This is a genomic window from Nocardiopsis endophytica (assembly GCF_027706725.1).
In the GTDB taxonomy this organism is placed as follows: Bacteria; Actinomycetota; Actinomycetes; order Streptosporangiales; family Streptosporangiaceae; genus Nocardiopsis_A; species Nocardiopsis_A endophytica.
This window is the reverse complement of the sequence record NZ_JAQFWQ010000063.1, coordinates 1-40,654: the sequence shown is the minus strand read 5'-3', so window position 1 is coordinate 40,654 and position 40,654 is coordinate 1. Positions and strand designations below refer to the sequence as shown.

Genomic DNA, 40,654 nt, shown 5'->3' with positions numbered 1-40,654 from the left:
CCCTCGGCGATGATCTCGACGAAGGTGCTGTCAAAACCGCCAGGATGACAGCACCCTCGTCGAGATCATCGCCGGGCAGGGGCGCACCGGGCCGAAGGCCGCCACGAACACGGGCCACCACCGCCCCACCCTGCCGGGCCGCCCACCCGCACCGCGGGGGACCCGCCGCCCGGCAGGCGGGGCCGGGGGACCGCCCCGCTTGTGCCGTCGCCGCCCTTTACGGTGACCATGCACACGCGCCGCACCCGACAGCGCTACCCGATGGGCCGCCGACCTTCCTCGTCGCCGCCCCCACCCCACACCCCCGTGGCCCGCCTCCCGGCCGGGGCCCGGGAGCGGGGTACCTGCTCAGCCGCCCGGCCACCCGGACCGCGAGGGGCCTGCCGCCCGGCAGGCGGGGCCGGGGAACCGCCCCGCTCGCTCCGTCGCCGCCGACGACGTCGACCATCCGCACACCGGACGGCCGACAGCGCTGCGGCGAGGGCCGCCGACCTCCGTCGTCGCTGGCCTTACGACCTTGCGCTCCGGCGGCCCGCCGCCCGGCCGGGGTCCGGGAGCGGGGTACCTGCCGGACCGCCCCTCTGTCTGGATCGTGAGAGGCTCGCCGCTCGGTCGGGGCCGTGGGTGGCACAATGGGCGGCGCCTCGGCGGTGGTGGCGCTGTCCGGCCACCGCTTCGGCTCCCCGGTACCGATCGGAAGGCGGTGGAGACCCATGGCCGACGGACCCTCCCTCGCGGCGGCGGAGACACTGCTCAGCGGGGCCGGGAAGGTCGCCGTCCTGACCGGTGCGGGCATCTCCACCGACTCCGGGATCCCCGACTTCCGGGGGCCGCAGGGCGTCTGGACCAAGGACCCTGCCGCCGCCGCGATGTTCGACTACGACACCTTCATGTCCGACGCCGACGTCCGCCGCAGGGTGTGGCTGATGCGCCGCGACCACCCCGCCTGGGACGCCGAGCCCAACGGCGCCCACCGCGCACTGGCCGACCTCGCCGCCTCGGGCCGCCTGCTCGGCCTGATCACCCAGAACATCGACGGCCTGCACCAGGCGGCGGGCGTTCCCGATGACCGCGTCATCGAGGTCCACGGCACCATGCACCGGGTGGCGTGCATGTCGTGCGGGCTGCGCACCCCCACCCCTGAGGTCCTGGCCCGCCTGGACGAGGAGTCGGACCCGCGCTGCCTCGCCTGCGGCGGGATCCAGAAGGCGGACACCATCTCCTTCGGGCAGATGCTCGACCCGGAGGTGATCGAGGCCGCCACGGCCGCCGCCGAGGAGGCGGAGGTGTTCATCGCCATCGGCACCTCCCTCACCGTCCACCCGGCGGCCGGCCTGTGCGACGTGGCCTTGAGCGCCGGGGCCACCCTGATCGTCGTCAACGCCGAGCCGACCCCCTACGACGAGGCGGCGTCGGCCGTTCTGCGCGACCCGATCGGCGAGGCGGTCCCGGCCCTGGTGCGTGCCGTGGCGGTGTGACGTGGGCCGGGCCCGCGGGTGGCGTGCCCGCGGCCCGGTCAACCGTCGGTCCGGCACAGGACCGTCCGCAGTGCCCGCTCCAGCTCGTCGGCGTCGGCCGGGGAAGCGGTCCGCCAGGCGATGAAGCGGTCCGGGCGCACCAGCGTCGCGCCGTGGGACGGGATGCCGTACAGCGTCCGCCACCGGCCCTGCGGGTCGACCAGCCCGCGGCCCGAGCCCGGCACGCCCACCACCTCGGCGCGCAACGGGACGCCCAGCACCTCCGCGGCCCGCTCGGCGGCCTCCGCCCACGCAGGGTCCTCGGCCAGCAGGACGAACCCCCGCCCGAACAGGTCCAGCACCGGCAGCGGCTCGCCGTCCCGCTCCAGCCACACGTGCGGGGCGTGCGACCCCGGGCGGCCCGTGGGCTCGGCCGGGTCCTCGGTCGGCGCCCCGTCGTCCCCGGCCTCGCGCACCACCGCGCCCTCGGGGACGCGGTGGCCCAGCAGCAGGCGCTCGGGGGAGACCTCCTCGGCCTCGGTGCCGTCGGCCAGGTGCGGGGTCTGCCGCCGCACCATGTTCGCGTACTGCTGGTCGGCCACCATCTGACCGTGCGGCCGCCGCTCGGCGTCGTGCGAGGCCAACAGCCCCTCGCCCGCCCAGCCCTGGACCACCGCCGCCAGCTTCCACGCCAGGTGGAACCCGTCCATGACGGCGGTGTTGCCGCCCTGCCCGCCGTGCGGGGGCATGGTGTGCGCGCAGTCCCCGATCAGGTGCACGCGCCCCTCGCTGAACCGGTCGGCGACCACGTGCGCGGTGCCGGTGAGGTCCTTGGCGACGATCTTCACGTCCAGGTCGGGGATTCCGGCCGCGATCCGCACCTGTTCCGCGCACTCGGCGTCGGTGTAGTCCTCGGCCTCCTTGCCCGAGGCCGGGTCGTGCCCGAAGGCCAGGGCGTAGCGGCCGGGGGTGTCGGTCGTGGTGAACGCGCCCCCGCCGCCCGCCATCCGGGGGTTCTGCAGGTAGTACAGGCTGAACTCGCGCCCCTGGGTGGCCTCGGCCAGGTCGGCCTCGGCCACCAGCCCGACCGACGTGGAGATCGTGCCGCGCCCGTGCGTGCCGATGCCCAGGGCGTCGCGGATCCCGCCGCGCCAGCCGTCGGCGGCCACCAGGTACCGGGCGCGGACCGCGTACCCCTCCCCGGTGTCCAGGTCGCGCAGGTGCGCGGTCACCCCTTCGCCGTCCTGGTCGAAGGACTCGATGCGCGTGGAGAAGCGGACCTCGGCGCCCAGCTCGCGGGCGCGCCCGATGAGCACCGGCTCGGTGCGCTCCTGGCTGGCCATTCCCATCCGCTCGGGGGTCAGGTGCGACCAGTCGGGCCAGTCCTCGCCGATGATCTCGTGCAGGGGCGGCTCGGTGAGGCTGCGGGCGATGACGATGGGCATGGGCCGGTCGACGTCGAACCCGGCCGCGCGCACGGTCTCGGCGACGCCCGCGATGCGCAGCGCCTCCATCGTCGGCCAGGACTGGCCGCGCGCCTTGGGCTGGTCGGAGGGCCCGGGGTGGCGGCTGACGGCCAGCGCCCGCACCCCGTGCAGGGCCAGGAACACCGCCGCCGAGGCGCCGGCCAGGCCGGCGCCGACGATCAGGACGGGGGAGTGCTCGGTACGTGTCATGGCGGGACCTCGCGATCGGTGCGGACGTCGAAGGGCGTCGAAGGGCGGCAATGAGTGCCGATGGAGGGCGAACAGTGTTCGTCTACGAACACTGTTCTATCTACGAACGGTGTTCGTGGCAAGTACGCTGTTCGTCATGAGCACCTCTCCGTCCGCCGCCGATCCGGCCGATCCCGGCGCCGCCGCCGTCCCCCCGCCGCCGTGGCGCAAGGCCGCGCGCCCCTCGTCGCGGCGCCCGCTGAGCACCGGGGCGGTCGTGGAGGCGGCGCTGCGGATCATGGCCGAGGAGGGGCTGGCCGGAGTGACGATGCGCCGCGTCGCCCAGGCCCTCGACACGGGCCCGGCCTCGCTCTACGCCCACGTGCGCGACAAGCAGGACCTGCACGAGCTGATGCTGGACGAGGTCTTCGCGGACGCCCCGGTCCCGGTCCCCGACCCGGGGCGGTGGCGCGAGCAGCTCCGTGAGCACACCGTGGCGCAGGTCCGGGTGCTGCTGGACAACCCCGGGTCGGCTGAGATCGCCATGCGGACGATGATCCCCACGACGCCGCGGCTGATGGCGCAGATGGACGCCCAGATCGGCATCCTGCGCGCGGGCGGGATGACGCCCGAGGAGGCGGGGGCGGCGGGCGACCTGCTGGCGCTCTACGGCACGGCGTTCGCCTTCGAGCAGGAGCTGCACGGCGGCCCGGGGCAGGCCTCCGGGGCGGAGGACGCGGCGCGCAGGATCGGTGAGATCACCGGCTATCTCCGGTCGCTGCCCGAGGGGGTGTTCCCGCACCTGGCGGCGCTGGTCGGAGGCATGGCGCCGGGGCGCGGCGACCCCATGCGGCACTTCGAGTACGGGCTGGACGCGATCATCGCGGGCATCGAGCGCGCGGCCGGGCGCGAGTCCGGCACCTGACCCGAGCGGCGGGTGTCGCAGGGCGGTGCCGTAGGGCGGGCGGCGCACGGTGCTCAGGGGCCGACCCGCCCCCTGGGCGCCGCGCGCCGCCCGCCGCCCGAGCCCTCTCAGGGGGCGCCGGCGGCTCCCGGTGATCTCTTCGGCGGGACGCCGGTGATCTCCTCCGGCAGCCCGTCGAACCACGCCAGCACCGCGCGCTCATACTGGATGCCGAAGCTCAGCGTCGCCACCGCGTACGGGTCGCTCATGTCCGCGAACTGGTCCTCATAGCGCGCCAGTCGGCTCTTGTGCACGGCGCGGTGGTGTTCGACCGCCGCCACCAGGTGCTCGCGCGGGATGTGGCGGCCGAGCGTCAGCATCAGCAGCAGCGGGAACCGCACCGCCTCCTCCGCGGGAAGGACCGCGCTCCAGTCGGCGAACGCCTTGCGCCCGGCCTCGGTGATGGCGTACGGGCGCCGGTCGCGCTTGCCGCGCTCCAGCTCCTCCACCAGCCCGGCCCCTGCCATCGACGACAGCTCCCGGTACACCTGGCTGCGCGTGATCGACCAGAAGTCGCCCATCAGGTCCTCGGCCGCGGCCACCAGGTCCCACCCGGTCATGGGGCGCTCGTGCAGGAACCCCAGCAGCGAGGCGGCCGTGTTGTTCAGTCCGTGCGGCGCGTCCTTGGCCGTGCGGCGTCCGTTCATCCGAAACCCCCTTGACAGTCCACTGTGTCAGGTCCACCCTGTGGGGGCAACATTCCACAATGGACTGTCGGCGGCCGCGCCCCGCTGCTCCGCCCGCCGACCCGTCGGGGGTCCCCATGCACACCGTCCTTCTCACCCTGCACATCGCCGCCGGAACCGTCGGCCTCGCCGCGGCCCTCGCCGCCCTGGCCGCCCGCAAGCGCCGCGGCCTGCACACCGTCACCGGCCGCGTGTTCGGCGCCACCGTGGTCGTCGTGGCCGCCACGACCTACGGCCTGCTGCCGTTCGCGCCCGACATGTGGTGGCTCGGCATCGTCGCCACGGCCACCCTCGCCGCCGTCGCCGCCGGGGTGCACCTGGCCCGGCGCAAGCCGGTGCCGCACTGGTTCCGCATCCACCTCGTGCTGATGATGTCCGCGGTCATCGCCTACGTGACCCCGGTCGCCGTGCAGTTCGCCGACGGGAACATCCTGGCCTGGATCCTGCCCACGGTCATCGGCTCCCCGCTGATCACCTACCGGTCGCTCGTCGCGGCGCGCGTCCTGCCCGCCTGGCACCTGGCCCTGATGCCCTGGCGGAAGGCCGATGGGCGGAGGGCCGATGGGCGGCGGCGGGCCGTCCGCGCCTAGGACGTGGGGCAGAAGGGAAGGGTGGTCCAGCGGTCAGGCGATGCTCACCTCTGCGTCATGGCCGAGCATGCGCCCGTTCACGTAGGTTGACCGCGTCGTCCGGGCGGCCCCGCCGCCCGCACGGCGACACCAGTCCGGGCCGCGAAAGGCCCGGACGCGAGTGGAAAGGGTCATCTGTGAAGAGAGTCGCCTACCGCGTCGCAGCCGCCCTCGGGATCGTCGACAAGAAGCGCCTCACCCGGCCCTACATCTACTACTGATCACCCCTCCTTCCGCTGATCCGCGGCGCGCGGGCGCGTACGGCCCGCGCGCTGCAGCCTTTCCCCGGCAGCCGCCCGCAGCAGGAGGTGGAATGACCCAGGCCCGGCCGTCGCCGACCCCGCGCGACCGCCGGCCGCCCGGCCCCTCCGGCGGCGACGGCGCGGCCAACGCGGCCGACTTCGCCGTCGACCCCCTCGGCTTCCTCACCGGCGCCGCCCGCGACTACGGGGACGTCGTCGCCCTCACCTCCGGCAACGTCCTTCTCGTCCACCCCGACGACGTCGGCCGCGCCCTCGTCGACCGCGACCGGGACCTGGTCAAGGTGCGCCCCGGCGAGCGCCGCCGCGGCGGCACCGGCTTCCCGCTGGCCATGATGAACAGCGAAGGCGGGGACTGGGCGCGCAAGCGCCGCCGCCTGCAGCCCGCCTTCCGCAGCGAACGCCTGGCCGGGCTGCGGACCCACGCCCGCGACGCGGTCGCCCGCACCGTCGGCTCCTGGGCCGAGGGCCGCACCATCGACGTCCACAAGGAGATGTCCCGGCTGGCCATGCGCATCGGCGCCGTGCACATCGCCGGGCGCCCCCTGGGCGGCGAGGCCGACGCGCTCGCCGACGCCGTCGCCGCCATCATGCGCCTGACCTCCAGCCCCGTCCGCCTGCCGACATGGGTGCCCACCCCCGTCAACCTCTCCCTGCGCCGCGCCATGCGCGCCCTCGACGCGTCCCTTCAGCGGCTGATCGAGGGCCACCGGCCCGACGGCGGCGCCACCGCCCTCGGCCGCCTCGTCGAGGAGCGCCCCCGCGCCCCCTTCCCGGAGATCCGGGACGAGCTGGCCACCCTGCTGATGTCGGGCTACGAGACCACCGCCGACGCGCTCACCTGGCTGGTGCACTGCCTGGGCACCGCCCCGGAGGCCGACGAGGCGCTCGCGGCCTCCGCGCGCGGGGCGGGCGCCGACGGGTACGCCGCCGCCTGCGCCAAGGAGGCCCTGCGCCTCTACCCGCCGGCATGGGTGATCAGCAGGGAGGCGGCCCGGCCGGTCGAGTTCGGCGGCTACCGCCTGCCCGCCGGGACGGTCATCGGCCTCAGCCAGTGGGTGACCCAGCGCGACGAGCGCTGGTTCCCCGAGCCCGACCGCTTCCGTCCCGAGCGCTGGCTGGACGGCGCCGGCCCCGGCCACCGCTACGCCTACTTCCCCTTCGGCGCCGGGGCGCGCGGCTGCCTGGGCGCGTCCATGGCCCTGAGCGAGATCGAGGAGGTCGCCATCGCACTGCGCTCGCACGTGCGCTTCGAGCCCGTCGACCCCGGAGGTGTGCGCCCCCGCCCCGCCCTGGCCCTGCAGCCGGTCGGGGTGCGCGCCCGCGTGTTCAAGGAGCACCCGCGAGGGGCCCAATGGTCGCGGTGATCGGGGCCGGATTCGGGCGGACCGGCACGCTGTCCCTGCGCACCGCCCTGGGCCTGCTCGGCTTCGGGCCGGTCTACCACATGAAGGAGCTGTACGACCGGCCCGAGCGCCTGGCCGCCTGGCGCGACGCCGCCGAGGGGCGCGAGTCGGCGGCCCGCGCCGTCTCCGGGTACGGGGCGGCGGTCGGCTGGCCCGCCTGCGCCTTCGTGGACGGGCTCGTGCGGGCCTTCCCCCGGGCCAAGGTCGTCCTGACCGACCGCGACCCCGACGGCTGGTACGAGAGCGCCTACCGCACCCTCTACCTGAGCCGGTACGACGGGGACGGCAGGCGGCTCCGCCTGGACGGGGACGCCGGACGGGTCGCCGCCTTCGCTGAAGAGCTCATCTGGGAGCGCACCTTCGGCGGCCGGTTCGAGGACCGCGCGCACGCGCTCGGCGTCCTGGCCGACCACCGCGCGCGCGTCCAGGCCGCCGTGCCGGACGACCGCCTCCTGGTGTTCCGCGCGGAGGAGGGGTGGGGCCCACTGTGCGCCTTCCTCGGCGTCCCCGTCCCCGACACCCCCTACCCCAGGGGGAACACCGCGGCCGACTTCCACGCGCGCGTGCGGCGGCGCACCGGCCGCCACTGAAAGCGCGCCGCCGGGGCACCCGATGCGGTGCCCGCGGCGGAAGTATTTCGACGAATCGGCGGATTCTCCGTCCACGCCGCCAACGTGCGACGTGTGGGGCGCGTCATACGTAATGATCCGTATCGCACCAATGGACGGAGAGTGAAGAATGGCGCGTACGACATCCCGACGCAGAGCGGTGCGGCGCAGGGCGGCCACCCCGGCAGCCGCCGTGTCCGCGGTCGCGGCGGCCGCGGCCCTCGCCACCGCCCCGGCGGGACCCGCCCTCGCCGACGAGGGCCCGTGGCGGCAGGTCCACGGGTCGCCCGACGACGGCGGATCGTTCACCGCCGTCGCCGCCGCCGGCCCCGACGCGGTGTGGGCCTTCGGCGACGACAGCGCGCAGAACTCGGGATCCACCTGGATCCACCGCTGGGACGGGGACGCCTGGACCCGCGAGCCCGTCCCCGATGGGTGGACCGTCGAGCCGGACGCCGCCGACGCCTCCGCGGAGGACGAGGTGTGGGCGGCGGGGAGCAGCCCCGAAGGGGACGCCGTGGTGCTGCAGTACGACGGCGAGTCCTGGACCGCACCGGAGATCGACCCGGCGCTGGTCCCCACCGACATCGCGGCCGTCGGCGACGGCACCGCCTGGATGCTCTCCCGGTCCGTGGACGGCTACGACCGCGCGGCGTTCTTCGACGGCGAGATCTGGAGGGACTACCCCGCGCCCTCGGTCTCCCAGGCGGTCGCGGCGGCCGGGCCGGACGCGGTGTTCGCCGCCGGGATCCGGGACGGCATGCCCGCCGTCGACCGGTGGGACGGGGAGCAGTGGAGCCCCATGGAGGTGCCCGACGTGGACGTGCCCCCGGGCGAGTCCGACGCGGTCTTCACCGACATCATGGCCCGCTCCGCCGATGATGTCGTGGCGGTGGGCCACATGTTCTGGGTGGACGGGGACGAGAACCACCACTACCGGCCGCTCCTGGCCCGCTACGACGGCCAGTCGTGGTCGGTGGAGACGGGCGACGAGTCGGGCACCTATGACAAGGTCGCCGACGACGGCGACGGCGGACTGTGGATCGTGGAGAGCGGGTGGAACCCGACCATGGTGCACATCGCCGCCGACGGCACCGCGACCGAGCAGCCGCTGTCGGACGAGAAGTACGACCTGTCCACGGGGGCGGTGGACACGGTGCCGGGTGGTGGCGCCGTGCTCGTCGGCACCGCCTTCGAACAGGGCGACCCCGACGTGTTCACCGACTACGGGTTCGTCTACGGCACGGGCTCCTGGGCCCCCGAGGGCGCAGGAGCCCCAGGAGCCTGAGGCCGGTCGGCGGATGCGCCCGGTGCCGGGCAAGGGGACGCCTCCTGAAGCGCGATACCGGTGAGGACCGCCGGAGGCCCTGTTCCCACGACAGGGCCTCCGGCGGTCCCGGCGCAACTCAGGCACAACTCAGGCACAACGGGGTCGCCCTGGATCGGCGTCGCTTCTGACGCTCCTCCCCACGCCGACGGGACGGGGCTGGGCGACCTGAACGGCCGGGGACACATTCACAAGCGTGTCCCCGGCTGAGGAGGAACGGCGGACCGACCCGGACGGGGGCCGGTCCGCCGCCGCCGTTCAACAGAGGGAAGGCGCATTACGGGGCGCATGGGGTCCCAGGCGGGGCGGCCGTGGCGCACTCGACGCCGGTTGCCCCGTCCCCCTCATTCGCCTTGGCCTCATGCGCCGTGGCGGTCCGGGCCGCGGCCACCGCCGGTCGCAGCGCCAGTGCGAACGAGCCCAGCATCAGCACCGCCGATGCGGCCGGAATCCACGGCGCGCCCGCCGCCTCCACCACCGCGCCCCCGAGCGCTCCTGCGGCGCCCGTCCCGAGGTAGAGCGCCGCGATGTTCATCGACATCGCCGTCATTCCGTGCTCCGGCCCCGCCGCCGTGATCACACTTCCCTGCATCGGCGGCGTCAGCGCCCAGGCGTACAGACCCCACACCGCCACGAGGGGGAACAGCAGCCACGCTCCACCCCAGTCGGCCCAGGCGAACACCGCGAGCAGGGCCAGGGCCACCGCGTGACCGCCGAGCACCCCGGCCAGCGCGCGCTGCGGGCCGAACGCGTCCGCCCACCGCCCGCTCAGCACGGCGCCGGCCATCCCCGCCACACCGACGGTGAACAGCAGGCCGGTCAGCACCGCATAGGCGCCGGAGGCGGTCTCGGCGGCGAACGCCGACAGGTAGCTGTAGAACATCAGCCCGCCGGAGGCGGCCAGGAAGGTCGCCCCCACGAGCCGCAGGACCGCCGGAGCGGCCAGGGGACGGAGCCGCTCGCGCAGCGGGGCGGGCGCGCTCCCGGCCACCTTCGGCGCCGACACCCGCAGACCGGCGGCCGCCCCCGCGGCGACGACGGCCACGAAGACGAAGGTCGCGCGCCAGTCCGCCGCCCCCGCCAGCCAGGCGCCCAGCGGAACTCCGCCGATCAGGGCGGCCGTCATGCCCGCCGTGGTGGTCGCCAGGTACCGGCCCTGCCGCCCCTCGGGGGCGGCGCCCGCGGCGGTGGCGAACGCGGCCCCGGTCACGGCGGCAGCGCACAGCGCGGCCGCCACCCGGGCCGCCGCCAGCGCCCAGAACCCGGGCGCGGCCGCGGCGGCGAGGTTGGCGGCGGCGAACAGCGCCAGACCGCCGACCATCACCGTCCGGCGCGGCAGCCGGTCGGCGGCCACGGCCACGGTGGGGGCGCCGACGGCGTAGGCGACGGCGAAGGCCGTCACGAGCTGGCCCGCGGCGCCGACGCCCACCCCCAGGTCGGCGGCGATCGACGGGAGCACCCCGGCGATGATGAACTCGTCGGTGGCCGTCGTGAACAGCACGGCGGCCAGGATGAACAGCCACAGGGGCGGTCGGGTGTGCACGGTCGGGTCCCTGTCCCTCCGGTCGCGGCACCGCGGGCGGCCGGGGGAGGGGGCGGGCGGGGTCAGGCCCCGCCGATGCGCTCCACCAGCCGGTCGCGGTGGCCGTTGAGGTCGGAGATGCGCCGGTCCAGCTCGCCCAGGCGCCGCCGGTAGATCTCCAGGGCGCGGTGGCAGTGCTCGGGGTCCAGGTCCAGGCCGAGGCAGGGGGCGAGCGGGAGCAGGTCGGCGACGGTCAGCCCCGAGTCCAGGAGCATTCGGATGTTGCGCACCCGCCGCACGGCCTCCTCGTCGTACCCCCGCCAGCCGTTGCCGCTGCGGTGGGACTCGATGAGCCCCTGCTGCTCGTAGTACCGCAACGACCGGGGACTGGCACCGGTCCGGTCCGACAGCTCTCCGATCCTCACAGTTGCAATGTACATAGCGGGACGCTAGGACCTGTCACCAGTGTCAACTTCAAGCCGGACACGGCGCCTGTGGCGGAGGACACAGGGGCGGGAGGCCGGCTGCGGCGGCCCGTTCGGGCAGCGGGTGTGCCCCTTCAACCGCGTTCTCCCATGAGGTGCGCATTCTCCAGCACACCGGACGCCCGAACCGCCGGGGCGTAGGACCGGTGTGCTACAGAGGGCGCAGGCGGAACGCCGGGCGGCCCGGGGCCCCAGGAGTGGGCCGGTGGCCCCATCACCGGGTCGGCCACCGGACCGGCGACGCCTGCGACGCCTCAGACGCTCATGCGACGTTCACACGCGGCCGTGGTACCGCAGGTGCAGCCGGTGGACGCGCTCCGACAGTTCCGGGGACGGGCCGTCCACGGCCACCCCCGGGGCGACGTCGCGGATCGGCAGCGGGCGGACCGGGGGCTCCGGAAGGTCCAGGTCCGCGAGCCATCCCATGAGCTGTTCGCTGGAGGCGGCGTACACGATCCGCCCCAGCCCCACCCACGCGTGCGCGGCCGAGCACATCGGGCAGTGCTCGCCCGACGTGTAGACGGTCGCGGCCGGGCGGTCCTCGGGACGCATCTTCTCCGCGGCCCAGCGCGCGAGGGCGAACTCGGGGTGGCGGGTGCTGTCGCCGTCGGCGATGCGGTTGCGGTCCTCGGCCAGGACGACGCCGTCTCCGGAGACCAGGACCGACCCGAACGGCTCGTCACCGGCGTTCAGGGCGTCCTCGGCCAGGTCCACGCAGCGGCGCAGGTGTCGCAGGTCGGTGGCGTCCATGGAAGACCGCCTCTCAGATACATCGGGGTACATCGGGGCTTCGTGGGTGGAAGGGCGGGGCCCAGGTCGGCATTCTCCCGCAAAGGGCGGCCTATGTGCGGGAGGGGCGCCTGTGTGGCGGACACGGGCCGCCTGTCCGATTCGACGCTGTCAGTGGGGGCGCCTAGTCTGCGCGGCGTGTCGAATACTTCCTCTCCTTCCTTCACCGACCTCCTCGACGACGCCGCCTTCCTGTCGCTCGAGCACCAGCTCCACCTGGAAGAGGTCGTCGGCCAGCACAACTGGAACGTCGACCTTCAGGCCCAGCGCTTCCACTTCACCGGTGAGCACGAGCTGACCTGCACCGGCGTGCACCTGCTGGGCAGCGCCGCCCCCGGCCCCGGCTCCTGGCTGTGGGCGTGGGCCAACCCGTCCGGCTACCCCGAGGCGGTCACCGCCCTCACCGCCGCCGTGCGCGACTTCGGGCGCGAGCACGGCATCCCCGAGCTGGCCGAGCCGGAGGTGCCCTTCGGCGCCCTGCCGGGCGCGCCCGACCACCCGCGCGTGGTCGCCGCCCTGATGACCGAGGCGGCCAAGGCGGTCGCCGGCCGCTGGACCTCCTACACCGCCGAAGTCGGCTCGGGCACGCACGCCTCCTTCATCATCGAGCACCCCTCGTTCACCCTCCCGGCCCCGGAGGGGCCGCGGGTCATGCGGACCATCCAGGAGGGCATTTCCGGCCTTCCGCTGAACGACCGGCGCCGGGCGCTGTACTCCTACGGGGTGCGGCGCGGGCTGCAGGCCGAGTTCGACCCGTCGGGCTCCCGGCTCGACCTGGCCGGGTCGGCCTTCCGGGCCACCGTCGAGTTCGACGAGCTCGGCCGCCCCACCGCGATCAACGCGAAGATGTCGGGTGCGGACGGCGAGCAGGGGCCGGAGGGTGCGCAGCCGCAGGGCTGACGACGGGCCGCGCACCGGGCGGGGCCGGGACCGGCGCGGTGGACAGGCCCCACGCGGAGCGCCGGTGCGCGGCCGGGATCAGTCCCCGCCGCCGCCACCGCCCCCGTCGCCCGCGCCGTCCCCTCCGCCCCCGTCGCCCGCGCCGTCCCCTCCGCCCCAGCCGCCACCGAAACCGCCGTAGCCGCCGTATCCGCTGCCGGAGCCACCGGCGGCCCCTCGGCCGCCGCCGAGCCTGCGGACGGGGGAGCGGTCGCCGAAGATGATGAAGGCCAGCACCAGCCCGACCACCCCCAGGCCGAACGCGGTGATCGGCCACATGTCCTGGGAGGTGTCGGCCTCCTCGACGGTAGGCAGCTCCGGGTCGACGGCGCCCTCCGGCAGGACGACGTCGACGCTCATCGCCTGCCCCGGGCCGACCTCGTCATGGGTGAAGGACGCCCGCTTGTCGCCGCTGTCGGCCGACGTGCAGGGAGACCTGCTGCCGAGGTCTCCCGCGTAGCAGTCGATGCCGTCCGGCGCCGCGGGCAGGTCCACTTCGACGTTCACATCGCGCACGGGCAGGGACCAATCGCTGCCCACCGTGTTCAGGAACATGCGGGGGTGGTCCCCCTCCCCGCGCACCATCAGCGTCTCGTAGGTGTAGGCGACGGCGAAGGTGCGCGTGCCGGTGAACGGCTCGTCGGCCTCGCCGATGACGACCTCGGTCACGTTGTCCCGCTCGTCCACCTCGACGGACCGCACGCCGCCGTTGTCGACCACCTCCACGTCCCGCAGCCCGAGGCCGATCTCCCGGGACCCGGAGATGCTGCCGTTGTGCGGCAGCAGGCGGCGGACGGGGGAGCCGTCGCCGCCGAACTCGTAGGTCATCCGCTCGGTGATGCGGACGGTGGCGTCCCGGCCGACGCGCACGTCCACGTCCAGGGAGACGATGGCGCGCTCATCGGTGGAAGCGGCGGCCGGCGCGGGTGCGGCGGGGAACACCGCGAACACCGCCCCGCACAGGGCCGTGGCGGTGGCGGCGCGACGCGCGTGGGGTGCGTGCGGGAGGAGAAAGGGGCGGCGTCCCGGGCCACGCAGGGGAGCGATGCGGCGCCGGGAGGCGGGGGAGGGGAGAGGGACACCGGTGCGGACACGGGGGAGTGTGGAGTCCATGTCTCCTTGGATGCCCAGGGAACCGCTCCGGTTGCCTGCACCGGACGGCGCCCCGGAAGGCCGGTGTCCCTCGGGCGCCGGCCCTTACCAGGCTCCGGAGGCGGGGTTCATTCCCGAGTAGGACCTCCCGCTCTCAGGGAACCTGCTGAAACGGGGCGTTTCTCTCTGTTGTAGTTCCTCCAAGTGATTATTTTGCTCGGTTTCGCCTCCTGTATTAACATCGTTCCCCTTGGCCATATTGATGATTTTCTGGAATATAGTGCTAAATTCTTGGCCCAGGTATGGTTCGAGTCTGGCGAAGACCGAGAGAAGCTCTTTAGGTGCTAGTCTCGGTCCGGTGACAACAGTTTGGAGGTCTAGCAAATAGAGACGGATTATGGAGGGTAGCATCTCTGAAAGGTTCAGTTCACTGAGATCTCGTGGATTCGAGGTGTCGTGCCATGTTTCGATATCATTGGCCGCCTGTTTTAAGGTCAGGAGTTCGATGCGGCCGAGATTGGATGTGCTCAGGAGCCGCTTATAAGCCCTGTAACGCCCCCCAAGATCTTCGTGCAGCGGCTCGGTCCGCAGGCGCAGGATGTCGTGGGTCTCGCTCCATGTCCGCGTCGGCTCGTCCGGATCCGCGTACCAGATCAGTGCCTCTTCGTTCACATAACGCAGCATCGGCGTCATCATCAGCATCATCCGGGCCGCCGTCCCGTTCGTGCGAACGGCCGTGCCCCGCAGGAGCTTCGACGTCACTCCTTCGAAGGACACCGTGATCTCGTACGGATCGATGATGTCGAGGTCCCCCGGCCCCTCGGGGCTGACCTCGAAGCCCAGGCATTCCCCGACGACCACCGGTTCACCCCGCTCGCGCTCGATGGTGGTCGTCGTTTCGCGCCCCAGTCCTCCCGCGTGCCGGATGCGGACCGCGTCCACGAACCCGTGCCACTCCTCGTCCATGAGCCCGCGCCAGATCGTCGCCTGCCGCCGCCATCCGCGCCACGCCATCCGGTCCTCATCCGGGAAGAGCTCCTTGAGGTCGAGCGTCTCCCCGCAGCAGGCCAGCAGCACTACGAGATTCACCGAGTAGGCCGCCTGTCGGTACACCACGGTCGCGCGCCACGGCTCGTACCCCTCGAACTCCTGGGACGGGCGGGCGTACGGCGCCTCGTGGAATAGCGCCAACAGCAGGTCGATGTACTCCGACCGCTCATCCGGGTCCTCCGCGAAGCGCTGTTCCAAGATGTCGTCCAGGAACTCCACCACCGCGGCCCGCGACGTGAACGCCGCATAGGAGGTGATGGCGTACAGCTCCCCGTAGTCCAGGGGCCGCGTGCTCCGCCGCCGCCGAGAACGCTTGAGCTCCTCGCGCCGGTCCTCGACCAGCCCCTCCAGCACGGCGGCCGCGTACCGCGCCACCAGGTACTCGCCGAACGTCGCGTGCAGGAACTCGTACACGCTCGCCGCGCGGTCCCTCGTCTCCGCACGCGACTCGTGCACGAAGAAGAACCGCCCCAGCACCTGGTCCGCGTCGCTCAGCGCGCCGTGGAGGTCGGCCCCCTCGGGGTGGACGCCCGCCTCCGGGAACAGCGTCTCCAAGTCCTTGTCCAGCTCCTCCGACGTGATCGTCTGGCGGTGCCGGGTGAACATCGCCAGCGCCACGACCTCCAGGCGGCGCAGCTCGCCCTCCACGGCCCGCTCCGCCTCCTCGTCGGTGAGGTTGGAGCGGTGCTTGTCGATCTCCCGGTCGGCGAACATCCGGAGGAGTTCCTCGTACAGGGAGGAGCGCGACAGCGCGCCCTCCTTGCCCTGCAGGGCGTTGGCGTCCACGTCGTAGATGAGCAGCATCATCAACAGCAGCGGCTGCTCGGCCAGCTCCCGGTAGGCCAGCACCGACTCCAAGGGAGTCGGGGAAAGGCCCCGGGCGGCGAGGGACTCCTCGTGGGTGTCGTTCCAGATCTCCAGCATCCGCCCGATCTGCGCGGTGCTGAACGGCTCCAGCTTGATCACTGGGCAGTTCTCCGGGAACCGCATCCGCCCGGCGACCACCGTCCGGCTGGTGACGATCACCGCCACCGGCTGCCCGATCGCCTCCTGCCGCCGCTGGAACTCCTGCACCTGCTCCAGGTAGTCCGACCGGTCCACACCGGTGGCCTGGAGCAGCTCGTCGAACCCGTCGAGGATCACGACGGGCAGCGCGCCCTCGGCCGCGTCGGCCAGCTCGCGCCAGGACATCCCCGTGTGCAGGGACGCGCGCAGTCCGTCGTCGATCTGGTCGCTGATCGGTGCGTTCGCCCGGACACCGCGCAGCTCCACGCGGACCGCCATGAAGTCCGACGGCGGCAGCTGCGCGGCGATCATCTCGGTCAGCTTGGACTTGCCCGCCCCCGGGTGGCCGAGGACGGTGATCGGGGACCGCAGGGCGGTCGGCCGCGTCAGCAGCCCGGCGATGACGAGCTGGACGTCGTCGTGGGCGGTCGCGTGCTCCCTCCACCACGCCTCCGAGGAGAGGTTCGTCCCCACCAGGCTCCAGGTGAACCGCCCGCGCGGCGAGAGGTAGCCCTCGGCGGAGGTGGGGACCCCGGCGCCCGCGGGGGCAGTGCGCAGGATGGGCCGGTCGAGCACGGAGCGGTTGAGCGTGGCCAGCTCCTCCCGCCGCCGCCCGGGGGCGGCCCCGCTGGACACCTGCTCCAGGATGGTGCGCAGCGCGGCCAGACCGGTCTCCACCCGCTCCATGCCCGCGTCGGTGCGCCGCTGGGCCTGCATCTGCGCCCAGATGCGCACCTCCGGGACGTCGGCGGCCAGTCCGAGGAGGCTGTCCGCGTAGTTCGCGGCGCTCTTGGGCGCGATCGCGTCGACGTCCAGGCGCGCGAGCACGGCTTCGCGGCCGGCGCCGTCCAGCCGCCCGAAGGCCTCGCTCTGCTCGACGTGCTCCCGCAGGTCCCGGACGATCCTCCGGTGGTGCCCGTAGGCCGTGGGGGACAGCTCGCCCCCGGAGACCTCCAGGACCCCGTCCTCGATCCGCAGCACGTCCTCCTCCAGAGGCCGCACACCGTCGGCGATCTGCAACTGGGACTCGCGGGTGAGCCGCAGGTCCTTCATCGCCAGCGGGCTACCGGGCTCGTCCAGCACCTCCTCGACCGCCGAGAAGAACGCTTCCACCGCGATGATCTTCAGCGCCGCCTCGATGCGCTCCATGCGGGTCATCCTGCTGACACCGGTGATCTTCTCCCGCAGCGGCAGGATCGCCTCACGGCCCTTCTTCACCAGCTCGCTGCGCACCCCGAACAGGTCCGGCACGCCCAGCGCGCCCAGTCCGCCGTCGACCAGCATCTCCGCGAAGTCCAGAAGGGCGGGCTCGTCCCTGCCCAGGACCTTCAGCGCGTCCGCGTAGCTCAACTGCTTCTTCGCCATGTGGGGGGCGGCCTCTCCTCGTCCGGGGGCGACGGGTGCGTTCCGTGTGCGGAAAACGGCTTTCATCCTGTCAGTCCGCGATGCGAGCATGCCACGCAAAGCCCCCTGCCGCAGGGGCTCCGGCCGTCGGCGGCCACGAGGGGCGCCCGGGGGCGGTGCACGGTGCGGCGGGGACCGGACCTTCCTGGAGGCCTCATGCCGTCCTACATCCGCGCCGTTACCTTCGACTGCGCCGACCCGTACACACTGGCCCGCTTCTGGGCCGAGGTCGTGGGCGGGGAGACCGGCCCGGAGAACGCCCCCGGCGGAGACGAGGCGGAGGTGGTCGCGGCGGACGGCCGCCCCGAGCTGCTGTTCCTGCGGGTGCCCGAGGGCAAGGCCGTCAAGAACCGCGTTCACCTGGACCTGGGGCCGCGCGGCATCCGGCGCGAGGACGAGAAGCAGCGCCTGGTCGACCTCGGTGCGACGGTGCTGGAGGACTTCCGCCGCGACAACGGGGGCGGCTTCTGGCTCATGGCCGACCCCGAGGGCAACGAGTTCTGCATCGAGCTCAGCGACGAGGAGATCCCCGAGGTCTACGGCCGGGAGCCCTGACGGCCCCGTTCCGGTGCCCGATGGCCGGCCCGCAGGCGAACGGCCCGGCCATCGGACGGGACTCCGCTAGGGCAGGCGCCAGTCGACCGGCTCGCCGCCCCGCTCCTGCAGCATCGCGTTGGCCCGGCTGAACGGGCGCGAGCCGAAGAAGCCGTTCTTGGCCGACATGGGGCTGGGGTGCGTCGACTCCACGCACGGGACTTCCGGCATCAGCGGGCGCAGGTTGCGCGCGTCCCGGCCCCACAGGATCGCCACCATCGGCTTGTCGCGCGCCGCGAGGGCGCGGATGGCCTGGTCGGTGACCTCCTCCCAGCCCTTGCCCCGGTGCGAGGCGGGCTTGCCCGGCATCACCGTCAGCGCCCTGTTGAGCAGCAGCACGCCCTGCTTGGTCCACGGCGTGAGGTCGCCGTTGGAGGGCTTGGGCAGCCCCAGGTCGTCGCAGTACTCCTGGAAGATGTTGCGCAGGCTGCCGGGGAGCCTGACGTCGGGGGCCACCGCGAAGCTCAGCCCGATCGCGTGCCCGGGGGTGGGGTAGGGGTCCTGCCCCACGATCAGCACGCGCACGTCGTCGAACGGCTGCTGGAAGGCGCGCAGCACGTTCTCACCGGCCGGGAGGTAGGTGCGCCCGTCGGCGACCTCTTGGCGCAGGAAGGCGCCCATCTCCTCGATCTTGTCGGCAACCGGTTCCAGGGCTTCGGCCCAGCCCTTGTCCATGATCTCGTTCAGCGGTCGTCCCATGCGGACAAACCTAGCGACGACCGGGGACCGAATCGGACGGATTCGCCGATCCTGCGGGGCGCGGGGGAGAGTCCGAACCCGGCCGCCGTTCCGGGGAACGGGACCGGGCCCACCGGGGGTCTGAGTCAGATGCGCGGCCCCCGCCCGGGGCGCCCCTCCACGGCGCGGGGGAAGGCCCTGGGCGCGCGAACACCCCTGTCGGAGCGGTTATCGTGGCCCGGCGGCCCTGACGGGGCCGCATACCCGCGACCCCGGAGCATTGCGAGCAGCACGTGAACCAGCAGCCCGACGGCGACCGGAACTCCCAGCCCCCGCAGTACGGCCCCGGGCCGGGTGGGCCCACTCCTCCCGGTGCACCGGCGGGTCCCCCGATTCCCGGACAGCCTGCACAGCCCGGACAGCACGGCCCGGCAGGTCCGCCCGGTCCGCCGCCGGGACAGCAGCCTCCCGGTCCGCAGGATCCCGGGCGGCCGCCTTCCGGACCCCAGCCCTCCGGCTATGGGCCCCCGCAGGGAGCCCCCGGCCCACAGGGCGGGCAGCCCGCCGGGCCGCCGCCAGGAGGACCCGGTCCCGCCGGTCCGCCCCCGGGCGGTCCCGGCGCGCCTCCCGGCCCTCCGCCCGGCGCCCCGCAGGGCGCGCCCCCTGGGCCTCCTGCTGGGCCTCCCGGACCGCCGGGGGCGCCCGGCGGCCCCGGCGCGCCCAACGGCCCCGGCGCGCCCAACGGCCCCGGAGGGCCGCAGCAGCCGCCCTACCCGCCGCAGGGGTATCCGGGCCAGCCGGGCCGGCCGCAGAAGAAGTCCAAGACCGGGCTCGTCATCGGCCTGGTCGCGGGCGGCCTCGTGATCGTCCTGGTGGCGGTGGTCGGCGTCGTCTTCTTCCTGCGCGGCGGCTTCGGCGGCTCCGGCGGTGACGGAGGGGCGGTGTCCGCCGACGGGCTGCAGGTGCAGCAGGACGACGGCAGCGTCGTGCTCGCCGAGCCGGGCACGGACGCCCCCGTCGTCGAGGTCTACATGGACTTCCAGTGCCCGCCCTGCAAGGAGTTCCACACCGAGAGCGGAGGCCTGCTGGAGGACATGGGGTCCGACGGCGAGGCGACCGTGCACTACCGGCCCGTCAGTATGTTCACCACCCAGGGCGGGACGATGGCGGAGAACTCGCTGCGCGCGGGCGCGGCGGCGATCGTCGCCGCCGAGTACGGTTCGTTCCTGGAATACCAGGACCGTCTGTTCGACGCCCAGCCCGCCGAAGGGGAGGAGGGGTTCAGCGCCGAGGAGCTGAAGTCCATCGGTGAGCAGGTGGGCATCGACGACCCGGAGTTCGCCACCCGTATCGACGAGGAGGTGGCGGCGGCCGACGCCGAGGTGAACGGCGCCGGCGCGCCCAGCGGCAGCGCCGTGTACGCGCTCATGAACGCCACCGACGCGGTGATGGGCCGGTACTCGGGCACGGACGCGTTCTCCGGGACGCCCGCGGTCTACATCAACGGCTCGTCGGTCGACCCGTTCACCACCGACCTGCAGTCCCAGATCCTCGATGCCGCCCCCGGAGAGGTCGACACCGAGGCGCGCTGACGCCCGCCCGGGACGGCGGCACGGACAGGCGCGATGGACACCCCCGTGTTGATCTCGGGAAAAACGCCCCTACAAGCGCGGTTTTAGGGGCGAAATTCCCGAGATCAACGGGAATCCGGGCCGGATAGGGCCCGCACCGGCGGGACGCCACAGGACTACAGACAGGTCCTAGGCAGGCTTGGTCCGCCAGGGCCGAGGAGCCGACCGAGTGCAACCGTGTAGAGCGCGGCGATGGTGGCGGTCGCACCACCTGACCGCCCTTCTCACGGTCGGATCGCCGCTCGCGATTCCCGCGGCATGTGCCCGGCGCCCGATGGGCCCCGAAGGCCGGCCCCCGTCACCGGGCACTGATCTGGGCCACCTGCAGCACCCGCACCGTGAAGTGGAAGACGCTCGCCCTGCCCTGCACGTACACCCGGTAGCAGTCGTCGCCGTCCCGCGTGATGATCCGCCCCCGGGGCGACAGCGGCCCCGGCATCGTGTGCGTCCGCGCCAGCTCCAGCGCCGCGGCCTGGGCCTCGTCCCGGTCCTCGTAGGTCCACTCCAGGGTCTCGGCGAGCACCCGCCCGCCCCGCCCTTGGGACTCCTCCACCACGGCCAGCCAGCGGCCCGTGCGCTGCGCGCGGCGCTCCCGGCCGTCGTGCTCCGTCTTCGCCTGCATGCCCGTGCCTCCCGCCCGGTCGTGCCCGGAACCGTGAGGCGCCACTGTGGCACCCCGTCCCCAACGAGTGTGATCCGCATTTTGAACGGCGTATGGCGGATGCCGCAGGGGCCGTCGGTCCCGGGATCGCCGCAGGTGAGGCCGGTGGGCCGGTTGTGGCCGCGCCGGGGAGGCGCAGGAGGCCGCCGCGGGCGCGGGGTATACGGCCCGCCCCGATTGCCGGCCCCGCCCCACGTGCCCCTACCCTTGTGCGGTGCCGCCCCTTCCCCTCCCCGCGTGACCCCCGCCGCGGGAGCGCGGGCGCGGCCCCGACTCCGCACGACCCCGACCCGGTAGGCGCATCCGTGAGTACCGACCTGTTCGTCGGCCCCGACCACCAGCCGGACAAGTACCGCCTGGTCCGCCAGGTCGGCAGGGGTGGGGAGGGAACCCTCCACCTGGCCGAGGTGGTCCTTGCCGGACACACCGAGCCCGTGATCGTCAAGGCCCTCCACGCCGAGATCGCCGCCGACGAGCGGCAGTTCGCCGACCTCAGCGCGCGCTGGGGCGAGCAGGCCGAGCTCCTGCGCTTCATCAACCACCCGGGCGTGGTCGGCATCCGGGAGAATTTCGAGGGCGCCCGCGAGCACCCTCCCGGCGCCGCGAACCCCGCCGACCGCTCCCTGTTCCTGGTCATGAACTACGTCGACGGGGTCCCCCTGCGGGATTGGCGCGCCGAGCACGCCGTCGACGGCCCCGAGGCCGCGGACGCGCTGCTGGCCGGCCTGGAGGGCGTCGGGGACACCATCGACCACCTGCACTCGGGCCGGGCGACCCCCTCGGGCCGCCCGGTCGTGCACGGGGACCTGTCGCCCGGCAACCTCATGTTCGGCGGGGACGGCTCCATCACCCTGGTCGACTTCGGGCTGAGCCGCATCTCGGCGCGCCACGTCACCCGCACGCCCTGGTTCACGCCCGGCTATGCGGCCCCCGAGGTCTTCATCGGGGAGTACTCCGCGGCGACAGACCGCTACGCCTTCGGCGCCATCGTGTTCTTCGCGCTCACGGGACAGGACCCCTACCCGGCCCCGGAGCAGATGCGCGAGGCCTTCCGCGGCCTGCCCATGCTGGCGGGCGCCGACCCGTCCGCCGTCGAGCGCGCGCTGGCGGTGTTCTCCGTCGAACCGGAGGACCGGCCCTCGGCCGCGGAATGGGTGCGCGGGCTGCGCGCGCTGATCACGGGAGCGGGAGGCCCCGCCTACACCCCCGCGCCGCCCGCCGCCGACCCCCGGGCCGAACCCACGGTGCCCGACGAGAGGCGCGGAGGGGGCCGCCCGCGCGGCAGGGACGCCCGCCCCAGGCGCCAGGCGAAGGCGGCCTCCGGTGGCGTACCCGGACCGCACGCCGCCCAGGGGCACGGCGGCCCGCAGGCGTCCGCGAACACCGCGGGGAAGAAGGGCGCGGGCAGGCGCGTGGCCCTCGTCGCGGGTGTCGCGGCCCTGGTCCTGCTCCTGATGGCGGGCGCGGGCACCGCCGGGTGGATGCTCTACGACCGCATGAGCGGCACCGAGGTGCAGGCGGGCGGCGACCCGTCGGCCGCCGGCGGCGGGCGGCAGGACGACGCGCGGTCCGGGAGGGAGAGCCCCTCCCCGAAGCCGTCGGCGTCGGCGTCCACATCGGCCTCGCCCTCGGCGGGCGACGACAAGGACGACAAGGGCGACGGGAAGGACCGGGTCAACTCCCGGCCCGGCGAATCCCTGTCGGCCCGCTCGACCATCCTCCCGGCCTCGGCCTACAGCTCCGGCTCCGCCGACCTGGACGAGGTCCGCTACAAGGAGTCCCTGCTGGTGTCCGGCCGCTGCGGCGCGTCGGTGGCCGAGTACAACCTGGGCCGCGGGTCCTCCGCGTTCGCGGCGACGGTCGGCGTCGCCGACGGCGCCTCAGGGGCGGGGACGGCGCGGTTCACCGTGACCGGGGACGGCGAGCGGCTCGCGTCGGCCACCGCCGGCCCCGGCGAGCCCGCCGAGCTGAACGCGGACGTGTCCGGGGTGCTGCGGCTGCGCCTGACGGTCAAGTGGTCCGGCGACTGCGGCGGCTCCACCGCCGTTTGGGGCGACCCGAAGCTGACCTGAGGCCGCCGCCCGCCGCGGTCGGCACGGGCGGCCGCCGGTTCAGCCCTCCACGTCGTCCGGGTCGGCGGTCTGCACCGACAGCACGCCGTCCAGGGCGGCCAGCGCCGCCGCCAGCGCGGGCGGCTCGGCCCGCCCGACCACGGTCAGCACGAGCTCGATGACGCCGCCGTCGCGGCTGCGGTGGGTGCGCACGTCCCGCACGTCGAACCCGCGCGAGGTCGCCTCGGTGAGGATCCCCCGCAGCGCCCCCTGCCGGTCCCGGTACTCGATCTCGAAGACGACGGTGTCCGGGGCCGAGCGGGTGATGCGCCGGGTCAGGTAGGGGTAGGCGTAGGCGACCAGGAAGTGCATGGCGGTCACCGCCGCCGCCAGCAGCCACAGCCCCGCCCCGGCGGCGGTGCCCACGGCCGCGACCACCCACACGGTGGCCGCGGTGGTCAGGCCGCGCACCACGTCCCGGCGGACGAAGATCAGGCCGGCGCCGATGAAGCCCATGCCCGAGACGATCTGCGCGGCCAGCCGCGAGGGGTCCAGCGTGACCCCGTCCAGCTCCAGCACGTCGCCGAAGCCCCACTTGCTCACCAGCATGAACAGCGCGGCGCCGACGCCGACGAGGGTGTGCGTGCGCAGTCCGGCGCTCTTGTGCTGCAGCTGGCGCTCGAGGCCGATGAGGGAGCACAGCACCAGGGCCGTGAGCAGCGCGAGGAGCTGCTGCCAGCCCTGGACCGACATGTCGAGCATGGGGACGCACTACCCGCGGGGGCCCAAGGCTCACCCCAGCACGGGGCCAAGCGGGGGTCACGGGCGGTGCGGGGCCCGGGCGGCGGGGCGGGCGGCCCCGCCGCGGGCGCCTACTTGCAGCGCCGCAGGCCGTCGTGCTTGGACAGGTTGAGCGCGGTGGTCACCATCGGCACGTGGCTGAAGGCCTGCGGGAAGTTGCCGACCTGCCGCCCGGCCTTGGAGTCCCACTCCTCGGCCAGCAGCCCCACGTCGTTGCGGAGCGAGAGCAGCCGCTCGAAGAGCTCCCGGGCGTCGTCCTCGCGCCCGATGCGCAGCAGCGCGTTGGCCATCCAGAAGCTGCACGCCAGGAAGGCGCCCTCGTCGCCGGGCAGCTTGTCGGCGGTGCCGGCGCGGTCGGTGCGGTAGCGCATGACGAACCCGTCGATCATCAGGTCGTCGCGGATGGCCTCGATGGTGCCCACCACGCGCGGGTCGTCGTAGGGCAGGAAGCCCACCTCGGGGATGAGCAGCAGCGCGGCGTCCAGCTCCTTGCTGCCGTAGTACTGGGTGAAGGTGTTGCGGCCGGCGTCGAACCCGTACTCGCACACCTCGGCGTGGATGGTGTCGCGCAGCGCCCGCCAGCGCTCGATGGGGCCCTCCATGCCGAAGTCCTCGACGGTGCGCACGGCGCGGTCGGCGGCCACCCAGGCCATCACCTTGGAGTGCACGAAGTGCTGGCGCGGGCCGCGCACCTCCCACAGCCCCTCGTCGGGCTCCTGCCAGCACCACTCCAGGAAGTTCACCAGGGAGCGCTGCATGCCCCACACGTGCTCCTCGCGGGGGAGGCCGGAGCGGCGGCCCAGGTCCAGCACGTCCATGACCTCGCCGTAGACGTCGAGCTGGTACTGGTGCACGGCGGCGTTGCCGATGCGCACCGGGCGCGAGTCCTCATAGCCCGGCAGCCAGTCGGCCTCCCACTCGGGCAGCCGCCGCTCACCGCGCACGCCGTACATGATCTGCATCTGCTGGGGCTCGCCGGCCACCGCCCGCACGAGCCATTCGCGCCAGGCGTCGGCCTCCTCGGTGTAGCCGCTGCGGATGAGCGCCTCCAGGGTGATGGTGGCGTCCCGCAGCCAGCAGTAGCGGTAGTCCCAGTTGCGCACGCCGCCGACCTCTTCGGGCAGCGAGGTGGTGGGGGCGGCGACGATGCCGCCGGTGGGGGCGAAGGTGAGCGCCTTGAGGGTGATCAGCGACCGCACCACGGCGTCCCGGTAGCGGCCCTCGTAGCTGCACTTGCCGACCCACTTGCGCCAGAACCGCTCGGTGCGCGAGAGCGACTTCTCGGCGTCCAGGTGCTCGGACTCCTCCACGTGCGAGGGGTGCCAGGTCATCACGAACGGCACCCGCTGCCCGGCGGTGACGGTGAACTCGGCGTCGTGGGCGAAGTTGTGCCCGTCGAGGGGGACGGTGGTGCTGATCCACACCGAGTCCGGCCCGGCGACGGCGGCCAGCTCGGCGCCGCTGCGGCGCATCCAGGGGACGACGTTGCCGTAGTCGAAGCGCAGCCGCAGGGCGGTGGACATGCGCACGGTGCCGCTGACGCCCTCGACGATGCGCACCAGGTGGGGGGCGCCGCCGCGGGGCGGCATGAAGTCGATCACCCGGACCGTGCCCTCATCGGTGGCCCACTCGGTCTCCAGGATGAGGGTCTCGGGGCGGTACCGGCGGGCGGTGGCGGTGGCGGGGCCGTCGGCGGGCCGGATCCACCAGTTGCCGTTCTGCTCGTCGCCGAGCAGCGCGCTGAAGCAGGCCGGGGAGTCGAAGTGGGGGAGGCAGAGCCAGTCCACGGAGCCGTCGCGCCCCACGAGCGCGGCCGTCTGCATGTCGCCGATCAGCGCATAGTCCTCGATCCAGCCGGACACGCGGCTCACCCCCTGGTGTGTAATGAAGATCACATCGTGCGCGGACGTACCGTATCCGACTCCGAGGGTGGTCGGGGGCGCCTGACCGTGCCTCGGTCACCTCGTGCCGCCCGCCGGGTCGCGGCGGGCGGGTCCACCTGCCCGTCGGTGCCGGGACGGGTATCCATCGGTCTTCCCCCGCCGCGTGCGCGCGACGCCTCCGCGCCCGTGCGCCGGGCAGGGGAGGGCATGGGGGGATGGACCGACGATTCGCTCCGTCACCGTCCGTCCGGGACAGCGTACCGGCGCCGACGGCGTCGTGGCAGCCGTCGATCGCAATGGATCGGGGTCATTTCCGTTCGGGCACTTGCATGCGGGGGATGCACACCTGGGCCAGCGGGCCGATCGCCAGGGCGAAGGCGACCGTGCCCACCCCGGCGGTCCCGCCCAGCAGCATCCCGGCCGCGACCACGGCGACCTCGATCGCGGTGCGCGCCGCCCGGATGGACAGGCCGCGTTCGGCCAGGCCCGTCATCAGGCCGTCGCGTGGGCCGGGGCCCAGCCGGGCGCCGATGTAGCAGCCGGTGGCCGCGCCGGTGACGACGGTTCCGGCCGCCAGGTAGGCGATGCGCGGCGCAAGGGAGTGCGGGTCGGGCAGCCACAGCAGGGTCAGGTCGACCGACAGGCCGACGAGCACGACGTTGGCGATCGTGCCCGGGCCGGGGCGCTGGCGCAGCGGGATCCACAGCAGCATCAGCAGCGCCCCCACGATGACGCTCCACGTCCCCACCGTCAGGCCCGTACGCTCGGCCAGGCCCTGGTGCAGCACGTCCCACGGCATGGCGCCCAGGTCGGCGGCGAGCAGCAGGGCGCCGCCGATGCCGTACAGGTGCAGGCCGGCCAGGAGCTGGGCCAGGCGGCGCGGCCGGGGCGGGGGGAGGAGGCGGTCGAGGAGCGGGGCAGGGGAGCGCTGGGGCTGAAGGGAACGGGGCATGTGCGTAATATTGGCACCATGATGTGTCCCGTGTTGAGTGCCAATTCGAGAAAGTGGACCGGCAATGGCCGGTGAGCGCCGGATCAATGGACGGCTATTGGCCCGCCTGGTCGGCGACGGGGCGCAAGGGCGCCCCTACTACCTGGCGGTGGGGAGGGCCATCGGCGGCCTCATCCTGGACGGCCGGGTGCCCACCCACACCCGGCTGCCGGCCGAGCGGGACCTGGCGTCGGCGCTGGGGGTCAGCCGCAACACCGTCACGGCCGCCTACGCCTGGCTGCGCGAGAACGGGTACCTGGACAGCCGCCAGGGCGCCGGGAGCTGGACGGTGCTGCCCGACTCCGGCACGGCCGCGGGGTCCCCGTTCGTCCCCCAGGCCGAGCACATCGACCTGGGCGTGGCCGCCTCGCCCGCGGTCGAGGGGCTGCAGGAGGCGGCCCGCCGCGCGGTGGAGCAGCTCCCCGCGCACCTGGGCAAGCTGGGGTACACCCCGCGCGGCCTGCCCGAGCTGCGCCACGCCATCGCCCGCCGGTACGTCGAGCGCGGCCTGCCGACCACGCCCGACCAGATCTTCGTGACCAACGGCTCCCAGCACGGCGTGGCCCTGCTGATGGACCTGCTGCTCGAACCCGGCGACACGGTACTGGTGGAGTCGCCCACCTACCCCCACGCCCTGGAGTGCGCCCGCCGCGCCGAGGCGCGCATCCGCACCCTCGGCGTCACCTCGGACGGCTGGGACATGGACTCGGCCGCCGACGCGTTCCGCCAGTGGCGCCCCAAGGCGGCCTACCTCATCCCCGACTTCCAGAACCCCACCGGCGCCCTGATGGACGACGACGAGCGGGCCGCCGTGGTGCGCGAGGCCAAGCGCGCGGGCACCTCGCTCATCGTCGACGAGACCGTGGCCGAGCTGGCCATCGACTCCGGCGACCAGCCCGCGCCCATGGCCGCCTACGACACCGACGGCCGGGTCTTCAGCGTCGGCTCGGTCTCCAAGCTCCTCTGGGGAGGCCTGCGGGTGGGGTGGGTGCGCACCACCCCGCCGATGGTGGAGCGCCTCATGGCGGCGCGGCAGCGGGTGGACATCAGCAGTCCGCTGCTCGACCAGCTCATCGTCACCCGCCTGCTGGCCGACGTGACCCGCATCCGGGCCGAGCGCAGCACCGCGCTGCGGCGCGGGCGCGACGCCCTGGTGGGACTCCTGCGTGAGCGCCTGCCGGGCTGGCGGTTCACCACGCCCAGCGGGGGCCTGGTGCTGTGGGTGGCGCTGCCCCAGCCGATCGCGGGGGCGCTGTGCGAGGCCGCGCTGCGGCACGGGGTCCACCCGGCGGCCGGGCCGGTGTTCGGCACCGAGGGGACTCTGGAGCGCTACGTGCGCCTGGCCTACACCCAGCCGCCGGAGGTGCTCGGAGAGGTCGTGGACCGGCTCTCCGACGCCTATGGGGAGGCGATGGCGCGCCCGGCCCCGATGCACGGGGAGCTCTACCTCTGAGGCCGGTCCGCACGGCGTTCCGGGGGCGGCCGCACCGCGGCGCGTACCGTGCCACGGCGCACCGTGCCGCGGCGTCGGCGGATCATCCGCACACTTGCCCTTCTTCGCCTAACCGTGTTCGGATGTGCGGGCGGGGGTGACGTGCATCACGTTCGAGAGGCGGGAGGGCGGTCGTGGACGTCGAGCGGACCCTGCGCGAGCGCGCGGAGGTTGAGGCCGAGATCGAGGGCCGGACCCTGGTGGACTGGCTGCGCACCACGGCGGAGGAGGACGGGGACGCCCCCGCCCTCTCCGACCGGGTGGGCGACGGATGGAGGACGCTGACCTGGTCGCAGTACCGCCGCGCCGCCTTGGAGGCCGCCGCGGCGTTCGCCGGGGCGGGCCTCCGGCCGGGCGAGGTCGTGGCGCTCATGCTGCCCAACCGCTCCGAGCACCTGATCGCCGACATGGGGGCCGTGCACGCCGGCGCAGTGCCCTTCACCGTGTACGCCACCTTCGCCCCGGAGCAGGTCGCCTTCGTCGCGCAGGACTGCGGCGTGCGCATGGCGGTCCTGGAGGGCGCTGAGGAGCTGGAGCGCTGGGGCCCCGCCCTGGAGCGGTCCGAGACCCTGCACACTGTCGTGCTCATTGACCCGGAGGCGGTGCCGGACGCCCCCAAGGACGGCCGCAGATACGTCTCCTGGGCCGACTTCACCGCCGACGGCGCACGCCTGCACGCCGCCGACCCCGGCCGGGTCGAAGCGCGCGCGGAGGCGCTGACCCCCGAGGACAACGCCACCCTGCTCTACACCTCGGGCACCACCGGCGACCCCAAGGGCGTCTTCGAGACCCACCACCAGGTCCTCTACCAGTGCGTCATCACCCTGCGCGCCAACGCCACCCCCAGGCGGGCCGTCACCCTGTCCTACCTGCCGATGGCGCACATCGCCGAGCGCGTCCTCAGCGCCTACCTGCCCATCAGGGTGGCGGGGCACCTGTACTTCTGCCCCGAGCTGCCGCGGCTGGGCGAGTTCCTGGGCCTGGTGCGCCCGCACGGGCTGTTCGGTGTGCCCCGCGTCTGGGAGAAGCTCCAGTCCGGCCTCACCGCCGCCCTGGCGGCCGCCCCCGAGGAGCAGCGGGCGGCGATCGAGGCGGCCTCCCGGGTCGCCCGCGAATACCTGGAGCAGGGCCAGTACGGCCGCGAGCGCGAGCCCGGCCTGGCCGAGCGCTTCGCCCGCGTCGACGCCGAGGTGCTCGCGCCCATCCGCGCGCTGATCGGGCTGGACCGGGCCGTCTACTGCATCACGGCCGCCGCCCCGATGCCCGAGGAGACCCTGCGCTTCTTCAGCGGACTGGGCGTGCTCATCCGCGACGTCTACGGGATGACCGAGAACTGCGGCGCCGTCACCGTCAACCGGCCCGACGCCTACCGGTTCGGCAGCGTGGGCCTGCCCTCGGAGGGCATGGAGGTGAGCGTCGCCGACGACGGGGAGCTCCTGGTGCGTGGGCCCATCAACGTGTCCGGCTACCACGAGCGCCCGGCGGAGAGCGCCGCGCTCGTCGACGAGGAGGGGTGGCTGCACACGGGGGACGTGGGCCGCATCGACGAGGACGGCTTCGTCTACGTGGTGGACCGCAAGAAGGAACTGTTCATCACCTCGGGCGGGGAGAACATCGCCCCTGCCTCCATCGAGAGCCGCCTCAAGGAGCACCCGCTGGTCGGCCAGGCCCTGGCCTACGGCGACCGGCGCCCCTACCCGGTGGCCCTGCTGACGCTCGACGCCGAGGTCGCCCCCGGCTGGGCGCGCGCCCGCGGGATCGAGGGGGCCGGCCTGGCCGAGCTGGCACAGCACCCGCTGGTCCTGGAGGAGGTCGCCCGCGCCGTGGAGGCCGCGAACGCCGGACTGGCGCAGGTGCAGAAGGTCAAGCGGTGGCGGCTGCTGCCCACCGAGTGGAGCGTGGAGAGCGAGGAGCTGACGCCCTCGCTCAAGCTGAAGCGGCGGGTGGTCCACCGCAAGTTCGCCGACGCCATCGACGGCCTGTACGACGGCTGAGGCCCTGCGGGGCCCCTGTGCCCTCGGGCACCCCCGCGCGGCACCGACGGTCCCCTCCGGTGCCGCGCGGGGGACGGGAGGGGACGGCCTCAGCCCTTGGCGGCGAAGCGCTCGGCGAACCGGACGACCTCGGCCAAGGCCTCCTCGGGGTCGGACTCGTTGAACACCTCGTGCTGGGCCCCGGGCAGGATGCGCGCCGTGACGTCGTTCCCGGCCAGGCTCAGAATGCCCTGGGTGGTGCCGTCGGGCGGCACGATCCGGTCGTCGGAGCCGTGGATCCACAGCAGCGGCAGCGCGTCGATGCACCCGTCCGCGTTGATGCGCTCCAGCTCGGTGGCGATGGCCTCCAGCGTCGGGCGCTTGAAGGGCCCGTGCCAGACCAGTTCGTCGGCGGCGTAGGCGGCGCCCACCTCCGGGTCCCGCGACAGCGTCGCCGGGTCGATCGGCACGTCGGGGATCTCCTCGTGCGCGAGCAGCTCGGGGACCAGGTCCCACCGGCCCAGCACCGGGCCGGACAGCGCCAGCGCCGTCAGCTCCTCGGGGTGGGTCTGGGCATAGCGCGCGGCGATCAGCCCGCCCATGGAGTGGCCCACCATCACCAGCGGCAGGCGCGTGTAGGCGCTGCGGGCCTGGGTGACCAGGCGGTGCACGTCCTCCACCACGCCCGCGAAATCGTCGATGAAGACGCGCTCGCCCTCCGAGCGCCCGTGCCCGCGGTGGTCGAGCCCGTAGACGGCCGCGCCGTTCGCGCACAGGTACTCGGCGACATGCCCGTACCGGCCGATGTGCTCGCCGTAGCCGTGCACCAGCACCGCCAGCCAGGCGGGGTCCTCGCCCTGCGCGGCCCAGGCCCGGGCGTGCAGGCGCTGGGCCCCTCCGGGGCCGCCGGGCAGCCCCCATTCGCGCGAGACGGCCATCGAGGCTCCTTCCGTTGTCGTCCCCCGACGGTAGCGTGCGCGGAGCGCGTGGGGCAGGAGTGGACTCCGGCGCACCGGAAGGGCCGTGGTCCCCGCGGAGGGGGCCGGCGGAGCCCGGCCGGGGCGGCTGTGGCATCGGCCGAATCTTCGCCGTGAAGAAGGAGTGGTTTTGTACCGCGCGACGGAAATTCGACCGAAACCCTGCTGGAAAACGTCCCGAACTGGACGGAGGTGTGCAAGAACGGCCCCTCCGGCACTGCGGGACGAACCACGCGTCTTTTAGGGTGGCGTGTGTCGGGAAGCACCAAGGAGATGCGGTCCCGGCCCCCACAGCCGCTTGCGGGCGGTCGTCCGACCGGGTCCCGCGACGAACATGGGAGGTGTCGCCCGTGCTGGCTGATTCCTACGGGAGAGTGGCCACCGACCTGAGGGTCTCCCTCACCGACCGGTGCAACCTGCGCTGCACGTACTGCATGCCCCCGGAAGGGCTGGAGTGGTTGCCCAAGCCGGAGCTGCTGACCGACGACGAACTCCACCGCCTGATCCGTATCGGCGTCACGATGCTCGGAATCACGGAGGTCCGATTCACCGGGGGCGAGCCGCTGCTGCGCCGCGGCCTTCCCGGCATCATCGCCGCCGCGACGGCGCTGCGGCCCCGCCCCAAGACCGCGCTCACCACCAACGGCATCGGCCTGGCCCGGATGGCCCCGGCCCTGGCCGAGGCCGGGCTGGACCGGGTCAACGTCTCACTGGACACCCTGCGGCCCGACGTCTTCGAGCGGCTGGCCCGGCGCCGCCGCCTGCCCGACGTGCTCGACGGCCTGGCCGCCGCGGCCGACGCCGGGCTGGTCCCGGTCAAGGTCAACGCCGTGCTGATGCGGGGCGTCAACGACGACGAGGCGCCCGACCTGCTCGCCTACTGCCTGGAGCGCGGCTATGAGCTGCGGTTCATCGAGCAGATGCCGCTGGACGCCCAGCACGGCTGGCGCCGCGACACGATGATCACCGCCGACGAGATCCTCGACCTGCTCGGCACCCGCTACGACCTGGCGCCCGACGACACCGAGGAGCGCGGCAGCGCCCCGGCCGAGCGGTTCCTCGTCGACGGCGGACCGGCCACGGTCGGGGTGATCGGCTCGGTCACCCGGCCCTTCTGCGGGGCCTGCGACCGCGTGCGCCTGACCGCGGACGGCCAGATCCGCAACTGCCTGTTCGCCCGAGAGGAGTCCGACCTGCGCCCGCTGCTGCGCGACGGGGGCACCGACGAGGAGATCGCCGAGCGCTGGCGCGCCGCCGTCGCCCGCAAGATGCCCGGCCACGGCATCGACGACACCGGCTTCTTGCAGCCCGCGCGCCCCATGTCGGCGATCGGCGGCTGAGGCCGGGGCGGATCGGCGCCCATCGGCGCCCGAGGGGGCGGGCACGGCACGGAAAACCCGTTGCCGCCGAGTGTCCGCCCCTGGTCTGATTTCCGGGCGCCGGGCCCGGCGGTACCGGCCCCGGAGCCGGCGCGACCGATCCGCCCGTCAGAAGGAGGCGAAGGAGCCATGCCCTACACGGAGGCGCCCGGTGCGCGCGTACCCATCCGGATGTGGACCGACCCGGAGGGCGTCGAACCGGCCGCCATGGACCAGCTCCGCAACGTCACCCGTATGCCCTGGGTGCACGGCCTGGCCGTGATGCCCGACGTGCACTACGGCAAGGGCGCCACCGTCGGCTCGGTGATCGCCATGCGCGACGCCGTGTCCCCGGCGGCCGTGGGCGTGGACATCGGCTGCGGCATGACCGCCGTCAAGACCTCGCTGACCGCCGAGGACCTGCCCGACGACCTGGGCCGCCTGCGCTCGGACCTGGAGTCGGCCGTCCCGGTCGGCTTCCGCATGCACCGCGCGCCGGTGAACGTGCGGCGCATCCACGGCCTCAAGTCCGGCGACTGGGACCGGTTCTGGGACGGCTTCGACGACCTGGCCCCCTCCGTCCACGGCCGCCGGGACCGCGCCGCCCACCAGATGGGCACCCTGGGCGGCGGCAACCACTTCCTGGAGGTCTGCCTCGACGACGACGGCACCGTGTGGACCGTGCTGCACTCGGGGTCGCGCAACATCGGCAAGGAGCTCGCCGAGCACCACATCGAACAGGCCCGCAAGCTGCCGCACAACCAGGACCTGCCCGACCGCGACCTGGCCGTGTTCGTCTCGGGCACCCCGGAGATGGACGCCTACCGCCGCGACCTGTTCTGGGCGCAGGACTACGCGCGCCGCAACCGCGACGTCATGATGGGCCTGGCCTGCGACGTGCTGCGCCGCTCCTTCCCGGGCGTGCGCTTCGGCCAGTGGATCTCCTGCCACCACAACTACGTCGCCGAGGAGACCTACGACGGGGTGGACGTCCTGGTCACCCGCAAGGGCGCGATCCGCGCCGGCCGGGGCGACCTCGGGATCATCCCCGGCAGCATGGCGACCGGCACCTACATCGTGCGCGGCCTGGGCAACGAGTCCTCGTTCAACTCCGCCTCGCACGGCGCGGGGCGGCGCATGAGCCGCTCCAAGGCGCGCAAGACCTTCACCGAGGCCGACCTGGCCGAGCAGACGCGCGGGGTGGAGTGCCGCAAGGACTCCGGCGTGGTCGACGAGATCCCCGGGGCCTACAAGGACATCGAGGAAGTGGTCTCGGCGCAGACCGACCTCGTGGAGGTCGTGGCGCACCTGCGCCAGGTCGTGTGCGTCAAGGGCTGAGGCGGCCGCGTGCGGCCGCCGAGGGGAACCGATAGGGAGGGGCCGTGGAGGCGCTCCAGGAGTGTGACAGCGTCATCCTCGCGGGCGGCAGGGCGCGCCGCATGGGGGGCGCGGACAAGCCCGGCCTGGAGGCCGGGGGAGCGACCCTGCTGGAGCGCGTCGCCGCCGCGGCCCCCGGGCGCGTGGTCGTCGTGGGGCCGCCCCGCGAGCGCCCGCACGCGGTGTACGTCCGCGAGGACCCTCCCGGCTCCGGGCCCGTCCCGGCGCTGCGCGCCGGGGCGGCCGAGGTCCGGGCGCCCTGGACGGCGGTGCTCGCCGGCGACATGCCCTTCCTGCGCGCCGAGCACGTGACCGCGCTGCGGGCGGCCGCCGAGGGGCGCCACGGCGCCGTCATGGTGGACGCCGAGGGGCGGGAGCAGTGGCTGCTGGGCGTCTGGCGCACCGACCGGCTCCGCGCGGGCCTGGAGGCCTACCCCGGGGCGTCCCTCAGAGGCCTGTTCGCGCCCTCGGGGTCGGGGTGCATCCGGCCGTTCGACTATGCGCGGGTGCGCACCCCCGAGGGCGCCGAGCTGGCGGCCTTCGACTGCGACACCCCGGAGGAGCTGGCCCGGGCGCGGGAGCTGCTCCGCGACGGGACGGACTGAGGCGGGCCCGTCGGGCCGGGGCCCACTGGGCGCTTCCGCGTCCCGCTGTGCTCCGTACGGCGCCGTCCCGGCCGCCCCCGGGGACTCCGTCAGCCCGTGAACTCCTCGAAGGGCACCGTCTCGCGCAGGAACCCGCGGACGTCGAGGAAGTCCGCCAGGTAGCCGCGGTGCTCGTCGCAGGCCAGCCAGGTCTTGCGGCGGTCCGGGGTGTGCACCTTCGGGTTGTTCCACACCAGCGCCCACCGCGCCTCCTGCCGGCATCCCCTCCGCGAGCAGACGGGCGGTCCGGTTCCGGCGGGGTCGGTGGTGCTCAACGGGGTGCTCTCCGGGTCGGTGCGGCGGCCCGCCCGGCGGCGCCGCCGGGGCCGCGCCGACCGGGGCGGGAAAGAAAAAGGCGACGCCGGGTGGCTACGGGGGCAAACCACCCGACGTCGCGCGCGGTGTTCCGACGGGGGCTCGAAACACCGGCCCAGCGCTCCGACGGGGGACCGAAGCGCTGCCCCCAATGTACACCGCCACTCCCGGGGGTACGTCAAGACTCAGTTACGACGTGATCTCGGGAGAGTCCCGCGGACCTGCTGTTTCACCAACTAATGGCGAATTTTCCGGAACGGGACCAATGGTGTATGGGCGGAACCCGTAAAGGGTCGGGAAAGCGGCGGAGAAGGGGGGATTGCCCGATCCGCCCCCGGGGAAGGGTGCCGGGAAATGTGCGATGGAACACACCGGCGGCGCCCGACGGGGGCGCCGGGAGCGCAGGAGGGGCGGCCATGAGCGAGCACACCTACCGGGTCACCGAGATCGTCGGCACCTCGCACGAGGGCGTCGACCAGGCCATCCGCAACGGGATCGAGCGGGCCCAGCAGACCCTGCGCGGACTGGACTGGTTCGAGGTCACCCAGGTGCGCGGCCACCTGGAGGACGGCCGCATCGCGCACTACCAGGTGGGGCTCAAGCTCGGATTCCGCCTCGAAGGGGACTGAGGGGCGCACGGGCGGCACGCGGCTCCGGAGGGGCGCCCGCGGGCGCCCCTCCGGAGCCGGACTCCGCGTCGGACTCCGCCGCCGGGGCGCCTAGGACGCCTTGCTGACCGTCGACATGTTGAAGTCGGGGATGCGCAGCGGCGGCATCTCCGTCCGCGGGAACATGTCCCCGGCCTCACGCGACAGGGCGGGCACCGACGCCCCGGCCTCCGTCGCGCGCCTCAGCAGGTCCAGGGGCGACTCGTTGAAGCGGAAGTTGTTCACCGCCCCCGTCACGCGCCCGTCCTCCACCAGGTACACGCCGTCACGGGTCAGGCCCGTCTGGAGCATCGTCTGCGGGTCCACCGACCGGATGTACCACAGGCACGTCAGCAGCAGCCCGCGCTCGGTCCGCGCCACCATCTCGTCAACGCCGTCCGTTGCCCCCGGCAGCTCCAGCACCAGGTTGTCGATGAAGCCGGTCGGCTCCATCCCGGTCCTGCGCGCCGTCGCCCGGGTCTGCCCCAGGGCGTTCAGCACCCCGGCGGAGATCCACTCGGTGCGGCGCAGGGGGAGCCCGTTGTCGAAGGCGCTGATGTCGCGCCCGGGGCTGCCGGCCAGCACGAAGGGCGAGCACTCCAGCCCCGCGCGGCCGGGGTCGCTCAGCAGGTTCAGCGCGAGCCCCGCGACCCGCTCGCCCACGCGCGTGCCGCCGTCCGGCGCCGACAGGGCCGACCGGCCCTCGAAGGCGTCGCGGGCCCCGGAGTCGAAGTACAGCGGCACCATCATGTCCGCCACCGCCTCGGGCGGCATGACGACCTCGTACCGCCCGGCGGGCAGGTCCACCTGCCGCGCGGCCCACTCGGCCCGGCGCGCCAGCTCGGCGTCGAGCGCCTCGGGGTCCACCGCGGCGAAGTCCGGCGCGCTGCGGCCCACCCACGCCGAACGCGGGTCGGAGCCCTCGGCGCGGGTGTTCATCTCGATGGTGCCCTCGGGCTGGTCGTGCCGCAGCCGGATCCCGGTCGAGGTGCCCAGGAACGTGGAGGCGACGGTGTGCTCGGCGAACCCGTAGTGCAGGCGCTTGGAGCCCCCCGAGGCGCGGAACACCCGGCCCAGGCCGCGCGCGGCCTCGGAGAACGCCTCCACGCCCGTGGCCGCCGGGGGCGCGTCCCAGTCGCCCCCCTGGCCGGCCTCATCGGGCGCCACCAGCGGCACCGCCTCCTCGGTGGGGATCGCCGACGAGGCGGCCTCCTCGGCCGCGCGCACCAGGTCCTCCAGCTCCCCGTCGAGCAGCCCTCCGCGCTCGACCACGCCCACCTGGGTGCCGCCGGGGCCCTCGACCACCGACACCACCGTCACCGACCGCGACCGCGCGGCGCCGTTGGTCGTCAGCGAGCTGCCCGCCCAGCGCAGATTGGCGCTGCTGCGCTCGCGGACCAGCACCATGCACCCGTCCGCGCGGGACAGCCCCAGCGCGCGCTCGACGAGTTCCTGCGGGGTGGACGCGCTCACTTGCCTGCCTCCTGAACCGTGTTGAGGACGCGGACGCCGGTGAAGGCCGCCGACGGGCAGCCGTGGCTCACCGCCGCCACCTGTCCCGGCTGCCCCTTGCCGCACCGGAACGTGCCGCCGAGCACGTAGGTGCTCGGGCCGCCCACCGCCGCCATCGCGTTCCAGAAGTCGGTGGTGGTGGCCTGGTAGGCGACGTCGCGCAGCATCCCGTCCAGCCGGCCGTTGCGGATCCGGTAGAAGCGCTGGCCGGTGAACTGGAAGTTGTACCGCTGCATGTCGATGGACCAGCTCCGGTCGCCCACGATGTACACGCCGTCCTCGACGCCCTCGATCAGGCCCTCGGTGGTGGGGCCGTCGAGGGCGGGCGCCAGCGACACGTTGGCCATGCGCTGGATCGGCATGGTGGAGGGGGAGTCGGCGAAGGCGCACCCGTTGGAGGCGTCGTGGCCGGTCAGGCGGGAGATGCGCCGGTCGCGCTGGTAGCCGACGAGCACGCCGTCGCGGATCAGGTCGAAGGAGGAGGTTTCCACCCCCTCGTCGTCGAACCCGACGGTGGCCAGGCCGTGCTCCACCGTCCGGTCGCCGGTCACGTGCATCGACGGCGCCCCGTACTGCAGCGAGCCCAGGTTGTCGGGGGTGGCGAAGGAGGTCCCCGCGTAGGCGGCCTCATATCCCAGCGCCCGGTCCAGCTCTGTGGCGTGGCCGATGCTCTCGTGGATGGTCAGCCACAGCTGCGACGGGTCGATGACCAGGTCGTAGCGGCCCGGCTCGACCGAGGGGGCGCGCAGCTTCTCCTCCAGCAGGGCGGGCAGCCCGTGCAGCTCGGCCTCCACCCGCGCGGTGTACTCCCAGCCGCGCCCGGCCGGGGGCGTGAGGGTGCGCATGCTGTCCATCAGGCCGTCCCGGTTGGCGAACACCTCCACCTCCGGGGCGATGCGCACCCGCTGCTGGGTGGTGGAGGTGCCGGCGCTGTCGGCGTAGAACTTCTGCTCCTTGGCCTGGAGCAGGGTGGCGTCCACGTGGTCGACGCGGTGGTCCTCCAGCAGCCGGCGGGACCAGCCCGACAGCAGGGCCGCCTGCTGCCGGACGGTGGTGGAGAAGGGGTCGCTCTCGTAGGCCGAGACCCACACGGCGCCGGGGTGGGCGGGCTCGGGGGCGAGCTCGATGCGCTCGGCGGTCAGCGGGGCGGCCACCCGGGCCATGTCCACGGCGCGCTCGGCAGCCTCGGCGGCGGCGCGGGGCTCCAGGACGTCGCCGGAGGCGAAGCCCCACACCCCCTCGTGCACCACGCGTACGGCGAAGCCGAGGGTGTCGGAGTCGGCGGCGGTGTCGACCGAGCCGTCGGAGACCGACAGCACGCGGCCACGCACGCGCTCCAGGCGGAAGTCGGCGTGCTCGGCGCCGAGCGCACCGGCGCGCTCGAGGGCGGCGTCGGCGAGCTCGCGCAGGGGCAGTGCGAGGAAGTCCGAATCGATGTCAGGCACGCGGGACAACCTACTTCGCGTGCCCACCCGCCCACCAGGGGCCGCGCCATCCGCGGAGGGGCCCTGGCGGTCCCGGAGGACCCACAGGGTCTTCCGGGACCGCCACGGGGTGCCGGCGGAGTGCTTCCCGGGGGCCGGGGGCCGCTCAGCCGCCGCGCTGGACGTCGACGTGCACGTGGTCCAGGTGCCGCAGGATCTCGTTGTCCGGGTCGGGGGAGATGTAGTCCCACCAGCCCCCGGCCGAGCCGCGGGCGTTCCAGATCTTGTCGTCGAAGATCACGTTGGCCACCTGCAGCTCCTCTGCGTGGGCGACGAGCCAGTGCGCCAGGAGCCACCCCTCGCGGCGGTTCTCCTCGTTGACGGGCCGGTAGAACACGTCGATGGCGCGGCCGTCGTAGTGGGCCGAGTCGGTGCCGTGGCCGCTGTCGACGCCGCCGGGCTCGTAGCCGCCGAGGCTCTGCTCGCCGAAGACCTCGCCCATGGCCTCCAGGACCTCCTCAGCGCGCGGGGTCAGGCCGGACTCGGCCATCTCCTGGCGCTCCAGCCCCGAGGCGGGGGAGACGCGGCAGGTGAGGCTGGGGCCGGCGTCGTCGGGTGGGCCCTGGGCGAGGCGTTCGAGCGCGGCCGGGTCGATGTCGGAGGTGTCCGGGGCCTCGGCGCCGCGCGCGCTGAGAGCGACGGCGGTGGTGGCCCGCTGCGCCTCCTCGACGGTGAGGGCGATGGCGCCGTCCTCGGTCTGGACGGCGCACTCGGGGCCCCAGGGGAGCGCGGTGCGGTCCCTCCCGACGGCTTCGAGCAGTCGGGGCGCGGCCAGGGCGAGGCCGCCCGCGATGAGGGCGAGGACGGCGAGGGTGACGAGGAGGCTCACGAGGCAGCCGCCGCGCTTGCGCCCGCGGCGGCGCCGTCCGCGCGCGCCGGGGGGCGCGGTGGCGCCGTCGGGGTCGGTCCCCTCCTCGGAGGAGGGAAGGGAGGGCGGAAGGCCGTCTGAGGCGCCTCGATGGGGATCGGTGCTCACGGCCGGTACGACGACCCGGCCCGGGGGAAGGTTCCTGTCCGGCCGTGTGGGCTCTCGGGACGCCGGTCCCATCGGCGTACCGGGTAGCGGGGGCCGGATGCCGGGGGCGGGCGCGGGTGTCGGACTACGGGGGCGGTCACGCGAGGGCCGACCACGCGGCGAAGGCGCCGCCCGCGATCAGGACGAAGGCCCAGACGCGGTCCATGGTGACCCAGCGCAGGCGCATGGCGTGGACCCCGAGGAAGTCGTAGGCGATGAGGGCGACGATCCCGGCGGCGGCGAACATGGCGAGCGTGTGGACCCCGGTGGCGACGAGCCCCAGGAACGTCGCGTCGAGGAGGCTCCAGGAGGCGTCCGTGGCGGCGGCGTCCGCGGCGGTGCCCTCGGTGGCGGCCGCCGGCGCCGCACCCTTGTCCGCCGAGTGCCCTGCCGCCGCCTGCGCCGCGCCGTCTCCGGAGGATCCACCGGTGGTTCCTCCGGTGCCGTGTGCGGCGGCGCCGTGGTGGTGGCCGCCGGGGGCGGACCCGGAGCCGGAGCCGCCGTCGGCGAAGTCGCCCGCGAGGACGGGGAGGACCATCAGGCCGGCGCCGTGCATCGAGGCCATGAAGAACGACCAGAGGCCGAGCTGCGGCAACGACATGCGCACGTCGGTCCAGTGGAAGTGGCGCCGCGCCAGCAGGGTCCACAGCCCGAGCGCGACGAGGAGGGCGCCCCCGGAGACGGTGAACCAGTGGGAGGCGGTGAGGGACCCGGTGACCGTGATGACCACGGCGACCGCCGCGATGGACGCGGCGTGGCCGAGGGCGAGCGGGGGGAGGGAGCGGAGGAGCGCCGCCCTGCTGCCCTCCTGGAGTCCTCGGGAGACGGCCAGGAGCCATCCCATCGCGGGGTTGGCGCCGTGGAAGACGCCGAGGCCGATCAGGGTCCACAGCTGCGCTGAGGTCATCGCCCACCGATCCCGTTCGCAGGTCGCGCCGCCTGTGCCCCACAGCGAGCGTCACACGGAGCGACGGGGCGATCAACGCTCGGCAGCGGCCCTGGCCGGGACCGGTCAGCGGCGGGAGGGCGTGTTTACGGGGGGATCGGGCCTCTCGCCCGGGGCCCACGGGCTCCATCCGCACCACGCGTCAGGCCGTCCCGTCCGGCGGCGAAGGGGCGGGTTCTCCCCGGTGGAGGGCCGACGCAGCGCGAGGCGGAGGAGACGCCGAGGACGGGCAGGGGCGCCGACCTCTGCGGTCGGCGCCCCTGCGTCGTTGATCTCGGGAAAGCGCCCCTGAAAGCGGCCCGGTAGCGTCGTTTCTCCCGAGATCAACGCGGAGCGCACCCGCCTA

The 40,654-nt window shown here is 74.0% G+C and carries 35 protein-coding genes and 1 pseudogene; 17 read left to right on the top strand and 19 right to left on the bottom strand.

The annotated features are described in order from the left end of the window. Positions 1-713: 713 nt before the first annotated feature. A complete protein-coding gene (locus tag O4J56_RS20120; RefSeq protein WP_270687722.1) occupies positions 714-1,478 on the top strand; it encodes an SIR2 family NAD-dependent protein deacylase in 765 nt (254 codons plus the stop codon). Positions 1,479-1,516: 38 nt separating this feature from the next. On the opposite strand, the gene O4J56_RS20115 is transcribed toward O4J56_RS20120, so the two are convergent. Next, the gene (locus tag O4J56_RS20115; RefSeq protein ID WP_270687720.1) at positions 1,517-3,133 is read right to left on the bottom strand and encodes an FAD-dependent monooxygenase; all 1,617 of its coding nucleotides are present in this window, start codon (positions 3,131-3,133) and stop codon (positions 1,517-1,519) included. A gap of 136 nt (positions 3,134-3,269) precedes the next feature. Between O4J56_RS20115 and O4J56_RS20110 the strand changes: the two genes are divergently transcribed. Then, positions 3,270-4,037 carry a TetR/AcrR family transcriptional regulator gene (locus O4J56_RS20110; RefSeq protein ID WP_270687718.1) on the top strand — a complete coding sequence of 256 codons (768 nt, stop codon included), beginning with the start codon at positions 3,270-3,272 and terminating at the stop codon, positions 4,035-4,037. A 107-nt stretch (positions 4,038-4,144) separates the two neighbouring features. Here the strand turns inward: O4J56_RS20110 and O4J56_RS20105 are convergent, their stop codons facing one another. Beyond that, complete coding sequence (locus O4J56_RS20105) at positions 4,145-4,723, bottom strand: PadR family transcriptional regulator (protein ID WP_270687717.1); 579 nt, start codon at positions 4,721-4,723, stop codon at positions 4,145-4,147. Positions 4,724-4,839: 116 nt separating this feature from the next. Between O4J56_RS20105 and O4J56_RS20100 the strand changes: the two genes are divergently transcribed. The 5 genes from O4J56_RS20100 to O4J56_RS20085 all read left to right on the top strand — a co-directional run bounded on the left by O4J56_RS20100 (position 4,840) and on the right by O4J56_RS20085 (position 8,953). Next, complete coding sequence (locus O4J56_RS20100; RefSeq protein ID WP_270687716.1) at positions 4,840-5,352, top strand: hypothetical protein; 513 nt, start codon at positions 4,840-4,842, stop codon at positions 5,350-5,352. Between the two features lie 176 nt (positions 5,353-5,528). After that, positions 5,529-5,612, top strand: coding sequence for a cittilin family RiPP precursor (locus O4J56_RS32140; RefSeq protein WP_408639144.1), 84 nt, complete (start codon positions 5,529-5,531; stop codon positions 5,610-5,612). 92 nt (positions 5,613-5,704) lie between these two features. Next, positions 5,705-7,018, top strand: a complete 1,314-nt coding sequence (locus tag O4J56_RS20095; protein ID WP_270687715.1) for a cytochrome P450 — start codon at positions 5,705-5,707, stop codon at positions 7,016-7,018. After that, complete coding sequence (locus tag O4J56_RS20090; protein WP_270687713.1) at positions 7,006-7,647, top strand: sulfotransferase family protein; 642 nt, start codon at positions 7,006-7,008, stop codon at positions 7,645-7,647. The genes O4J56_RS20095 and O4J56_RS20090 overlap by 13 nt, the downstream gene beginning before the upstream one ends. Before the next feature lie 148 nt (positions 7,648-7,795). Then, entirely contained in the window at positions 7,796-8,953 is a 1,158-nt protein-coding gene (locus tag O4J56_RS20085; protein WP_270687711.1) for a beta propeller repeat protein, read from the top strand. A 316-nt stretch (positions 8,954-9,269) separates the two neighbouring features. On the opposite strand, the gene O4J56_RS20080 is transcribed toward O4J56_RS20085, so the two are convergent. From O4J56_RS20080 to O4J56_RS20070, 3 genes are all read right to left on the bottom strand, one after another. Beyond that, positions 9,270-10,535 carry an MFS transporter gene (locus O4J56_RS20080; protein WP_270687709.1) on the bottom strand — a complete coding sequence of 422 codons (1,266 nt, stop codon included), beginning with the start codon at positions 10,533-10,535 and terminating at the stop codon, positions 9,270-9,272. A gap of 62 nt (positions 10,536-10,597) precedes the next feature. Then, positions 10,598-10,939, bottom strand: a complete 342-nt coding sequence (locus O4J56_RS20075; protein WP_270687708.1) for a MerR family transcriptional regulator — start codon at positions 10,937-10,939, stop codon at positions 10,598-10,600. Positions 10,940-11,272: 333 nt separating this feature from the next. Next, positions 11,273-11,749 carry a nucleoside deaminase gene (locus tag O4J56_RS20070; RefSeq protein WP_270687706.1) on the bottom strand — a complete coding sequence of 159 codons (477 nt, stop codon included), beginning with the start codon at positions 11,747-11,749 and terminating at the stop codon, positions 11,273-11,275. A 177-nt stretch (positions 11,750-11,926) separates the two neighbouring features. Here O4J56_RS20070 and O4J56_RS20065 point away from each other — a divergent pair, with 177 nt between their 5' ends. Continuing rightward, positions 11,927-12,688, top strand: coding sequence for a DUF6882 domain-containing protein (locus O4J56_RS20065; protein WP_270687705.1), 762 nt, complete (start codon positions 11,927-11,929; stop codon positions 12,686-12,688). A gap of 78 nt (positions 12,689-12,766) precedes the next feature. Here O4J56_RS20065 and O4J56_RS20060 read toward each other — a convergent pair whose 3' ends face one another. Both O4J56_RS20060 and O4J56_RS20055 read right to left on the bottom strand, forming a co-directional pair. Further along, complete coding sequence (locus tag O4J56_RS20060) at positions 12,767-13,840, bottom strand: DUF2207 domain-containing protein (protein WP_270687703.1); 1,074 nt, start codon at positions 13,838-13,840, stop codon at positions 12,767-12,769. An 84-nt stretch (positions 13,841-13,924) separates the two neighbouring features. Continuing rightward, entirely contained in the window at positions 13,925-17,239 is a 3,315-nt protein-coding gene (locus O4J56_RS20055) for an NACHT domain-containing protein (protein ID WP_270687701.1), read from the bottom strand. 195 nt (positions 17,240-17,434) lie between these two features. Between O4J56_RS20055 and O4J56_RS20050 the strand changes: the two genes are divergently transcribed. Next, the gene (locus tag O4J56_RS20050) at positions 17,435-17,833 is read left to right on the top strand and encodes a VOC family protein (protein ID WP_270687699.1); all 399 of its coding nucleotides are present in this window, start codon (positions 17,435-17,437) and stop codon (positions 17,831-17,833) included. Between the two features lie 66 nt (positions 17,834-17,899). Here O4J56_RS20050 and O4J56_RS20045 read toward each other — a convergent pair whose 3' ends face one another. Beyond that, complete coding sequence (locus O4J56_RS20045; protein WP_270687698.1) at positions 17,900-18,571, bottom strand: uracil-DNA glycosylase; 672 nt, start codon at positions 18,569-18,571, stop codon at positions 17,900-17,902. Positions 18,572-19,410: 839 nt separating this feature from the next. On the opposite strand from O4J56_RS20045, the gene O4J56_RS20040 reads away from it, so the two are divergent. After that, a complete protein-coding gene (locus O4J56_RS20040; RefSeq protein WP_270687696.1) occupies positions 19,411-20,142 on the top strand; it encodes a DsbA family protein in 732 nt (243 codons plus the stop codon). 337 nt (positions 20,143-20,479) lie between these two features. On the opposite strand, the gene O4J56_RS20035 is transcribed toward O4J56_RS20040, so the two are convergent. After that, positions 20,480-20,803: a hypothetical protein gene (locus O4J56_RS20035; protein WP_270687694.1), complete on the bottom strand. Its 324-nt coding sequence runs from the start codon at positions 20,801-20,803 to the stop codon at positions 20,480-20,482. A 344-nt stretch (positions 20,804-21,147) separates the two neighbouring features. On the opposite strand from O4J56_RS20035, the gene O4J56_RS20030 reads away from it, so the two are divergent. Then, complete coding sequence (locus tag O4J56_RS20030; protein WP_270687693.1) at positions 21,148-22,914, top strand: protein kinase domain-containing protein; 1,767 nt, start codon at positions 21,148-21,150, stop codon at positions 22,912-22,914. 39 nt (positions 22,915-22,953) lie between these two features. Here O4J56_RS20030 and O4J56_RS20025 read toward each other — a convergent pair whose 3' ends face one another. The 3 genes from O4J56_RS20025 to yczE all read right to left on the bottom strand — a co-directional run bounded on the left by O4J56_RS20025 (position 22,954) and on the right by yczE (position 26,529). Next, entirely contained in the window at positions 22,954-23,655 is a 702-nt protein-coding gene (locus tag O4J56_RS20025; RefSeq protein ID WP_270687691.1) for an MgtC/SapB family protein, read from the bottom strand. 110 nt (positions 23,656-23,765) lie between these two features. Further along, complete coding sequence (locus O4J56_RS20020; protein WP_270687723.1) at positions 23,766-25,556, bottom strand: glycoside hydrolase family 15 protein; 1,791 nt, start codon at positions 25,554-25,556, stop codon at positions 23,766-23,768. Between the two features lie 328 nt (positions 25,557-25,884). Next, positions 25,885-26,529 (bottom strand): membrane protein YczE, encoded by a 645-nt coding sequence (yczE, locus tag O4J56_RS20015; RefSeq protein ID WP_270687689.1) that lies wholly within the window; start codon positions 26,527-26,529, stop codon positions 25,885-25,887. Between the two features lie 64 nt (positions 26,530-26,593). Here yczE and yczR point away from each other — a divergent pair, with 64 nt between their 5' ends. Then, positions 26,594-28,021: a MocR-like transcription factor YczR gene (gene yczR, locus O4J56_RS20010; protein ID WP_270687687.1), complete on the top strand. Its 1,428-nt coding sequence runs from the start codon at positions 26,594-26,596 to the stop codon at positions 28,019-28,021. Positions 28,022-28,194: 173 nt separating this feature from the next. Further along, positions 28,195-30,054 carry an AMP-dependent synthetase/ligase gene (locus tag O4J56_RS20005; protein ID WP_270687686.1) on the top strand — a complete coding sequence of 620 codons (1,860 nt, stop codon included), beginning with the start codon at positions 28,195-28,197 and terminating at the stop codon, positions 30,052-30,054. 89 nt (positions 30,055-30,143) lie between these two features. Here the strand turns inward: O4J56_RS20005 and O4J56_RS20000 are convergent, their stop codons facing one another. Next, complete coding sequence (locus O4J56_RS20000) at positions 30,144-30,971, bottom strand: alpha/beta hydrolase (RefSeq protein WP_270687684.1); 828 nt, start codon at positions 30,969-30,971, stop codon at positions 30,144-30,146. Positions 30,972-31,360: 389 nt separating this feature from the next. On the opposite strand from O4J56_RS20000, the gene moaA reads away from it, so the two are divergent. The 3 genes from moaA to mobA all read left to right on the top strand — a co-directional run bounded on the left by moaA (position 31,361) and on the right by mobA (position 34,350). After that, entirely contained in the window at positions 31,361-32,350 is a 990-nt protein-coding gene (gene moaA, locus O4J56_RS19995; RefSeq protein WP_270687682.1) for a GTP 3',8-cyclase MoaA, read from the top strand. 168 nt (positions 32,351-32,518) lie between these two features. Continuing rightward, positions 32,519-33,706: an RtcB family protein gene (locus tag O4J56_RS19990; protein WP_270687681.1), complete on the top strand. Its 1,188-nt coding sequence runs from the start codon at positions 32,519-32,521 to the stop codon at positions 33,704-33,706. A gap of 44 nt (positions 33,707-33,750) precedes the next feature. After that, positions 33,751-34,350 (top strand): molybdenum cofactor guanylyltransferase, encoded by a 600-nt coding sequence (mobA, locus tag O4J56_RS19985; protein ID WP_270687679.1) that lies wholly within the window; start codon positions 33,751-33,753, stop codon positions 34,348-34,350. An 89-nt stretch (positions 34,351-34,439) separates the two neighbouring features. On the opposite strand, the gene O4J56_RS19980 is transcribed toward mobA, so the two are convergent. Continuing rightward, positions 34,440-34,664, bottom strand: coding sequence for a hypothetical protein (locus O4J56_RS19980; RefSeq protein ID WP_270687678.1), 225 nt, complete (start codon positions 34,662-34,664; stop codon positions 34,440-34,442). A gap of 456 nt (positions 34,665-35,120) precedes the next feature. Between O4J56_RS19980 and O4J56_RS19975 the strand changes: the two genes are divergently transcribed. After that, complete coding sequence (locus O4J56_RS19975) at positions 35,121-35,333, top strand: dodecin (RefSeq protein ID WP_270687676.1); 213 nt, start codon at positions 35,121-35,123, stop codon at positions 35,331-35,333. 90 nt (positions 35,334-35,423) lie between these two features. Here O4J56_RS19975 and O4J56_RS19970 read toward each other — a convergent pair whose 3' ends face one another. The 5 genes and pseudogenes from O4J56_RS19970 to O4J56_RS19955 all read right to left on the bottom strand — a co-directional run bounded on the left by O4J56_RS19970 (position 35,424) and on the right by O4J56_RS19955 (position 40,269). Next, positions 35,424-36,824: a metallopeptidase TldD-related protein gene (locus tag O4J56_RS19970; RefSeq protein WP_270687674.1), complete on the bottom strand. Its 1,401-nt coding sequence runs from the start codon at positions 36,822-36,824 to the stop codon at positions 35,424-35,426. Further along, positions 36,821-37,741 carry a TldD/PmbA family protein gene (locus O4J56_RS32135; RefSeq protein WP_408639143.1) on the bottom strand — a complete coding sequence of 307 codons (921 nt, stop codon included), beginning with the start codon at positions 37,739-37,741 and terminating at the stop codon, positions 36,821-36,823. Before O4J56_RS32135 ends, O4J56_RS19970 begins: the two co-directional genes overlap by 4 nt. A gap of 339 nt (positions 37,742-38,080) precedes the next feature. Beyond that, positions 38,081-38,182 (bottom strand): annotated as a pseudogene (locus O4J56_RS32130) (PmbA/TldA family metallopeptidase); the annotation flags it as partial. Between the two features lie 271 nt (positions 38,183-38,453). Beyond that, positions 38,454-39,323 (bottom strand): hypothetical protein, encoded by an 870-nt coding sequence (locus O4J56_RS19960; RefSeq protein ID WP_270687671.1) that lies wholly within the window; start codon positions 39,321-39,323, stop codon positions 38,454-38,456. A 136-nt stretch (positions 39,324-39,459) separates the two neighbouring features. After that, positions 39,460-40,269 (bottom strand): cell wall anchor protein, encoded by an 810-nt coding sequence (locus tag O4J56_RS19955; RefSeq protein WP_270687670.1) that lies wholly within the window; start codon positions 40,267-40,269, stop codon positions 39,460-39,462. Positions 40,270-40,654: the final 385 nt, after the last annotated feature.

Bases quoted from the DNA above. Each gene is read 5' to 3' on its own strand.
- O4J56_RS20120 (WP_270687722.1), top strand. From the start codon at position 714: ATGGCCGACGGACCCTCCCTCGCGGCGGCGGAGACACTGCTCAGCGGG.
- O4J56_RS20115 (WP_270687720.1), bottom strand. From the start codon at position 3,133: ATGACACGTACCGAGCACTCCCCCGTCCTGATCGTCGGCGCCGGCCTG.
- O4J56_RS20110 (WP_270687718.1), top strand. From the start codon at position 3,270: ATGAGCACCTCTCCGTCCGCCGCCGATCCGGCCGATCCCGGCGCCGCC.
- O4J56_RS20105 (WP_270687717.1), bottom strand. From the start codon at position 4,723: ATGAACGGACGCCGCACGGCCAAGGACGCGCCGCACGGACTGAACAAC.
- O4J56_RS20100 (WP_270687716.1), top strand. From the start codon at position 4,840: ATGCACACCGTCCTTCTCACCCTGCACATCGCCGCCGGAACCGTCGGC.
- O4J56_RS20095 (WP_270687715.1), top strand. From the start codon at position 5,705: ATGACCCAGGCCCGGCCGTCGCCGACCCCGCGCGACCGCCGGCCGCCC.
- O4J56_RS20090 (WP_270687713.1), top strand. From the start codon at position 7,006: ATGGTCGCGGTGATCGGGGCCGGATTCGGGCGGACCGGCACGCTGTCC.
- O4J56_RS20085 (WP_270687711.1), top strand. From the start codon at position 7,796: ATGGCGCGTACGACATCCCGACGCAGAGCGGTGCGGCGCAGGGCGGCC.
- O4J56_RS20070 (WP_270687706.1), bottom strand. From the start codon at position 11,749: ATGGACGCCACCGACCTGCGACACCTGCGCCGCTGCGTGGACCTGGCC.
- O4J56_RS20060 (WP_270687703.1), bottom strand. From the start codon at position 13,840: ATGGACTCCACACTCCCCCGTGTCCGCACCGGTGTCCCTCTCCCCTCC.
- O4J56_RS20055 (WP_270687701.1), bottom strand. From the start codon at position 17,239: ATGGCGAAGAAGCAGTTGAGCTACGCGGACGCGCTGAAGGTCCTGGGC.
- O4J56_RS20050 (WP_270687699.1), top strand. From the start codon at position 17,435: ATGCCGTCCTACATCCGCGCCGTTACCTTCGACTGCGCCGACCCGTAC.
- O4J56_RS20045 (WP_270687698.1), bottom strand. From the start codon at position 18,571: ATGGGACGACCGCTGAACGAGATCATGGACAAGGGCTGGGCCGAAGCC.
- O4J56_RS20035 (WP_270687694.1), bottom strand. From the start codon at position 20,803: ATGCAGGCGAAGACGGAGCACGACGGCCGGGAGCGCCGCGCGCAGCGC.
- O4J56_RS20025 (WP_270687691.1), bottom strand. From the start codon at position 23,655: ATGCTCGACATGTCGGTCCAGGGCTGGCAGCAGCTCCTCGCGCTGCTC.
- yczE (WP_270687689.1), bottom strand. From the start codon at position 26,529: ATGCCCCGTTCCCTTCAGCCCCAGCGCTCCCCTGCCCCGCTCCTCGAC.
- yczR (WP_270687687.1), top strand. From the start codon at position 26,594: ATGGCCGGTGAGCGCCGGATCAATGGACGGCTATTGGCCCGCCTGGTC.
- O4J56_RS20000 (WP_270687684.1), bottom strand. From the start codon at position 30,971: ATGGCCGTCTCGCGCGAATGGGGGCTGCCCGGCGGCCCCGGAGGGGCC.
- O4J56_RS19990 (WP_270687681.1), top strand. From the start codon at position 32,519: ATGCCCTACACGGAGGCGCCCGGTGCGCGCGTACCCATCCGGATGTGG.
- O4J56_RS19975 (WP_270687676.1), top strand. From the start codon at position 35,121: ATGAGCGAGCACACCTACCGGGTCACCGAGATCGTCGGCACCTCGCAC.
- O4J56_RS19955 (WP_270687670.1), bottom strand. From the start codon at position 40,269: ATGACCTCAGCGCAGCTGTGGACCCTGATCGGCCTCGGCGTCTTCCAC.